The organism is Cellulosimicrobium sp. NPDC057127, assembly GCF_042670945.1.
Classification (GTDB): domain Bacteria; phylum Actinomycetota; class Actinomycetes; order Actinomycetales; family Cellulomonadaceae; genus Cellulosimicrobium.
On the sequence record NZ_JBHUUP010000001.1, the window covers coordinates 175050 to 231604 of the forward strand.

50 protein-coding genes, 3 tRNA genes and 2 riboswitches (2 of these 55 cut by a window edge) are annotated in these 56555 nt (G+C 74.9%); of the genes, 27 read left to right on the forward strand and 26 right to left on the reverse strand.

The annotated features are described in order from the left end of the window. The 3 genes from ACFTZA_RS00750 to ACFTZA_RS00760 all read right to left on the reverse strand — a co-directional run. Positions 1 to 176 carry the start of an MBL fold metallo-hydrolase gene (locus ACFTZA_RS00750; protein WP_378189683.1) on the reverse strand. The gene continues 712 nt to the left of window position 1, outside the view, so the window shows 176 of its 888 coding nt (coding positions 1-176); the start codon lies at positions 174 to 176; its stop codon lies beyond the left edge, outside the window. Positions 177 to 184: 8 nt separating this feature from the next. Next, a complete protein-coding gene (locus ACFTZA_RS00755) occupies positions 185 to 673 on the reverse strand; it encodes a hypothetical protein (RefSeq protein WP_378189685.1) in 489 nt (162 codons plus the stop codon). A 171-nt stretch (positions 674 to 844) separates the two neighbouring features. Then, the gene (locus ACFTZA_RS00760; protein ID WP_378189687.1) at positions 845 to 1960 is read right to left on the reverse strand and encodes an LLM class flavin-dependent oxidoreductase; all 1116 of its coding nucleotides are present in this window, start codon (positions 1958 to 1960) and stop codon (positions 845 to 847) included. A gap of 164 nt (positions 1961 to 2124) precedes the next feature. On the opposite strand from ACFTZA_RS00760, the gene ACFTZA_RS00765 reads away from it, so the two are divergent. Beyond that, positions 2125 to 2481, forward strand: a complete 357-nt coding sequence (locus tag ACFTZA_RS00765) for a hypothetical protein (protein ID WP_378189689.1) — start codon at positions 2125 to 2127, stop codon at positions 2479 to 2481. A gap of 21 nt (positions 2482 to 2502) precedes the next feature. On the opposite strand, the gene recD is transcribed toward ACFTZA_RS00765, so the two are convergent. Genes recD through recC form a run of 3 tightly spaced genes read right to left on the reverse strand, consistent with a single transcriptional unit; the run spans position 2503 to position 11446 of the window. Next, positions 2503 to 4461 (reverse strand): exodeoxyribonuclease V subunit alpha, encoded by a 1959-nt coding sequence (gene recD, locus ACFTZA_RS00770; RefSeq protein ID WP_378189691.1) that lies wholly within the window; start codon positions 4459 to 4461, stop codon positions 2503 to 2505. Beyond that, positions 4458 to 7985, reverse strand: a complete 3528-nt coding sequence (locus ACFTZA_RS00775; RefSeq protein ID WP_378189694.1) for a UvrD-helicase domain-containing protein — start codon at positions 7983 to 7985, stop codon at positions 4458 to 4460. Before ACFTZA_RS00775 ends, recD begins: the two co-directional genes overlap by 4 nt. After that, entirely contained in the window at positions 7982 to 11446 is a 3465-nt protein-coding gene (recC, locus tag ACFTZA_RS00780) for an exodeoxyribonuclease V subunit gamma (RefSeq protein WP_378190073.1), read from the reverse strand. Before recC ends, ACFTZA_RS00775 begins: the two co-directional genes overlap by 4 nt. 134 nt (positions 11447 to 11580) lie before the next feature. Between recC and ACFTZA_RS00785 the strand changes: the two genes are divergently transcribed. Then, complete coding sequence (locus ACFTZA_RS00785) at positions 11581 to 11796, forward strand: hypothetical protein (protein ID WP_378189696.1); 216 nt, start codon at positions 11581 to 11583, stop codon at positions 11794 to 11796. Further along, a complete protein-coding gene (locus tag ACFTZA_RS00790) occupies positions 11793 to 12284 on the forward strand; it encodes a hypothetical protein (protein WP_378189698.1) in 492 nt (163 codons plus the stop codon). The genes ACFTZA_RS00785 and ACFTZA_RS00790 overlap by 4 nt, the downstream gene beginning before the upstream one ends. Positions 12285 to 12472: 188 nt before the next feature. On the opposite strand, the gene ACFTZA_RS00795 is transcribed toward ACFTZA_RS00790, so the two are convergent. The 3 genes from ACFTZA_RS00795 to ACFTZA_RS00805 are packed head-to-tail and all read right to left on the reverse strand — an operon-like array spanning position 12473 to position 15003. Further along, positions 12473 to 13171: a DUF6226 family protein gene (locus ACFTZA_RS00795; protein ID WP_378189701.1), complete on the reverse strand. Its 699-nt coding sequence runs from the start codon at positions 13169 to 13171 to the stop codon at positions 12473 to 12475. Between the two features lie 60 nt (positions 13172 to 13231). Continuing rightward, the gene (locus tag ACFTZA_RS00800) at positions 13232 to 14500 is read right to left on the reverse strand and encodes an O-succinylhomoserine sulfhydrylase (RefSeq protein WP_378189703.1); all 1269 of its coding nucleotides are present in this window, start codon (positions 14498 to 14500) and stop codon (positions 13232 to 13234) included. Beyond that, positions 14497 to 15003, reverse strand: a complete 507-nt coding sequence (locus tag ACFTZA_RS00805; protein ID WP_378189706.1) for a rhodanese-like domain-containing protein — start codon at positions 15001 to 15003, stop codon at positions 14497 to 14499. The genes ACFTZA_RS00800 and ACFTZA_RS00805 overlap by 4 nt, the downstream gene beginning before the upstream one ends. Before the next feature lie 5 nt (positions 15004 to 15008). After that, positions 15009 to 15110, reverse strand: a riboswitch (SAM riboswitch). A gap of 155 nt (positions 15111 to 15265) precedes the next feature. Further along, positions 15266 to 15381, forward strand: a riboswitch (SAM riboswitch). Between the two features lie 34 nt (positions 15382 to 15415). On the opposite strand from ACFTZA_RS00805, the gene ACFTZA_RS00810 reads away from it, so the two are divergent. After that, positions 15416 to 16816 carry an aminotransferase class V-fold PLP-dependent enzyme gene (locus tag ACFTZA_RS00810; RefSeq protein ID WP_378189708.1) on the forward strand — a complete coding sequence of 467 codons (1401 nt, stop codon included), beginning with the start codon at positions 15416 to 15418 and terminating at the stop codon, positions 16814 to 16816. Between the two features lie 106 nt (positions 16817 to 16922). Here ACFTZA_RS00810 and ACFTZA_RS00815 read toward each other — a convergent pair whose 3' ends face one another. From ACFTZA_RS00815 to ACFTZA_RS00830, 4 genes are all read right to left on the reverse strand, one after another. Next, positions 16923 to 17096, reverse strand: coding sequence for a CsbD family protein (locus tag ACFTZA_RS00815; RefSeq protein ID WP_378189710.1), 174 nt, complete (start codon positions 17094 to 17096; stop codon positions 16923 to 16925). Between the two features lie 99 nt (positions 17097 to 17195). Then, positions 17196 to 18266, reverse strand: a complete 1071-nt coding sequence (locus ACFTZA_RS00820; RefSeq protein ID WP_378189712.1) for a MaoC/PaaZ C-terminal domain-containing protein — start codon at positions 18264 to 18266, stop codon at positions 17196 to 17198. Further along, positions 18263 to 19774 carry a 3-oxoacyl-ACP reductase gene (locus ACFTZA_RS00825; RefSeq protein WP_378189714.1) on the reverse strand — a complete coding sequence of 504 codons (1512 nt, stop codon included), beginning with the start codon at positions 19772 to 19774 and terminating at the stop codon, positions 18263 to 18265. The genes ACFTZA_RS00820 and ACFTZA_RS00825 overlap by 4 nt, the downstream gene beginning before the upstream one ends. Before the next feature lie 28 nt (positions 19775 to 19802). Beyond that, positions 19803 to 21233 (reverse strand): acetyl-CoA C-acetyltransferase, encoded by a 1431-nt coding sequence (locus tag ACFTZA_RS00830; protein WP_378189716.1) that lies wholly within the window; start codon positions 21231 to 21233, stop codon positions 19803 to 19805. Positions 21234 to 21516: 283 nt separating this feature from the next. Between ACFTZA_RS00830 and ACFTZA_RS00835 the strand changes: the two genes are divergently transcribed. Together ACFTZA_RS00835 and ACFTZA_RS00840 are read left to right on the forward strand one after the other, a co-directional pair. Further along, complete coding sequence (locus ACFTZA_RS00835) at positions 21517 to 22275, forward strand: TetR family transcriptional regulator (protein ID WP_378190075.1); 759 nt, start codon at positions 21517 to 21519, stop codon at positions 22273 to 22275. Further along, the gene (locus tag ACFTZA_RS00840) at positions 22272 to 24410 is read left to right on the forward strand and encodes an acyl-CoA dehydrogenase (RefSeq protein WP_378189718.1); all 2139 of its coding nucleotides are present in this window, start codon (positions 22272 to 22274) and stop codon (positions 24408 to 24410) included. Before ACFTZA_RS00835 ends, ACFTZA_RS00840 begins: the two co-directional genes overlap by 4 nt. A gap of 24 nt (positions 24411 to 24434) precedes the next feature. Here the strand turns inward: ACFTZA_RS00840 and ACFTZA_RS00845 are convergent, their stop codons facing one another. The 4 genes from ACFTZA_RS00845 to ACFTZA_RS00860 form a co-directional block, all read right to left on the reverse strand. Continuing rightward, positions 24435 to 25322, reverse strand: a complete 888-nt coding sequence (locus ACFTZA_RS00845; protein ID WP_378189720.1) for a DUF2599 domain-containing protein — start codon at positions 25320 to 25322, stop codon at positions 24435 to 24437. A gap of 48 nt (positions 25323 to 25370) precedes the next feature. Continuing rightward, positions 25371 to 25769 (reverse strand): DUF2568 domain-containing protein, encoded by a 399-nt coding sequence (locus ACFTZA_RS00850; RefSeq protein ID WP_378189722.1) that lies wholly within the window; start codon positions 25767 to 25769, stop codon positions 25371 to 25373. Then, positions 25766 to 27229, reverse strand: a complete 1464-nt coding sequence (locus tag ACFTZA_RS00855) for an APC family permease (RefSeq protein WP_378189725.1) — start codon at positions 27227 to 27229, stop codon at positions 25766 to 25768. Before ACFTZA_RS00855 ends, ACFTZA_RS00850 begins: the two co-directional genes overlap by 4 nt. Positions 27230 to 27291: 62 nt before the next feature. Next, entirely contained in the window at positions 27292 to 28257 is a 966-nt protein-coding gene (locus ACFTZA_RS00860; RefSeq protein WP_378189727.1) for an EamA family transporter, read from the reverse strand. A gap of 109 nt (positions 28258 to 28366) precedes the next feature. On the opposite strand from ACFTZA_RS00860, the gene ACFTZA_RS00865 reads away from it, so the two are divergent. Beyond that, positions 28367 to 28909, forward strand: coding sequence for a hypothetical protein (locus tag ACFTZA_RS00865; RefSeq protein ID WP_378189730.1), 543 nt, complete (start codon positions 28367 to 28369; stop codon positions 28907 to 28909). 1 nt (position 28910) lies between these two features. Here ACFTZA_RS00865 and ACFTZA_RS00870 read toward each other — a convergent pair whose 3' ends face one another. After that, complete coding sequence (locus ACFTZA_RS00870; RefSeq protein WP_378189732.1) at positions 28911 to 29255, reverse strand: hypothetical protein; 345 nt, start codon at positions 29253 to 29255, stop codon at positions 28911 to 28913. Between the two features lie 144 nt (positions 29256 to 29399). Between ACFTZA_RS00870 and purL the strand changes: the two genes are divergently transcribed. From purL to purM, 10 genes are all read left to right on the forward strand, one after another. After that, positions 29400 to 31784, forward strand: coding sequence for a phosphoribosylformylglycinamidine synthase subunit PurL (purL, locus tag ACFTZA_RS00875; RefSeq protein ID WP_378189735.1), 2385 nt, complete (start codon positions 29400 to 29402; stop codon positions 31782 to 31784). A 160-nt stretch (positions 31785 to 31944) separates the two neighbouring features. Beyond that, positions 31945 to 32937 (forward strand): endonuclease/exonuclease/phosphatase family protein, encoded by a 993-nt coding sequence (locus tag ACFTZA_RS00880; RefSeq protein ID WP_378189738.1) that lies wholly within the window; start codon positions 31945 to 31947, stop codon positions 32935 to 32937. An 87-nt stretch (positions 32938 to 33024) separates the two neighbouring features. Beyond that, positions 33025 to 33426, forward strand: a complete 402-nt coding sequence (locus ACFTZA_RS00885) for a hypothetical protein (protein ID WP_378189740.1) — start codon at positions 33025 to 33027, stop codon at positions 33424 to 33426. Between the two features lie 96 nt (positions 33427 to 33522). Then, a complete protein-coding gene (gene gdhA, locus ACFTZA_RS00890) occupies positions 33523 to 34860 on the forward strand; it encodes an NADP-specific glutamate dehydrogenase (protein WP_378189742.1) in 1338 nt (445 codons plus the stop codon). A 17-nt stretch (positions 34861 to 34877) separates the two neighbouring features. Next, positions 34878 to 36434: an RNB domain-containing ribonuclease gene (locus ACFTZA_RS00895; RefSeq protein ID WP_378189744.1), complete on the forward strand. Its 1557-nt coding sequence runs from the start codon at positions 34878 to 34880 to the stop codon at positions 36432 to 36434. A gap of 9 nt (positions 36435 to 36443) precedes the next feature. Then, the gene (locus ACFTZA_RS00900) at positions 36444 to 36815 is read left to right on the forward strand and encodes a sterol carrier family protein (protein ID WP_378189746.1); all 372 of its coding nucleotides are present in this window, start codon (positions 36444 to 36446) and stop codon (positions 36813 to 36815) included. A 289-nt stretch (positions 36816 to 37104) separates the two neighbouring features. Then, a complete protein-coding gene (locus ACFTZA_RS00905) occupies positions 37105 to 41898 on the forward strand; it encodes an ExeM/NucH family extracellular endonuclease (protein WP_378189748.1) in 4794 nt (1597 codons plus the stop codon). A gap of 119 nt (positions 41899 to 42017) precedes the next feature. Then, positions 42018 to 42359: a histidine kinase gene (locus tag ACFTZA_RS00910; protein WP_378189749.1), complete on the forward strand. Its 342-nt coding sequence runs from the start codon at positions 42018 to 42020 to the stop codon at positions 42357 to 42359. A 34-nt stretch (positions 42360 to 42393) separates the two neighbouring features. Continuing rightward, entirely contained in the window at positions 42394 to 43941 is a 1548-nt protein-coding gene (gene purF, locus ACFTZA_RS00915) for an amidophosphoribosyltransferase (protein WP_378189752.1), read from the forward strand. Between the two features lie 76 nt (positions 43942 to 44017). Further along, a complete protein-coding gene (gene purM, locus ACFTZA_RS00920; RefSeq protein WP_378189754.1) occupies positions 44018 to 45157 on the forward strand; it encodes a phosphoribosylformylglycinamidine cyclo-ligase in 1140 nt (379 codons plus the stop codon). A 105-nt stretch (positions 45158 to 45262) separates the two neighbouring features. Here the strand turns inward: purM and ACFTZA_RS00925 are convergent, their stop codons facing one another. After that, entirely contained in the window at positions 45263 to 45472 is a 210-nt protein-coding gene (locus ACFTZA_RS00925) for a DUF3073 domain-containing protein (protein ID WP_378189756.1), read from the reverse strand. Positions 45473 to 45816: 344 nt separating this feature from the next. On the opposite strand from ACFTZA_RS00925, the gene ACFTZA_RS00930 reads away from it, so the two are divergent. Next, positions 45817 to 46029 (forward strand): BldC family transcriptional regulator, encoded by a 213-nt coding sequence (locus ACFTZA_RS00930; RefSeq protein WP_075828910.1) that lies wholly within the window; start codon positions 45817 to 45819, stop codon positions 46027 to 46029. Between the two features lie 302 nt (positions 46030 to 46331). On the opposite strand, the gene ACFTZA_RS00935 is transcribed toward ACFTZA_RS00930, so the two are convergent. The 5 genes from ACFTZA_RS00935 to ACFTZA_RS00955 all read right to left on the reverse strand — a co-directional run bounded on the left by ACFTZA_RS00935 (position 46332) and on the right by ACFTZA_RS00955 (position 47657). Continuing rightward, entirely contained in the window at positions 46332 to 46637 is a 306-nt protein-coding gene (locus tag ACFTZA_RS00935; protein WP_378189759.1) for a DUF3618 domain-containing protein, read from the reverse strand. Continuing rightward, the gene (locus ACFTZA_RS00940; RefSeq protein WP_378189761.1) at positions 46634 to 47056 is read right to left on the reverse strand and encodes a phage holin family protein; all 423 of its coding nucleotides are present in this window, start codon (positions 47054 to 47056) and stop codon (positions 46634 to 46636) included. The genes ACFTZA_RS00935 and ACFTZA_RS00940 overlap by 4 nt, the downstream gene beginning before the upstream one ends. Positions 47057 to 47265: 209 nt before the next feature. Further along, positions 47266 to 47338, reverse strand: a tRNA-Phe gene (locus ACFTZA_RS00945). A 54-nt stretch (positions 47339 to 47392) separates the two neighbouring features. Next, positions 47393 to 47466, reverse strand: a tRNA-Asp gene (locus ACFTZA_RS00950). Positions 47467 to 47584: 118 nt separating this feature from the next. After that, positions 47585 to 47657: transfer RNA gene (locus tag ACFTZA_RS00955), tRNA-Glu, on the reverse strand. Positions 47658 to 47737: 80 nt separating this feature from the next. On the opposite strand from ACFTZA_RS00955, the gene ACFTZA_RS00960 reads away from it, so the two are divergent. From ACFTZA_RS00960 to ACFTZA_RS01000, 9 genes are all read left to right on the forward strand, one after another. After that, positions 47738 to 48082: a metallopeptidase family protein gene (locus ACFTZA_RS00960; RefSeq protein ID WP_378190077.1), complete on the forward strand. Its 345-nt coding sequence runs from the start codon at positions 47738 to 47740 to the stop codon at positions 48080 to 48082. Between the two features lie 48 nt (positions 48083 to 48130). Next, positions 48131 to 48472, forward strand: coding sequence for an ArsR/SmtB family transcription factor (locus ACFTZA_RS00965; protein ID WP_378189763.1), 342 nt, complete (start codon positions 48131 to 48133; stop codon positions 48470 to 48472). After that, positions 48469 to 49398 (forward strand): cation diffusion facilitator family transporter, encoded by a 930-nt coding sequence (locus ACFTZA_RS00970; protein WP_378189765.1) that lies wholly within the window; start codon positions 48469 to 48471, stop codon positions 49396 to 49398. The genes ACFTZA_RS00965 and ACFTZA_RS00970 overlap by 4 nt, the downstream gene beginning before the upstream one ends. 29 nt (positions 49399 to 49427) lie before the next feature. Continuing rightward, positions 49428 to 50423, forward strand: coding sequence for a UDP-glucose 4-epimerase GalE (gene galE, locus ACFTZA_RS00975; protein ID WP_378189767.1), 996 nt, complete (start codon positions 49428 to 49430; stop codon positions 50421 to 50423). A gap of 87 nt (positions 50424 to 50510) precedes the next feature. After that, positions 50511 to 51422, forward strand: coding sequence for a phytoene/squalene synthase family protein (locus tag ACFTZA_RS00980; RefSeq protein WP_378189769.1), 912 nt, complete (start codon positions 50511 to 50513; stop codon positions 51420 to 51422). Beyond that, entirely contained in the window at positions 51419 to 53122 is a 1704-nt protein-coding gene (gene crtI / locus ACFTZA_RS00985) for a phytoene desaturase family protein (RefSeq protein WP_378189771.1), read from the forward strand. The genes ACFTZA_RS00980 and crtI overlap by 4 nt, the downstream gene beginning before the upstream one ends. A 7-nt stretch (positions 53123 to 53129) precedes the next feature. Next, the gene (locus tag ACFTZA_RS00990) at positions 53130 to 53522 is read left to right on the forward strand and encodes a lycopene cyclase domain-containing protein (protein ID WP_378189773.1); all 393 of its coding nucleotides are present in this window, start codon (positions 53130 to 53132) and stop codon (positions 53520 to 53522) included. Next, positions 53519 to 53830: a lycopene cyclase domain-containing protein gene (locus ACFTZA_RS00995; protein ID WP_378189775.1), complete on the forward strand. Its 312-nt coding sequence runs from the start codon at positions 53519 to 53521 to the stop codon at positions 53828 to 53830. Before ACFTZA_RS00990 ends, ACFTZA_RS00995 begins: the two co-directional genes overlap by 4 nt. Beyond that, positions 53827 to 54699: a prenyltransferase gene (locus ACFTZA_RS01000; protein WP_378189777.1), complete on the forward strand. Its 873-nt coding sequence runs from the start codon at positions 53827 to 53829 to the stop codon at positions 54697 to 54699. Before ACFTZA_RS00995 ends, ACFTZA_RS01000 begins: the two co-directional genes overlap by 4 nt. A 90-nt stretch (positions 54700 to 54789) precedes the next feature. On the opposite strand, the gene ACFTZA_RS01005 is transcribed toward ACFTZA_RS01000, so the two are convergent. Together ACFTZA_RS01005 and ACFTZA_RS01010 are read right to left on the reverse strand one after the other, a co-directional pair. Beyond that, the gene (locus ACFTZA_RS01005) at positions 54790 to 55680 is read right to left on the reverse strand and encodes an SDR family oxidoreductase (RefSeq protein ID WP_378189779.1); all 891 of its coding nucleotides are present in this window, start codon (positions 55678 to 55680) and stop codon (positions 54790 to 54792) included. A 168-nt stretch (positions 55681 to 55848) separates the two neighbouring features. Then, positions 55849 to 56555: the end of a D-alanyl-D-alanine carboxypeptidase family protein gene (locus tag ACFTZA_RS01010; protein WP_378189781.1), read on the reverse strand. It continues 712 nt past the right edge of the window; the window shows 707 of its 1419 coding nt (coding positions 713-1419); its start codon lies off the right edge, out of view; its stop codon occupies positions 55849 to 55851.

A 56555-nucleotide genomic window follows, 5' to 3' on the forward strand; every position in this document is an offset into this window, starting at 1 on the left:
GCGGCGGCGAGCGCGTCGAGGTGGGCGTCGTCGTCGGGTCCGGGGTCCACGACGACGCACCCCGGCGCGCCAGGCGCGCGCAGGACGTACGAGCGTGTGCCGTCGAGCGTCATCGGACCCGGGTTGTCGGCGAGCAGCACGGAGGCGAGGCGCGTGACCGGCGTCGGCGCGGGCACGGCGGGCCTCAGGCGCGGTGGCGCAGGACGGCGGGACGGCCCTCGTCCTGCCACTGCGCGAAGCGGGAGTCGACGAGCGGGCCCACGAGCTCGTACGTGTCCCACGTGTCCGGGACGCGGTAGACGTCCGTGGGGTCGCCCTCGCCGGGGCTCACCGCGTCCACGTAGTCCTCGAGGTAGAGGCCGGCCTCCTCGTCCTCGTCGTCGCCGCCCGTGTAGTAGGCGGCGGCGAACGCGGCCGCGTCGTCGTCCAGCGCGTCGGCGTCGAGACGGCCGTCGCACGCGTCGAGGACGAACCGGCCGCCGGTGGTCGCCCGCTCGCGCAGCGCCGCGACGCCGTCGGCGGCGTCGCGCTCGAGCGAGGCGGAGGCATGCCCGGACAGCACGGCCCAGGCGAGGAACACGCCGACGTGGGTCGCGGCGGCCTCCGGGCCCAGGTCCGTGGGGTAGCCGTCCTCGGAGGAGTGCCAGGTCGCGTCGTCGAACGTCGTGGTCATGACGGCGACGCTACAGCGCGCCGGGACGTGCCGAACCCCGGGTTACGCGCCGTTCAGACCCGATATCGACGCACAACCCCGGGTTCGGCAACGTGGTCGGCACGCAACGCGGGGTTCGGTGGTCCTCCGGACGGCGGTCGGGCCACGGGGTGCCCGACGGCGGCCGGCGGGTCAGGCGGTCGTCGCGCCGCCCGCCGCGGGCACCGGGGCGTCGTCGGCCGCGAGCGCGCCTGCGAGGAGCTCGAGCGTGCGGGCACGACCCGGCGTCGCGTCGATCGGCTCGTCCGCGCGGGACGCGGCGACGGGCACGACCATGACCTCCTCGACGCCGTGCCGGCCGGCGAGCCGGCGCAGCTCGGCCGCGGCCTCGTCCGGCGTGCCGATGACCCAGCGGGAACGCATGGACTCGATCGCCTCCTCGGCGAGCGCGCCGAGCGGCGACGCCTGCGCGTCCTCGACGGTCTCGAGCGGACCGAGGGGCTGGCCGGACCGCAGGCGCGCCATCATCCGCAGCTGCGGCAGCGCGCGGGCGTGCGCCTCTTCGGCGGTCTCGGCGACGACGACGTTCGCGGTGAGGAACGTGCGCGGCTCGGGGTGCGCCTCGCTCGGGCGGTAGCCGTCGCGGTAGAGCGCGAGGACCTCGTCGATGCCCTGCCCCGAGAAGTGGTTCGCGAACACGTACGGCAGCCCGAGCTCGGCCGCGAGGCGCGCGGAGTAGTCGCTCGACCCGAGCAGCCACACGGTGGGCGTGCTCGCGGCGGCCGGCGTGGCGTGCACGTCGTGGACCTGGCCGCTCGTCAGCCGCAGCTGGGCGCCCTGCGGGCTCATGAGCGCGAGGATGTCGGTGACGTGCTGCGGGAAGCGGTCGACGTCGGCCGTGGGGCCGGTGATGCGCAGGAGCTGCGTGACGACCGGGTCCGAGCCCGGTGCGCGACCGATGCCGAGGTCGACGCGTCCGGGCGCGATCGCCTCGAGCGCGGAGAACTGCTCGGCGACGACCAGCGGCGCGTGGTTGGGCAGCATGACGCCGCCTGAGCCGACCCGGATCCGCTCCGTCACGGACGCCGCCGCGGAGATCATCACCGGCGGCGTCGACGCGGCGACGGCCGCCATGTTGTGGTGCTCGGCGAACCAGTAGCGCTCGTACCCGAGCCGGTCGGCGAGGCGCACGAGCTCGAGCGAGCCGCGCACCGCCTGGGCGCTCGTCTGGCCCGAGCGCACGGGCACGAGGTCGAGGACGGACAGGCGGGGGCGGGTGGGCGCTGCGGCGCCGTCGGAGGAGGTCATCTCCGAGGACAACCGCACACCGCGCCGACCGTATTCCGCACCGTCGCCGCGTGCGGTGCGCGCCCGATGGCGGCGGGAGGTGCCGGGGTGCATGATCGCTCCACGAGGCGGTGCGCGACGGCGGCGCGCCGCAGGACGAGAGGCCCTGGGACGAGGGGGCGGTCGTGGACGAGGACATCAACTTCCACGCCGACGTGGCGCTGTACTACGACTTCGACGGCATGCCCATCGGCGAGCAGAGGTGGCACGAGCTGTGCGCCGACGACCGTTCGGTGGTGGGTCTCGACGTCGTCGGCGGGCTCTCGGTCTACACCCGGTGGGTCGGCTACGACCGGTCGGAGGGGCGCATGCCGCTCATGTACTCGACGCGCGTCGAGCCGGGCGGTCTGTTCAGCACGGCGTACAACCGCAGCGGCGCGGAGGTGCTGCACCAGCACGTCGTCGACGAGCTCGTGCGTGGCGCGACGGCATCGCGCGACCTGTTCGACGTCGAGCCGTGGGAGTACCCGGGCTTCGCCTGAGCCCGCGCGCCCGACGCCGCCTCAGCGCGCCGGGAGCGGTGCGCGCAGACCGCTCGCCCGGTGCACCGCGGTCCGCACGGCCGTACGGACCGCTTCCTCGGAGCCGACGACGCGGACGAACCGCTGCGCGCGCGTCACCGCCGTGTACAGCAGCTCGCGCGTGAGCAGCGGCGAGCTCGCCGGCGGCAGGACGAGCGTGACGCGTTCGAACTGGCTGCCCTGTGCACGGTGCACGGTCATCGCGTGCACGGTCTCGACCGGAGGCAGCCGGTGCGTCCGCACGCGCAGCGGCGCGCGGGGGTCGCCGAACACCGCGACGACACCGGTGCCGCCCGCGGCCGCGTCGTCGGCCACGAGCACGCCCGTGTCGCCGTTGTAGAGCCCCACCTCGGCGTCGTTGGTCGTGACGAGCAGCGGGCGACCCGCGACCCACGGCGAGTCCGTCGCGTGCTGGCCGGTCGCGTGCTCGACCCACGCCTCGACCTGACCCGCCCAGCGGCCTCGGCCGGCGGGGCCGCGCCGGTGCGCCACCATGACGCGGTGCTGCGCGAGCGCCGCGAGAGCCCCCGCGGCGTCGCCGGCTCGCGCGGCGGCGACGAGGCGCTCGCCGGCCGCGACGGCGTCGGCACGGACGGCGGCGAGCGTCGCCTCGTCCGGTTCGTCGTCCGCCGGCTCGAGGAACTCGACGGACGGGTCGCCCGCGCGCAGCAGCGTGAGGACGGTGTCGTCGTCGCCGGTCCGGATGGCCGCGGCGAGCGGCAGGATCGACGAGTCGCTGCCCTGCCGGTGGACCGTGCGCAGGCGGACGACCCCGTTGCCGAGCACGCGACGGTCGTCGATCTCGCCCTCGGCCGGCGCGGGCGCGTCGGCGAGGGCGTGCGCGGCCTGCGCCGAGACGGCGGCTGCGGTCGCGGGGTCGAGGAGCGGAGGACGGTGCACGAGGTCGCCGAGCACGGCGCCCGCCTCGACGGACGCGAGCTGGTCGGGGTCTCCCACGAGCACGAGCCGGGCGTCGGGGCGCAGCGCCTCGAGCAGCCGCGCCATGAGCGGCAGCGCGACCATCGACGTCTCGTCCACGACGACCACGTCGTGCGGCAGGTGGTGGTGCGCGTCGTGGCGGAACCGGGTGCTGCTTCCGGGCCGGTGCCCGAGCAGGCGGTGCAGGGTCGACGCGACGGGCACGCCGACGCGCTCGCGGTCCGCGGCCTCGAACCCCGACACGACCTCGCGCACCGCCTCCTGCAGGCGTGCGGCCGCCTTGCCCGTCGGGGCCGCGAGCGCCACGCGCAGGCGGGACCCGTCGCCAGGCACGGCGGCGTCGTGGAGCACCGCGAGCAGCCGGGCGACGGTCGTCGTCTTGCCGGTACCCGGCCCGCCGGTGAGGACGGTCAGCGGTCGGTGGGCGGCGTGCGCGGCGGCGAGCCGTTGACGGGCGTCCAGCTCCGCCGGGAAGAGGCGGGCCAGCGCGGCGTCGAGGCGTGCGTCGTCCGCGGGGAGGTCGGGGGCGGCGAGGCGGGCGTCGACGTCGCGCCGCACCGCGAGCTCGTCGCGCCAGTACCGGTCGAGGTAGAGCATGCCGCCGACCCAGCGCGCGGGTCGGTCGTCGTCGCCGTCCACGCCGGAGGCGACGAGCGGGCTGCGGGAGACCGCCTCGGCCCAGGTCGTGGCCTCCGGCCAGGGCAGGTGCTCGGTCTCCGCACGCGCGGCCTCCTCGTCCTCGGGCAGACGGAGCGAACCGAGGTCGTCGAGGCGCACGCACACCGAGCCGCTGCGCACCGCGCGCACCGCGAGCGCGGCGGCGAGCAGCACGCGCTCGTCGTGCTCCCCGGTCAGCCGGCCGAGGCGCAGCGCCACGCGCAGGTCGGTCGCGGAGACGACGCGCGCGGCGTTGAACTCGGTGAGCCACGGCGGCGCGCCGACGGCGAGGCGCGGGTCCCCCTCGTCCACGGGCACGGCCACGGTGGGCGCGGGTGCGGTCATGCGGCGTCTCCGTCGAGCAGGGCGGACAGGGCGGGGACGAGCCCGGGCGGCGGTGTCCACGCGACCACGCCGTACGGGGTGCCGTCCGGGCCGACGGGTGTCTCCGGGCCGGCCATGCCGCGCACGAAGAGGTACGCGGCGGCGAGCTGGTCGGGGGAGTAGGCGGGGTCGCGCCACCGCAGGTACCGGTGCAGCGCGACGAGGTAGAGCACGAGCTGCAGCGGGTAGTGCGAGGCGAGCATCGCGTCGCGCGTAGCCGTGGGGCGGTAGTCGCCGACCGTCAGGGGCACCCCGGGCGGCCCGACGCGGTTGGTCTTGTAGTCGACGACGAGGTACCGGCGCCCGCCGTCCGGGCCGGGGACGCGCAGCACGGCGTCGATGGACCCCGTGAGGTACCCACGCAGCGGCACGCCGTCGGCGGTGGAGCCGGGCGCGGCACCGGCCGCCGGACCGGACCCGGTGCCCGACGAGGACTCCTCGGCCAGTGCGGTGAGCAGGTCGGGGTAGCCGACGAACGGGTCGTCGTCCGCGAGGTGCTCCCGCAGCACGCGCGCGAGGTCGCGCAGCGTGGCCGGCCGGATGCCGTGGGTCGCGTCGCCGCCCGCGAGCGGGAGCTCGAACTCGAGCTCGGGCAGCCGGTCGCGGGGGTGGACGTCGACGAGCGTGCGCCCGCCCGCGACGGGCCCGAGCGGCGTACGCAGCGCGAGTCCGAGCGCCGTGGCCAGCGCGGTGGGTTCGACGCCCGGCACGCGGACGGTCGCGGCCTGGGCGCAGCGGGCGAGCAGCTCGGCGTCGAGGTCGTCCGCGGCCGTGTCGACGTACTCGAGGATCTCGTGCACGAGCGTGCCGAACGCGGTGCCGCCCGGCTGGCCCTCGAACGGGGACGGCAGGTCGGCGCCGGGCTCGGGGGTGCGGACCGCCCCGGGCTCGACGGCGGACGGCGCGTCCTCGGGGGCGGTCTCCTCGGGCTCGTCCTGCACGCCCGGGTCCTCGGGCTCCGACTCGACGCCGCCGACGGGACCGTGGTGGGCCGCGGCGGTGAGCGCCGAGTACGACGCCCGGCGCCACTCCCGGTCCGGCAGGTGGCCCGCGGTGGCGAGCCCCAGCGGGACGGTGCCGCCTGCCGACGGGGACCAGCGTTCGCCCTTCGGCCGGGCGTCGACCTGCTCCACGACGACCGTCCCGCCGGAGCGGGCGGCGACCGCCTCGAGGGCGCTCCGCACCGCGTCGTCGCGCATCGCGTCGGGCCGCGCCTGCCGGCCGGGCTCGCCGCCGAGCAGGCGGTCCGCGAGCAGCACGCGCGTGAGCGGTCCGGAGCCCGAGCTGCGCTTCGTCGGCGTCCAGTGCACGACGACCTGGTGCCGCGCCCGTGTCAGCGCGACGTAGAGCAGGCGCAGGTCCTCACCGAGCTCTTCGTCGCGCGCCCGCGCGCGGGCGTCCACGAACCCCGGCGACCCGACGCCGCCGACGTGCAGCACGCGGCGCCCGTGGTCGTCGTGGAACGCGAAGAGCTCCTGGTCCTCCTGCTCGAACCGCTCCCACGCGAACGGGACGTACACGACCCCGAACTCGAGGCCCTTCGCGGCGTGCACCGTCACGACCTGCACGGCGGCCGCGTCCGTCTCGAGGCGGCGCGTCCGCTCGTCGGAGAACACGCTCCCGACCTCGGCGATGCGCGACCGCAGCCAGGCGGTGAGCGCAGCCGTCCCGAGGCCCTCCGTCACCGCGGCCTCGTGCAGCGCCTGCGTGACGTGTCGCAGGTCCGTCAGGTAGCGCTCCCCGTCGGGGCGCGACATCACGCGCTCGGTCGCACCGCGCCGGGCCGCGACCTCGGCGACGGCGGCGACCCCGCGGTCTGCGAGCAGCCGGGCCCAGGACCGGACCGTGTCGCCCAGCTCGTCGTGGTCGGCGTCGCCGGCCGTCGCGAGGCGCTGGGCGTCCCAGCCGACGAACGGCGTGAGGGCAAGAGCGGTCGCACGCCGGTGCAGGCCCGGCTGCTCGAGCGCCGCGAGCAGCGTGAGCCAGTCCTGCGCGGCCGCGGAGCCGAACACGCTCGAGGGCCCCGACACGACGGCCGGCACCCCGAGCGCGACCAGCGCGGACCGCACCGCCTCCGCCTGCGCGTTCGTCCGGGTGAGGACGGCGACGTCGCGCGGCTCGAGCCCGCGCCAGCGCTCCGGGCCGGGGCCGTCGTCGAGCACCCGGTCCCCTCCGGAGGGGCTCGCGAGCCGCCCGGCGACGTCCGCCGCGACGTCCCGTGCGAGCAGCGTCCGTGCCTCGGGTGCCGACGGCGCGGAGGACCCGCCGAGGCGGTAGGCACGGCGGGTGACCTGACGCAGACGCACCGGCGCCCCGCCGGCGAGACGTGCCGCGGGGTGCTCCGCGTCGACCGGCCGGACGACGATCCGCGGGTCGCCGAGCGCGGTGCCGTCGAGCAGCGTGAGGAGGCCGTCGAGGAGGGGACCGTCGCTGCGCCAGCTGCGGCTCAGCGTCGCGGTGTCCTGCGCGTCCTCGACCGCCTGGAGGTACGTCACGACGTCGGCGCCGCGGAACGCGTAGATGGCCTGCTTCGGGTCGCCGATGAGCACGAGCGTGCGGTGCCCGTGGAACGCGGTGCGCAGGATCTGCCACTGCTCGGGGTCGGTGTCCTGGAACTCGTCGACCATGACGACGCGGAACCGGCTGCGCACGCGCTCCGCGGCGGTCGCACCGTGCTCCGGGTCGGTCAGGGCGCGGCGCAGCAGCACGAGGAGATCGTCGTAGTCGAGCAGGTGCATCGCGCGCTTGCGGGCCTCGACCTCGCGGCGCGCGGCGACGGCGACCTCGTGCCGCAGGGCGCCCAGCGTCCCCTCCGGCGCGTCGTCCGGTGCGAGGACCGCGCCGTGGTCGCTCACCGCGGCACGGGCGACCTCGCGCACGTCGCGCGGCGTGAGGGGCGGGTCCTGCCGGTCGGCGAACATCCGCACGTACAGGTCGTCCGTCACCTCGTCGACGAGATCGGCGACGTCGGGCAGGAAGCCCGTGGCGAGGTCGACGTCGGCCGACGTGCCGAGCGCCGAGAGCATCTGCTGGCAGAAGCCGTGCGTCGTGGTGATCGTCGCGGCGTCGAGCTGCGACAGCGCGACGCGGAGCCGGTCGCGCCGGCGGGCCAGCTCGTCGTCGTCCACGGCGGCGAGGTACGCGACCACGGGGTCCGCGTGCTGCGCCGGGTCGGCCTCGCGCAGCCCGCGCTCGACGGCGACCAGGCGCTCGCGCACGCGGTCGCGCAGCTCGGACGTCGCCGCGCGCCCGAACGTCACGAGCATGATCTCCGGCAGCGCGGCGACGCCCTCGGCGACGTACCGGGTCGTGAGCGTCGCGATGGTGTGCGTCTTGCCGGTGCCCGCGCTCGCCTCGAGGACGACCGTCCCGGCCGGCAGGTCGCCGAACGGGTCGAAGCGTCGCGGCTGCCCTCCTGCGCCCGCCCGGGTCGCCGCGGGGGCCGTCGTCGGGTGCGTCGCGGCGGCGGACGTCGGGCCGCTCATCGGGCACCTCGCAGCTCGTGGTCCAGCAGGGGGTCCCACACGCGGCGCGACAGGGCGCCGAGGCGGGTCGGGTCGTCGGGGTGCCGACCGAGGTCGGCCGTGGTGGCGTGGCCGGCGACGTCGTCGAGGACGGCGTCGCGCCCCCAGGCCAGCACGACGTACGGGTCCTTGCGCTCGAAACCCTTGTTCCACAGCCACCCGGCCCGCAGCAGCGCGTCGCGGGCGTCCGACGTGCGGCGCTCCTCGGCGTACTTGAGGGAGACCTCCGGCAGGAACGGCAGCGGTTCGCGCGCCGCCTCGTCGCGCAATGCGACGAGGTCCCCGAGCAGCGTCGTCGCGGCGGCCGCGTCGGGCGGCGTGAGCGTCGACCACGCGACGCCCGGTCCGCGTGGCGAGCGCCCGATCGTCACCGCGTCCCATGCGTGACCGGGGTCGCTCACGGCGAGCGCGAGCGCCTGGACCCATGCGCGGAGCCGGTGCTTGGGCCCGAGGCGGGAGTACTCGGTGCGCACCACGCGCCGCCCGTGCACCCCGGGCACCGTGCCGACGAGGGTGCGCCCGTCGGGCAGCGCGGCCCGCACGTCGAGCGTCTGCGCGGACCCGAGCAGGTCAGGGCTCACCGGCCGCCCCGCGGCGGCGTCGGCCTCGCGCGCCGCCTCGACGGAGACGACCCGCAGCGGGCCGACGTACTGCACGACGTCCTGCAGCGCGGCGCGACCGAGCTCACGCGGCGGCACCTGGCCGCGACGCCACTCGGCCTGCATCGCGCGGCCCGGGTCGACGCCGGCGAGCGCGGCGCGCAGGACGCGGTCGCCCACGCCCCACCCCGACAGGCCGGTCAGCGCGAGCGGGAGGCGGTCGTCGACGTCGTCCTCGTCGACGACGAGCCCCACGTCGAGCGTCGTCTGGGCGAACCACCGCGGCGCGTTGTCGAGGAGGCGGACGAGGTCGTCGAGCTCGACGTCCCCTGACGTGCCGGTCGAGGCGCCCACGGGTCCCAGGTCGAGCGGGGTCGGCACGAGCGTGGCGACGGCGCGGAGTTCCGCGCGCCCCTCGCGCCGTTCCCGCTCGGCCCGCCCCCTGGCCTCGCGCGCGCCGGCGAGCGCGGCCGCGTCGTGGCTGAACGGTCCGGGCACGCCCAGGGCCCCGGGCGCGAAGTTGCGCTCGTCCACGGTCTGCAGCGGGTGACGCACGACGACGTGCTCGCGCACGGGCCGGCCGTCCGGGGTGCTCGCGACGCGGTCCAGCGCGTCGAGCAGCTCGGCGACGGGGACGGCCGGGGGGCGGGCGGCGCCGGTGCGCTCGTCGGCGCCCGCGTGCACGACGACGAGGTGGTCACCCGCGGCGGCCACGGCGTCGAGGAAGATCTGCCGGTCCTCGCTGCGCGCGTCGCGCTCACCGATCTCGGGGTGGCGCGCGAGCAGGTCGTCGCCGGCCGCCGTCGTGCCCCGGGGGAAGACGCCGTCGTCCATGCCGAGCAGGCACACGACACGGTGCGGCACCGACCGCATGGGCTCCAGCGAGCACACCGTGAGCGCGCCGGTGCGGAACCCGGCGCGCGTCGGGCGCCCGGCGAGACGGTCGTCGAGCACGGCGCGCACGTCCGCGAGCCGCAGCGGGACGTCGCCGTGCGCGGAGCCCGCGGCCCGCACGTCGCCGAGCAGCCGCCGCGCCGCGCCGACCTGCCACGCCTCGGTCGGGGGCGCGTCCGCGAGGAGGGTCACCGCGCGGTCCAGCGCGTCCAGCCAGTGGCCGAGGGGGTGCACGCCGCCGAGGGCGTGCAGCACCTCGGACAGCCGGGCGACGAGCTCCGCCAGCCGGCCCGCGAGGTCGACGTCCGTCGAGCCGACGTCGTCGAGCGGCAGCGCCGGGCCGACGAACCGGGCGTCCTCGTCGGCCATGGCCGCCCCGAGCAGGATGCGGTCGAGCGCCGCGTCCCACGTGCCCTGCCGCACCTGCGCGTCGATGCCGAAGCGCGCCCGGCGCTCGCCGTCCTCACCCCAGTGCACGCCCGCGTCGACGGCCCACTGCCGAAGCCGGTCGACGTCGTCGTCGGAGAAGCGGAACCGCCGCCGCACGGGGGCGCTCGCGGCGAGGTCGAGCACCTCGGAGGCGGTGACGCGCCCGTCCGCGAGGCGCAGCAGCGCCGCGAGCAGCGCGAGGACGGGGTTCGTCGTCCCGGCGCCGCGGTCGGCGAGGCTGACGCGCAGGCGCTGCCCGGGGTGCGCGTCGTCGCCGAGCTCGGGTACCGCGCCGAACGTCGCCGTGACGAGCGGCGCGAACGTCTCGACGTCCGGGCACAGCACGATGACGTCGCGCGCCTGCAGCGTCGGGTCGGCGGCGAAGAGGCCGACGAGCGTCTCGCGCAGGACCTCGACCTGCCGCGCGCGGCCGTGGCACGACAGCACCTGGACCGAGCGGTCCGTGGGGTCGTGGACGTGCGCACCGTCGGGAGAGTCCGTCCGCAGCGCCGACTGCAGCGCGCCGAGCAGGGTCGCCGGGGGCGCGGGCGCCGCGTGGTGCGTCACGTCCGCGCCGGCGAGCCGGAGCTGGAGCTCGACGGCGTCGCGCGCGGTGGACGCGAGCAACGGGTGGCGGGCGAACGTCGGGAGGTCGGTGCGGCGCGGACGCCCGGCGCCGTCGTCAGCGCCGTCGCCGGCACCGTCACCGCCGCGCTCGCCGTCCGCACCGGCCTGGACCGCCTCCCACAGCGTGGGGGAGGGGTGCGCGAGCCACAGGTGCACGTCGCGGTGCTCGGCCAGCGCGCGCAGGACGCGCAGCTCGTCCTCGGGCAGGCGCGTGGGACCGAACACGGACAGCCGGGGCGGCAGGTCGACCGATGCCGGGTCGGCGTGCAGCGCCGCGACCGCGTCCTCGACCCGGCGCGCGGGGTCCGGTCCCGGGACGCGGTCGAGCAGCAGCCGCCACAGCTCCGGCTGCCACGCGAGGTCGTCCGGCACCTCGCCGGCGGGTGCCGCCGCGGCCGTGTCCGCGGACCACGTCAGCACGACGTCGGGCCGTTGGCGCGCGTAGTCGACGAGCAGGTCCGCGAGCCGCCGGGCCAGCGTCAGACGGCGTCCCCGCCGCACCTCGTCGCCCGGGTCGCCGACGTAGCGGGCGAGCGGGGCGGCCCACGGCTCGCCGAGGTGAGCGTCGAGCACCTCGAGCACGGACCAGGCGAGGCGCTCCGGGCGCCAGGGGTCGTCGTCCGGCTCCACGCCCGTCAAATCGGCCACGACCTGCTCCACGAGTCGGCGCGGGCCGCGGAAGTCGACGTTCGCGCACACCCCTGAGGCGCCGTCGTCGGCCCCGAGGTGGTGCGACAGGCGCTGCGCGAGCCAGCGCTCGACCCCGCGCGTGGGCACCGCGACGACGTCCGTCGCGAACGGGTCGTCCAGCGGGTCGGCCAGGACGCGCGCCAGCGGTCCGACGAGCGCGTCGGCGCGCTCGGACCGGTGCACGTGCAGCAAGGAGGACCCCCAGGGACGACAGCCACGACCGGCCGGTCGGCCGGGCGTTACGAGGAGGCTACGAGGTCCGTCCGACACGGTCGAACCGCGGTCCACAGGTGGTGCTCCGGCGCTACGGTGTCGGCGTGATGGAGCCGACGCGCCCGCGCACCCCGGCCGAACGGGCGGTGCTGGGACGACTGTGCGCAGGACAGTGGAGCGGGGCGTCGGTCGCGCGAGCCCAGGCGGCCGTGGCGACCTTCGCGGGCCGCGCGCACGCCGGCGACGACCTCTGCTTCGCGCCCCGCGTGCCCGACGACGTCCCGCGACTTCCCCCGATCGAGGACGGCACGCGCCGATGAGGTCCCGGGCGACGACCCCGTACACGGCTCGCGACGGCGCGAGCCCGGCGACGGTCGCCGCCCTGTGCCGAGGGGCGCTGCTCGCGCAGCGGGCGCGGATCACGAAGCTCCAGGTCGACGTGCACTCCGATGAGCCGTGGCCGGCGGAGGCGGTGGTGGCCGTGCAGGAGCTCGACGATCTCCGGGTCGCGCGGCAGGGCCGGATCGCGCGACGGCTCGGGTGGGAGCCCGGCATCGCCGTGGAGCTCGATCCGCGTGACGACCGAGAGCTCGGTCTGGCGCTCGCGGTCGCTCCGTACACGATCTGCGGGACCGGGTACGACGCCTCGTGGAGGTCCATCTGGAACGCCGACGACACCGGCACCTCCCTGTGGTTCGAGCTGCTCCCCGCCGAGCTCGTCCTGGTGCTCGACCACGTGGAGCAGCACGGCGACCGTCCGACGGACGTCGTCGTGGCGGACGGAGGACTCGGCGGGGCGAGTCACTGACAAGTCGGACGCGGTGCATCGTCGGCGTCTGACCTTCGTGGAAGATCCCTCATCGCACGGGTACGACCTCTTCGGCATCGACGACTTCGAGGACTGGCTCCGAGAGTTCGACGCATGCCGCCGGAGCGATCCGACCGCGCTGGAGCCCCGGAGCTGACCGGGAACAGGTGATCTCCTCGATCATCGGGTCAGGCGCGCGTCGGCCAGGGGCTCCAGCGGCCGTCGGGGAGCCCGGCGAGACGTCGGCGGGCGGGCGCGAGACCGCGGCGGCTGCGTCGACCCTCGCCAGCACGAGTGTCGTCGTCGGACCAGGTCACATGCCGGACCCATGCGGTGCGCGGGTCGTCCCACGCGCGCCGGATCCCCTCCGCGAAGCGGCCGGTGGCCACCGCGAGGACGAGGTGCTCGATCCGTTCCGCCTCGGACTCGGCGGAGTCGTCGCACGCGTCGCACCCGCACGCGGGGAACGACTCCTCGTGCAGCGCCCCGGCGAGCACCTGCACTCCCGGGAGTCCGGTGACGACGACCGTCAGCGGTGCCGCGTCGTCCGCGGCGGGTACGAGCCGCACGACCCGCTCGGCGGGTTGGGCGAGGTGCCGGATCCCCGCGAGCAGCGGGTGCGCCGGTTCCTCAGCGGTGTGCGCGGACACGTCCAGACCACGCAGGTCGGCGCTCGCGACCGCGACGTCGTACGTCGCCTCGAGGTGCGCCACGAGCGCGTCGGCGACGTCGACGACCGGCGCGAACCGTTCCGGGTGGGCGCTCACCGAGTACGTGTCCTCGGGCGGGCCGTCGAGGTCCGTCCAGCGCTCGCCGTACTCGTACGGCCGCCCGTCGGCGTCGTGGTACACCTGACGCGGGATCGGCGGGCGGACGTAGGCGGGCACGTCGTCAGGCTAGGCCGACCGCGCGCCGTCGGGCACGAGGATTCTCCCCGCGGGCGACGCTCAGGCGTGCAGCGCCTGCTCCACGTCCTCGATCACGTCGAGCGGGTCCTCGAGCCCCACCGACAGCCGCACGGTCGTCTCCGCGATCCCGACGGCCGCGCGGCCCTCGGGCCCGAGCTTGCGGTGCGTCGTCGTCGCGGGGTGCGTGACGAGCGACTTCGCGTCGCCGAGGTTGTTGGAGATGTCGACGACCTGGAGCGCGTCGAGGAACGCGAACGCTCTCTTCTTGGCCGTCTCGGGGTCGGTCCCTCCGGGCACGGCGAGGTCGAACGTCACGACGGTGCCGCCGCCGGACTGCTGCGAGCGCGCGAGCTCCGTCTGCGGGTGCGAGTCGAGGAACGGGTAGCGCACGCGCGCCAGCCCCGGCAGCTCCTCGAGCGCCCGCGCCACCCGCTCCGCGTTCGCGTTCTGCGCGGCGACGCGCACGGGCATCGTCTCGAGACCCTTGAGCAGCACCCACGCGTTGAACGCCGACAGCGTCGGCCCGGTGTTGCGGATGAGGGTCTGCACGGGCCCACCGACGTACTCCTCGCTGCCGAGGATGGCCCCGCCCAGGACGCGGCCCTGACCGTCGATGTGCTTCGTCGCCGAGTACACGACGACGTCCGCGCCGAGCTCGAGCGGCTTCTGCAGCAGCGGCGTCGCGAACACGTTGTCGAGCACGACGACGGCGCCCGCGGCGTGCGCGAGCTCACTCACGCGCCGCACGTCGACGATGTCCTGCATGGGATTGGACGGCGTCTCGAAGAACACGACGTCCGCGGGCGTCGCGAGCGCCTCTTCCCACTGGGAGAGCACGTGCCCGTCGACGTAGTCGGTCCGCACGCCCCACTTCGCGAAGATCTCGTCGAAGATCACGATGCTCGACCCGAACAGCGCACGTGCCGCGACGATGCGCGACCCGGACCGCGCGAGCGCCGCGAGCGACGTGAACACGGCCGACATGCCCGACGCGGTCGCGTGGCACGCCTCGGCGCCCTCGATGAGGCGCAGCCGCTCGGTGAACGTGTGCACGGTCGGGTTGCCGTAGCGCGAGTAGACGAACCGGTCGACCTCGCCCTTGAACGCCGCCTCGGCGTCGGCGGCGCGGTCGTACGTGTACCCCTGGGTGAGGAACAGCGCCTCGGACGTCTCCTGGAAGTCCGTGCGCGCGTTGCCGCCGCGCACCGCGAGCGTCGCAGGCCGCGCGGTCGCGGGCAGCGGCTTGCGGCCAGAGCCGCCCGGCACCCCGCCCGGCACCTCGTGCCCGACGCCGTCCGCCGGGCTCATCGCGCGGCCTCGCCGTCCGCGGTACCGGCCTGGGCGGCGTCGTACGTGGTGACGGGCAGGCCGCGGACCTTCCAGCCCTCGACGTCGCGCGCTCCGGAGAACCCCTGCGCGCCCTCGAAGCCCTCGACGACGTTGTACGACGGCCCGATCCCGGCGGCGGTCGCGGCGCGCGCGGCACCGATCGAACGCTGGCCGGACCGGCACAGGAAGACGACGGGTCGCTCGTCGCCCGGCGTGAGGCCGGCGTCGGCGAGGCGGTCGAGGAACGCCGGGTTGGGCCCGAGGGGCGTGACCCACTCGTCGAACACGACGTCGTGGCCGAGGTCGGCGACGTCGGGAACGCCGATGGTGCGCCACTCGCCCTCGGTGCGGACGTCGACGAGGACCGCGCGCGGGTCGTCGGCGAGCAGGTCGAACGCCTGCTGGGGGTCGATGTCGCCGGCGTAGCCGGCGGCGGGCCGGGCCTCGGGCAGCGAGGTGCGGCGGGGTGCGGGGTTGCTCATGGTGTCCTCCATCGATCGTGGCAGTAGCACCCTCGCCCGTGCTTGGACGACACGGGGGGTTGCTGCGGCGTCGACGTGCCACGTCACTCGGCCGCTCCGGATGGTTCCTCGGATCGTACGGCACGCCGACCAGCGGGTGGGACAGCCGTCTCGACACGTGGGCGCATGTCGACACCGGGCGGTGAACAGCCCGCCGCTCGCGATGTGAGACACGCTGCCCAGTCCTTGACGCGTCTCCGAGCCTCGCTCATCCTGGTGCGCAGGTCATGAGTGCCAGCGCGAAACCCCGGTTTGCTGGCCGGCAACCCTCCTCTCGCGGCGGGGTGCCCCGGGTGACGACCAGGCCGCACGCCGACCGGTGCGCGGCAAGCGCGGGGAGCACCTCCCCGACCCGACATCGGAGGACCGTGCCGTGACCGCTCTCGCCGACACCACCTGTACGACCGACACGCCCGCGCTGCTGCCCGTCGTCGGCAGCGACACGCTCGTCCCGCTCGTCGACGGGCGCAGCGTCCCGTACGCCAACCTCGACGTCGCCGCGTCGGCGCCCGCCCTGCGCGCCGTCGCCGACCGCGTCACCGAGGTGCTGCCCCTCTACGCGAGCGTGCACCGCGGCGCCGGCTACCTGTCGCAGGTCTCGACCGCCCTGTACGAGGCGGCCCGCGCGCGGATCGGGGCGTTCGTCGGCGCCCGCGGCGACGACGTCACGGTCGTCACGCGCAACACCACCGACTCGCTCAACCTCCTCGCGGGCTGCGTGCCCGAGAACCCGGACGGCACTCCCGGCCGTGTGCTCGTCCTCGACGTCGAGCACCACGCCAACCTCCTGCCCTGGCAGCGCGCGGGCGGGGCGACCGTCCTCGCCGGAGGCACGAGCGTGGCCGAGTCGCTCTCCGGCCTGCGCACCGAGCTCGGCCGCCTCGACTACGCCCTGCTCGCCGTGACCGGGGCGTCGAACGTCACCGGCGAGGCGCTGCCCGTCGCCGAGGTGGTGCGGATCGCGCACGACGCCGGCACGCGCGTCGTGCTCGACGGCGCCCAGCTCGTCCCGCACCGCGGCTTCTCCCTCGCGGGGACCGGCGCGGACTACGTCGCGTTCTCCGGCCACAAGACGTACGCGCCGTTCGGCGCGGGTGCGCTGGTCGGGCGCCGCGACTGGCTCGACGCCGGCACGCCGTACCTCGCGGGCGGAGGCGCGGTGCGCCAGGTGCGCGTCGACGGCACCCAGTGGCAGGCGGCGCCCGCCCGGCACGAGGCGGGCTCGCCGAACGTCGTGGGTGCGGTGGCGCTCGCGGCCGCGTGCGACGCGCTCGCGACGATCGACCCCGCGGACCTGCACGCCCACGAGTCCGCGCTGCGCGCCGCGCTCGTCGACGGGCTCGCGGAGATCGACGGCGTGCGGGTCGTGACGGTGTGGCCGGACGCGGCCGACCCCGTCGGCGTCGTGACGTTCTCCGTGACCGGTCACGACCCGGGCCTCGTCGCGGCCTACCTGTCCGCGGAGCACGGCATCGGTGTGCGCGACGGCCGGTTCTGCGCCCACCCGCTGCTCGCCCGCCTCGGGTACGACGCCGGTGCGATCCGCGCGTCCGTCGGCGTGGGCACCACCGGTGCCGAGGTCGCGCGCCTCGTCGCGGGAGTGCGCGCGTACGTCGAGCACGGGCCGTCCGTCCGGTACGCGGTGGTCGACGGGTGCTGGACCGTCGTCGACGACCCGCGTCCCGTGCCCGCGGGATCGGGGCTCGAAGGACTGTTCGCGACCGCCGCGGCAGGATTCCTCGCCGATGCCGCGGGGTGCGGCCCGGCCGACTGACCGAACCGGCGGCCCGGGCTCGACGCGCGACCGCCCGGACACGACGAGGGCCCCGCCGTGGACGGCGGGGCCCTCTGCTGCGTCGTGGCGGCGTGAGTGCCGTGGGCTACTTCTTGAAGGCGTCGCGGACGTCGTCGCCGGCCTGCTTGAGGTTGGCCTTGGCCTGGTCGCCGTGACCCTCCGACTCGAGGCGCTCGTCGTCCGTCGCCTTGCCGGCGCCCTCCTTGAGCTTGCCCTTCGCCTCTTCGGCGCCGTGCTCGATCTTGTCTCCGAGACCCATGAGGTGCTCCTCTCGTCGGTACGTCTCGACCCTAGGCACGTGGCTCCCTCCACGCACGTGGTGGAACGTCCTCGAGAGGCACGCCGACGTGGGGAGACGTCACCGACGTGGCGTGATGCGCCCCGACAGGTGGAGCCGGCCGGTGCGGTCCCACGCCTGGTAGGCGAGGCCCTCGGCCGGGCCGTCCGCGCCGTCGGGCACGGCAGCCGCTACCTGCCCGACGGCGTCCCGCACGCCCGCGGGCACGGCACCTGCCGGGCGGATCGCGACGTCGACGGTGCTCGGCAGGAGGACGGGCTTGGCGAAGGACACGGTCCAGTCGTACGTCTCGCCGCGCGCGGGCCCGGCCTCGGCGAGCGCGCGCGCGGCCGTGTACATGCCGTGCGCGATGGCCCGCGGGAAGCCGAACGCCTTCGCCCCGAGGGTGGACGTGTGGATGAGGTTCCGGTCGCCCGACACCGCGGCGTACGTCCGTCCCGTCCCCGCTCCGAGCGTCCAGCGGGCAGTCGGCAGCGGCGGGGCGAACGTGTCAGCACCAGGCGTCACCCCGGAGTCCTGGGGCGCTGACACGTCGGGCACGCTGACGCCCTTCGCGAGGTAGGTCGACACCCCGCGGAACGCGAGCGTCGTCGCGGACAGGCCGGAACCGGCCGCGCGCTCGTCGTCGGTCCGTCCGACGGACACCTCCGTCACGAGGTCCACCTGGGCGCCGCGCCGGTGCGGGCGCAGGCCCTGCGCCCACGCGCGCACCTCGAGCGTGTCGCCCAGGCGCACGGGGCGCACGAGCGACACCGAGTTCGCGAGGTGCACCATGCCGACGAGCGGCAGGGGGAAGTCGCCGCGTACCATGACCGCCGTCGCGAGCGGGAACCCGAGCACGTGCAGGTACCCGGCGGGCAGCGTGTCGCCCGGCGCCTCTCCGACGACGGCGACGTACCGCGCCAGATGCTCCTCGCTCCCCGGGCCGCCCGGCTCCGCGCCGTCCCCGGTCGCGACACCCGCCACGCGGTACGTCACCTCGGGCAGCGCCAGCTCGCGCGACCCGCCGCCGGGCAGCCGCGCGGCCGCGGCCATCCGGCCCGACCCCACGACGCCCCGCGTGAACAGGCGCCCGAGCCCCGGGATCGCCGGCAGCGTCTCGACGCGCGCCGGGGCGGTCGCCGCCGTCACCGGCCCACCAGGTTCTGGCCGCACACGCGCAGCACCTGACCGTTGACGCCCGCTGCGCCCGGCGAGGCCAGGAACGCGATCGCCTCCGCGACGTCGACCGGCTGCCCGCCCTGCTGCAGCGACGCGACGCGCCGCGCGACCTCGCGCTGGACCAGCGGGATCGAGGCCGTCATGTCCGTCTCGATGAACCCGGGCGCGACCGCGTTCGCCGTGCCACCGAGCTCCGCCAGGCGCGACGCGAACGCGCGCGTGTGGCCGATGACGCCCGCCTTGGAGAACGCGTAGTTGGACTGCCCGCGGTTGCCCGCGATGCCGCTCGTCGACGCGAGCGACACGATGCGCGGACGGTCGGAGAACCCGTTCGCGCCGAGCAGGTACTCGGTGATCCGGAGCTGCGCGGCGAGGTTCACCGCGACCACCGCGTCCCACTGGTCCGCCGACATGTTGGCCAGCAGCTTGTCCCGCAGGATGCCCGCGTTGTGCACGAGGACGTCGAGGCCGCCGTGGCGGGACCGCGCGTGCTCGAGGATGCGCGCGCCCGCGTCGTCGGCCGTCACGTCGAGCTGCAGCGCCGTGCCGCGGATCTCGTTCGCGACCTTCGCGAGCGCCTCGCCCGCCGCCGGGACGTCCACGACGACGACCTTCGCGCCGTCGCGTGCGAGGGTCCGGGCGACCTGCGCGCCGATGCCGCGGGCCGCGCCGGTGACGACGGCGACCTTGCCGTCGAGCGGGCGGTTCGTGGTGCTGGGTCCGGCCGGGGCGACGGCGTCGGTGCTCGGTCCGGCGGGGGCGGCGGTCTCGGTGCTCGGGCTGGCCGCGCCGTCGCCTGCCGTCGTCGGCTGTCCGTCGCCGCGCGCGGCTTCCACGCCCTTCGCATCCGTCCCCGCCTCCCCCGCCTCGGCGGCCGTGTCACCGGCACCGGGGCCGACGCGGAGGAGCTGGCCGTCGACGAAGGCCGACTTGGCGGAGAGGAAGAACTCGAGGGTGGCGAGGGTGCTCGGGGCGTCGACGGGGACGTCGTCGACGAGCTGGAGGCCGTTGCCGGTGGCGCCGTAGCGGAGCTCCTTGGCGACCGAGCGGAGGAAGCCGTCGACGCCCTCACGGGTCGCGGCGAGCTCGGGGGAGTCGGCGTCGGAGGGGGCGCGCGAGAGGGTCACGACGCGGCCGTTCGGGGCCAGACGGCGCAGGTTCGCGGACAGGCCCATGACGGCACCCGCGACGTCCTCGGGGCGCTGCGCCTGCGTGAGCACGACGACGATCGCGCCCCAGCGCGTCGAGTCGTCCGCGTTCTGGCGGACGTCGAGCTGGAACCCGTCGAGCAGCGCGGTGGCGACGCGGTCGGCGTCGTCGGGCACGCCCGGGGTGCCGCCGAGGACGAGCACGGGCCCGACGGTGAGCGGATCGCCCTCGTGGTGGCGGCGCAGGACGGCCGGGCGCGGCAGGCCCAGCTTCTTCGCGAGGGTCTTGGTGAAGCCGGAGTTGACGGCCTTGACGTAGGAGTCGGTCACGGGTGGTCCTCTCGGTCGTCGGGGCCGGTCAGGCGCGGGTGTCGGACGTGGGGACGGACTCGAGGATCGCGGCGACGCCGAGGCCGCCGGCGGCACACACGGAGATCAGCGCGCGTGCCGGCTGGCCCGTCTCGGCCGTCTTCGCGGCCAGGAGCTTGGCGGCCGTCGCGACGATGCGGCCGCCCGTCGCGGCGAACGGGTGCCCCGCCGCGAGCGACGAGCCGTTGACGTTGAGGCGCGTGCGGTCCACCGAGCCGAGCGGGCCGTCGAGGCCGAGCTCGGTGCGGCAGTACTCGTCGTCCTCCCACGCCTTCAGGGTGGTGAGCACGGTCGACGCGAACGCCTCGTGGATCTCGTAGACGTCGAAGTCGCCGAGCTCGAGCCCGTTGCGCGCGAGGAGGCGCGGCACGGCGTGCACGGGCGCCATGAGCAGGCCCTCGTGGCCGTGGACGAAGTCGACGGCCGCCGTCTCCGCGTCGACGACGCGCGCGAGCAGCGGCAGGTCGCGCTGCTCGGCCCACTCGCGGGAGCCGAGCAGGACGGTCGAGGCGCCGTCGGTGAGTGGGGTGCTGTTGCCCGCGGTCATGGTCGGCACAGGGGGCGAGGCCTCCGACGACGCCTCCGACCCGGCTCCCGCCAGCCGCTTGCCGTACACCGGCTTCAGCTTCGCGAGCTTCTCCATCGAGGAGTCGGGGCGCAGGTTCTGGTCGCGCACGAGGCCGCGGAACGGCGTGACGAGGTCGTCGAAGAACCCGGACTCCCACGCGGCGGCGAGGTGCTCGTGGCTCGCGAGCGCGACCTCGTCCTGCGCCTCGCGCGAGATGCCCCAGCGCGCCGTGGTGATCGCCTGGTGCTCGCCCATGGACAGGCCCGTGCGGGGCTCGTCGGTCGCCGGGGTGAGCGGCGCGAGGTCGGCCGGACGCACCTTCGCGAACGCCTTGACGCGCGCGCCGAACGTCTTGGCGTGGCTCGCCTCGAGCAGCGCGCGCCGCAGGCCCTCGCTCACCGCGATCGGGGCGTCGGACACCGTGTCCGCGCCGCCCGCGACCCCGGACTCGACCTGGCCGAGGCGGATCTTGTTCGCGACCGTGATCGTCGCCTCGAGCCCGGTGGCGCACGCCTGCTGGAGGTCGTACGCGGGCGTCTGCGGCGACAGGGGCGAGCCGAGCACGCTCTCGCGGACGAGGTTGAAGTCGCGCGAGTGCTTGAGCACCGCTCCGCCGACGACCTCGCCGAGACGCTCGCCCTGCAGCCCGAAGCGCGCGACGAGCCCCTCGAGGGCGGCGGTGAACATCTCCTGGTTGCTCGCGCGGGAGTACTTCCCGCCCGCTCGTGCGAACGGGATGCGGTTGCCGCCGATCACCCATGCGTCGCGGACGCCGGGCTGTTCCGTGCCGCTGGTCGTGCTCGTGCTCCGCGTGCTCGTCGTGCCGTCCGCCGGCGTCTTGCTCGTGGCCACTGCGCTCACTCCTCGTCCGCACTCGCTGCGCTGCGTCGTTCGTCGGTCGTCCGTCGGTCCTGCCGGGGTCTCGTCCCCTGGTCCCGGCCCCGCCGCCGAGGGGCCGGTGGGGAGCGCCGGCCGGGCGGGTGTGTCCACGACCCACAGTACCTGATACTGTGAGTATCGTGAGTCGGGTCACATGCCCGCCGGCGCGCCGGACGGGGAAACCGCTCACCAGCACGACACCGACGTCGCGACGGAGGACGACGTGAACGCACACGCGAGCGGCGTGGGCCCGCCCCTGCGGACCCGCGGCCGCGCCGAGGCCGGCGCCGCCGTCGACGGCCGTTCCACGCGCTGGGACGAGCACCGGGCCGCCCGGCGCGCCGAGCTCGTCCGGGCCGCCAGCAAGGCCGTCCACCGGGGCGGCCCCGGCGTCTCCATGGACGAGATCGCCGCGGCGTCCGGCACGTCGAAGTCGATCGTCTACCGGTACTTCGACGACAAGACCGGCCTGCAGGTCGCGCTCGGCGCGGCCGTCGTGGGCCAGATGCACGACGCGCTCACGCAGGCGGCCGAGGCCGCGGACACGCCGCGGGGGGCGCTGCGGGCCATGGTCGGCGTGTACCTCGAGATGATCGAGAGCTCGCCCAACGTCTACTACTTCGTCACGCGCACGAGCGCGGTCGCGGGCACCGAGGAGACCGCGGCGCAGGCCCTCGGCGCCGGGACCGGCGCCCCCCGGGCCCCGCTCGCGGCGTTCCTCGACTCCGTCATCCAGCTCGTCGCCGAGCCCTTCGCGCGCGTCACCGACGTCCCGCCCGCCGACGCCGCGGCGTGGGCCGCGGGTGCCGTCGGCTTCGTGCGCGGTGCCGGGGAGTGGTGGCTCAGCCACCGCGACGCCCCCGGCACCCCCGACCGCGAGCAGCTCACCGAGCGCGTCGCGTCCTGGCTCTGGGCCGGGCCCGTCGGCGTGCTCTCGAACCCCGGCGCGGTGCGCCACCCCGACTCCGAGACGGCCGCCACCGCGGCCCCGGCACCGACCAAGGAGACCTCATGACCGCCACGTCCGACCGTCCCGCCACCGCCCGCGGCGCGGACGCCGACGCCGCACCCGCGCGCGACGACGCCCGCCTCGACGTCGCCTACCTCGAGAAGATCCTCCTCGGCCGGTGGGCCGAGCTGCGCGCGGCGGCTCGCGCCACCGCGGGGGAGCCGGCGTTCTGGCGCGTCGAGGGGCAGAGCAAGGAGGTGCACCGCGAGCACGTCCTCGAGCAGATGCGCCTCCTGGTGGACAAGCGGCAGGTGTGGCGCGCGTACCCGGAGCGACTCGGCGGCGCCGACGACCCGGGCGGGAACCTCGCGGGGTTCGAGGAGCTCGCCGCGGCGGACCCGTCGCTGCAGATCAAGGCCGGCGTCCAGTGGGGCCTGTTCGGCTCGGCGATCCTGCACCTCGGCACCCCGGAGCAGCAGGACCGCCTGCTGCCCGGCGCGATGGACCTGTCCGTGCCCGGCGCGTTCGCGATGACCGAGACGGGGCACGGGTCCGACGTCGCGAGCATCGGCACCACCGCGACGTACGACCCCGAGACGGAGGAGTTCGTCATCCACACCCCGTTCCGCGGGGCATGGAAGGACTACCTCGGCAACGCGGCCGTGCACGCGACCGCCGCCGTCGTGTTCGCGCAGCTCGTCACGAAGAACGTCGACCACGGCGTGCACGCGTTCTACGTGCCGATCCGCGACCCGCAGGGCGACCGCGACGAGCACGGGCGTCTGCCGTTCCTGCCGGGCGTCGGCGGGGAGGACGACGGCCAGAAGGGCGGCCTCAACGGCGTCGACAACGGCCGCCTGCACTTCGACCACGTGCGCGTCCCGCGCACCGACCTGCTCGCCCGCTACGGCTCGGTCGACGCCGACGGCACCTACTCGAGCCCGATCGACAGCCCCGGGCGCCGCTTCTTCACGATGCTCGGCTCGCTCGTGCAGGGCCGCGTCTCGCTCGACGGCGCGGCCGTCACCGCCGCGAAGCTCGGGCTCGCGATCGCGGTCCGGTACGCGAACGAGCGCCGCCAGTTCACGGGCGCGTCCGCGACCGACGAGGTCGTGCTCCTCGACTACGGCACGCACAAGCGCCGTCTGGTCGTCCCGATCGCCGAGGCGTACGCCGCGCACTTCGCGCACGACCGCCTCCTCGACCTGTTCCACTCCGTGTTCTCCGGCGAGGAGGACACGCCCGAGCAGCGCGAGGACCTCGAGACGACGGCTGCGGCGCTCAAGGCGACGAGCACCCGGTTCGCGCTCGACGTGCTCCAGGAGACGCGCGAGGCGTGCGGCGGCGCCGGCTTCCTCACTGAGAACCGCATCACGAGCCTGCACGCCGACCTCGACGTCTACGCGACGTTCGAGGGCGACAACACCGTGCTCCTCCAGCTCGTCGCCAAGCGCCTCCTCGCCGACTACGGCAAGCAGTTCAAGGGCATCACCCCCGGGCAGATGGCGCGCGTCGTCGTCGAGCGCGCAGGCGACATGGCGCTGCACCGCACGCCGCTCAAGCGGGCCGCGCAGGCGCTCGCGGACGTCGGTGACCCGCGCCGGGCGGCCGGCCACCTGCGCGACGCCGAGACGCAGCGCGCGCTCCTGACGGACCGCGTCGAGACGATGGTGGCCGACGTCGCGCAGGCGCTGCGTCCCGCGCAGAAGGCAGACCCGGAGACCGCGGCGAACCTGTTCAACGCCCACCAGGTCGAGCTCGTCGAGGCGGCGCGCGCCCACGCCGAGCTGCTGCGCTGGGAGGCGTTCACGCAGGCGCTCGCGACGATCGATGACGAGGGCACGCGCGAGGTCCTCACCACCGCGCGCGACCTGTACGGCCTGAGCCTCGTCGAGCGCCACCTCGCCTGGTACCTGCTCAACGGCCGGCTGTCCGCGCAGCGTGCGCGCACCGTGACGAGCTACCTGGACCGCCTGATCGACCGCCTGCGTCCCCACGCGCAGGACCTCGTCGACGCGTGGGGCTACGGCCCCGAGCACCTGCGCGCCAAGATCGCGTCGGGCGCGGAGAAGGAGCGGCAGGACGAGGCGCGCGCCTACTACCGGCGCCTGCGCGCGAGCGGCGACGAGCCGCTGAGCGAGAAGTCGCTGCGCAAGGCCGAGAAGGCCGCCAAGCGCTCGTCGCTCGCCACGCGCCACTGACGGGCCGGCGGCGCGCCGCTCCCGTCAGGTCGGGTTGCAGCGCGCCGCCAGCACGGCGACGAGCCCGACGTCGGGCCGCCACGGCTCGAGGTTCCACGTCGCCTTGTCCGGGGCGCCCAGCGCGTGGCAGACAAGCTGGTCGTGCATGCCGGGCGCGTCCGCGTCGGGTTCGGCGGCGACGAGCTGCGTCCACAGCACGTCGCTCCCCGCGACGCCCGCCGTGCGCGCCCACGCCGTGGGATCCACGGCGAGCGACAGCCCGCCCTCGCGGTCGCCCCAGACGGCGCTGCGCACGGTCGCGGTGCCGAGCGCCGTCGTCACCGCGTAGGCGCCGGAAGTGGCGGCGAGGGCGTCGCCGCGCCCCGACGCCTCGCCGTCCGGGCGCACGACGACGACCTCGGCCGTGGTCGACCCGCTCACGGCCAGCGCGGCACGCGGGGCCGGTGAGCCGTCGACCGGCCCGCTCCCGCCGTCCACGACGGTCGGCGCGGAGAGACCGCCGACAGGTGTGCCCGCCGCGTCGAGGACGGTGACCGTCCCGTCGGCGTTGGCGGTGAGCGTGCCGGGCGTCGTGAGCACGAGGGCAGCCGCCTCGGCACCGGGGCGGAGGGTCAGGACGGTCCCTCCGTCGTCGTCGGCCTCGACCCGGACGGGCGGGTCCGCGCCGGGCTCGGCCGCGGGACCTGGCACGGTGACCTCGAACGCCACCGGCCCGGAGGTCAGCGTGACGGCATCCGGGGCCGCGTCCGGAGACGGGACACCGCCGGTGGTCGGGGCGGTGCCGGACGCGCTCGGCTTCACCGGGGCGGGTGCGGGTTCGGGGCCGCCCGTGCACGCGCCGAGCAGGAGGACGCCGGCGAGCACCGCCGCGGCGCGGGCGGGGGCTCCGCGACGGGGAGCGAGCAGGGCCATGGCGCCCATCATGCGCGACGGACGCGCCGGGTCCCGCGACGCCCATCGTCAGCGGTCGCGCGTGAGTGCGAACGCCGTCGTGCCGACGAGCGCGAGGCCCACGCCCCACCACACGAGGCCGACGCCGGCGACGGTCAGCCCGGCGGTGACGAACAGGACCACCTGCACGTCGAGGCGCCGGGGCTGCGGGAGGCGGTGCGCGGCGGTCGGGGCGAGCCAGCGCGCCCAGACGACCACGACGGCAGCGGGCAGCGCGACGGCGAGAGCGACGCCGAGGACGGTGGGCAAGGGCGCGGGGGCATCGGTCCCGGCGCCCACGCGCCACCCCGCGACGGCCACGAGGACGAGCAGCGCCACCTCGCAGCCGAACGCGACCACGTCCACGGCACGCACGCGCTGCGGCGGTCGCGTCGCCCGCTGGTCGGGCCGCGCGCCGTCGCCGCTCATCGGGGCTCCACCTCGTCCTCGAGACGCGAGACGTCGGAGAACCCGATCTGCCGCTGACGCGCGGCGCGGTTCCAGAGCCACGTGACGAACGACAGCACCACGCCGAGCGCGACCAGCGCCCCCGCGATGACGTACTGCTCCTGCTGGTCGGCGCTGCGCGCCCACGGCCCGGCGAGGTAGCCGCACGTCAGCGCCCCGAGCACGGCCAACGGCGTCTTCGTGCGGAAGTGCTCGTGCTCGACGGGTTTGCGGCGCAGCACGAGCAGCGCGACGTTGACGACCGTGAACACCACGAGCAGCAGGAGCGACGTCGTGCCGCCGAGCAGCGCGACGGCGTTCGCGCCCCCGGGGGTGGCCGACTGCCGCACCACGTACACGATGAGCGCGAACGAGATCGCCGTCGTGACGACGATCGACACCCACGGGGTGCGCCGCGTCGGCGCCACGCGGCCGAACGCGCGCGGGAGCACGCCCTGGTTGGCCATGCCGTAGAGCAGGCGTGAGGCCATGAGCATGTTGATGAGCGCGGAGTTCGCGACGGCGAACATGCCGATGAAGGGGAAGATCGTCGCGAACGGCAGGTTCGGCGCCCCGGCCGCGACGACCTGCGTGAGCGCGGACCCCCGGGAGTCGTCGACCAGGTTGCCCACCGGCACGAGGGCGACGGCGGTGATCGCGACGAGGACGTAGATGACGCCCGTGATCGTCAGTCCCGTGAGCATCATCCGCGGGAAGTCGCGGACGGGGTGCGTGCACTCCTCGGCCATGTTCACCGAGTCCTCGAAGCCGACCATCGCGAAGAACGCGAGCGTCGTCGCGGCAGTCACGGCGAGGAACACGCTCTTGTCGTCGGCGCTCTCGAACACGACGACGCGGGAGAAGTCGGCACGTCCCTGCGTCATCGCCCAGAGCCCGACGAAGATGACGAGCAGGAGCCCGGAGAGCTCGACGAGCGACAGCACGACGTTCGTCCGCACGCTCTCGGAGACCCCACGGACGTTGACGAGCGCGACGAGCGTCATGAACCCGAGCGCGATCGCGACGAGCCCGCCGCTGCCCGGCTCCAGGCCGAGGTCGAAGCCGTCGGAGAGGAACCCGGCGAACGCGTTGGACGCCGTCGACGCCGACGTGATGCCCGAGCTCATCACCATGAACGCGACGACGAACGTCAGCAGGTGGATGCCGAACGCCTTGTGCGTGTACAGCGCGGCGCCGGCCGCGCTCGGGTACTTCGTGACGAGCTCGAGGTAGGAGAACGCGGTGATCGTCGCGACGACGAACGCGAGGAGGAACGGCAGCCACGCCGCGCCGCCGACCTCGCCCGCGACCTGCCCGGTGAGGGCGTACACGCCCGTGCCGAGGATGTCCCCGACGATGAACAGCAGCAGCAGCCTCGGTCCCATGACCCGGCGGAGCTCCGGCTGGTGCCGTTCCCCCGTCCGGTCCGCGGTCTGGCTCATGAGATGCTCCTTCGCGTCTCGCGCGTCCCTGACCTCCATTCGACCGCGTGCACGGCCGGATGTCAGTGCGAACCGGCGCGTGTCGCGCCCGCCGTCACCACCGCGCGCCCGCCGGGCGGCGTGCGTCGCCGGCGCAGGACTCCCGTCGTGATCGCGACGCCGAGCAGCAGCACGACACCGCCCGCCGCCTCCGCGGCGTTCGGCACCTCGTCGAGGACGAGCCAGGCGGCGAGGATCCCGACCACCGGGACGAGCATCGTGAACGGCACGACCGCCGACGCCGGGTACCGCGCGAGGAGGCCGTTCCAGATCCCGTACCCCACGAGGCTCGCGAGCCACGCGGTGTACGCGGTGGACAGCAGCGGGGCGAGCGTCAGGTGGGTGAGCGCGTGCCCGACGGCGTCCGGCCCGTCGGTCCACAGGGACAGCCCCAGCAGGGGCACCGGGACGACGAGCGCCGACCACACCGTCATCGACAACCCGTCGGCCCACGCCGGGGCCGGGCGGCGGCGCTCCTGCCGGACGGGGATGCGGCTGGCGGACCGCCGCTGGACGACGTTCCCGACCGCCCACGACGCCGCGGCGGCGAGCGTGACGACGAACGCGAGCGCCGGGGTCGACGCGCTGCGGCCCAGGCCGACGACGACGAGCCCCGCGGCACCGACGACCACGCCGACGAGCTGCCAACGGGTGGGTACCTCGCGCAGCGCGAGCGCGGCGAACAGGACCGTGAGACCGACCTGCGCCTGCAGGACGAGCGACGCGAGACCCGGCGGCATGCCCAGCGCGAGGGCCGTGTAGAGCAGGCCGAACTGGCACAGGCTCATGAAGACGCCGACGAGCAGCACGTCGGACCACCGCGCCGCCGGTCGCGGCACGAGGAAGATCGCCGGCACGAGCACGGCGCAGAACCGCAGGGCGACGAACAGCGTCGGCGGCAGGTCGCCCAGGCCGAGGTCGATGACGACGAAGTTCGCTCCCCAGATCACGGCGACGACGATCGCGAGCAGGGACGGGCGCAGCGGCATGGGTTCAGGGTGGGGCGCGCCGTCGGGCACGTCCATCGCATTCCGGGAACTCGACGCCCCTGCCGGCCGTTCCCACCGGGGACGCACCTGCCGAGAGAGCGAGGGACCGATGAGCCAGGACGCGACGACCGCACGGCGAGGAGTCGACCCGACGGCGCTCGCGATCGCCGGGGCCACCACGCTCGGGTGGTACGCGGTGCCCGACGTCGTCCGGCCCCGCTGGGCGCGGGCGCTGACCAAGACGGTCGTCGCCGTGGCCGGCGCGGTGCTGACGTTCAAGGCGACCGCGGAGGGCCGCGAGGCGCAGGACGCGGTGCGGTCCGTGCGCGACGCCGTCCGGGACGCCGACGGCACGCCCGCGGACGGTACGCGCGCCGACGGCACGCCGGCCGACGAGCCGGCGGCCCACGACGGCCCGGCCACGATGCCGCCGGCCGTCCTCGCCCTGGCCGGCGCGGGCGCCGTCGCGGCGAGCGCAGCGCTGACCGTGGCGGGGGAGCGGTGGGTCTACCGGCGGGGCGAGCGCCTGCGCCGGCGCGGGGCACGGCTGCCGCACACGCGCGTCGGTCTGGTCATGGCGGCGCTCGCCGTGGCGCTCACGGCCGTCGAGCCGTTGCTGCGCCGCGCCGGCGAGGACGAGGACGCCGGCTGACTCAGGCGGCGAGCGGCAGGGCGGTGGGCGGCTGCGCCGACGACGGCACGGCGGACGGCGCGGTCCGCGGGTGCAGGACCGCCGTGCGCATCGCGCTGAGGAACCCGATCCGGGTGAGGATGCGCTCGCGCTCGGCCTCGAGCTCGTCCCGGTAGCGGCCGACGGCCGGCTCGACCGTCTCGAGGGTCCCGTGCCCGGTGTACGCGCCGGTGCGGCGCGAGTACCCCGTGAGCTGACGCTCGACGAGGGTGAGCTCGTGGCCCAGCCGTTCGACCTGCGAGTCCACGAGGGCGCTCGCGGCGGCGGCCGGGAGGGTGGGGCGCGTGCGGGTGGAGCGGGTCGTCACGCCCCTATACGACCTCATCGCGAGCGCGGACGGGCGACGACGCTCCGGAGCGGGGCGGGTGAGAAAAGTCGCAGCGGCACCCGCCGGTAGACTGACGGCGCGCCGTCGTGCGCTCCCCGATCACGCGCCCACCCGAGGGAACCGATGACCGCCCCCGCACCCCAGGCCTCCGCACGCCCCGCCGACCGTCCCGCCCCGGGACAGCTCGACACCGTCGAGCAGGCGGCGTCCACCCCCGACGAGGTCCAGCCGTTCGCCGAGCTCGGCCTCAAGCCCGACGAGTACCAGCGCATCCGCGACATCCTCGGGCGCCGCCCGACGGCCGCGGAGCTCGCCATGTACTCCGTCATGTGGTCCGAGCACTGCTCGTACAAGTCGTCCAAGGTCCACCTGCGCAAGTTCGGCGACGCCACCACGGACGAGATGAAGGAGCACCTGCTCGTCGGCATCGGCGAGAACGCGGGCGTCGTCGACATCGGCGACGGCTGGGCCGTGACGTTCAAGGTCGAGTCGCACAACCACCCGTCGTTCGTCGAGCCCTACCAGGGTGCCGCGACGGGCGTCGGCGGCATCGTGCGCGACATCATCTCGATGGGCGCGCGCCCGGTCGCCGTCATGGACCAGCTGCGCTTCGGCGCCGTCGACCACCCGGACACGGCGCGCGTCGTGCACGGGGTCGTGTCCGGCGTCGGCGGCTACGGGAACTCGCTCGGCCTGCCGAACATCGGGGGCGAGCTCGTGTTCGACGGCTCGTACCAGGGGAACCCGCTGGTCAACGCGCTGTGCCTCGGCGTGCTGCGCCACGAGGACATCCACCTCGCCAACGCCTCGGGCGTGGGCAACAAGGTCGTCCTGTTCGGCGCGCGCACGGGCGGCGACGGCATCGGCGGCGCCTCGATCCTCGCGTCCGAGACGTTCGAGGACGGCGTCCCCGCGAAGCGCCCGAGCGTCCAGGTGGGCGACCCCTTCATGGAGAAGGTCCTCATCGAGTGCTGCCTCGAGCTCTACGCCGCGAAGGTCGTCGAGGGCATCCAGGACCTCGGGGCGGCGGGCATCTCGTGCGCGACGTCGGAGCTCGCCTCGAACGGCGACGGCGGCATGCACGTGTGGCTGGACGACGTCCTGCTGCGCGACCCCACGCTCAACGCCGGCGAGATCCTCATGTCGGAGTCGCAGGAGCGCATGATGGCGGTCGTCGCGCCCGACAAGCTCGACGAGTTCCTCGCCATCACGGCGAAGTGGGACGTCGAGACGGCCGTCATCGGCGAGGTCAACGACTCGGGCCGCCTGACGATCGACCACCACGGCCAGCGCATCGTCGACGTCGACCCGCGCACCGTCGCGCACGAGGGCCCCGTGTACGAGCGCCCGTACGCGCGCCCGGCGTGGCAGGACGGGCTCAACGCCGACTCGATCAGCACGGGCGACGCCGCCTCCCGCTTCGCCCGCCCCGAGACCGGCGAGGAGCTGCGGGCCACCGCGCTGCGCCTGCTCGCCTCGCCCAACCTCGCCTCGAAGGAGTGGGTGACGGACCAGTACGACCGGTTCGTCCAGGGCAACACCGCGCTCGCGCAGCCCGACGACTCGGGCGTCGTGCGCGTCGACGAGACCACCGGGCTCGGCGTCGCGCTCGCCACCGACGCGAACGGGCGCTACGGCAAGCTCGACCCGCGCACCGGTGCCCAGCTCGCGCTCGCGGAGGCGTACCGCAACGTCGCGACGGCGGGGGCGCGCCCGCTCGCCGTGACCGACTGCCTGAACTTCGGCTCGCCCGAGGACCCCGACTCGATGTGGCAGCTCGTCGAGGCGATCGAGGGGCTCGCGGACGCGTGCCGCGAGCTCGGCGTCCCCGTCACGGGCGGCAACGTCTCGCTGTACAACGGCACGGGCGAGCCGGGGCAGGTCGACTCGTCGATCCACCCGACGCCCGTGGTCGGCGTGCTCGGCGTCCTCGACGACGTCGCCCGCGCGACGCCGTCCGGGTGGCGCGAGGCCGGCGAGAGCGTCCTCCTGCTCGGCACCACGCGCCCCGAGCTCGACGGGTCCGCCTGGGCCGACGTCGAGCACGGCCACCTCGGCGGCGTGCCGCCGCGCGTCGACCTCGCCGCGGAGAAGGCGCTCGCCGGCGTCCTCGTCAACGCGAGCCGCGACGGCCTCGTCTCCGCCGCGCACGACCTGTCCGAGGGCGGGCTCGTCCAGGCGCTGCTCGAGGCGTCGCTGCGGTTCGGCGTCGGCGCGAGCGTCTCGCTCGCCCCGGTCACCGAGCGCGACGGCGTCACGCCGTTCGAGGCGCTGTTCTCCGAGTCGACGGCCCGCGCGCTCGTCGCGGTTCCGCGCACCGAGGAGTCGAAGCTCGTGGACGCGTGCGTCGCCCGGGGCGTGCCCGTCGTGAAGATCGGGGAGACCGGCACCGAGCCCGCCGCGGCCGCCGAGCAGGGCGAGACGCTCGAGGTCGAGGGCCTGTTCACGGTCCCGCTGCGCGAGGCGGGCGAGGCCTTCCGCGCGACGCTGCCGCGCATCTTCGGCTGAACGTCCGCGACCGAGCACGACGTCGGGTCCGGAGCCACCACGGTGGCCCCGGGCCCGACGCGTCGTCGCGGGCCGCGCGGCACGCCGGTTTCGTGAAGATCGCGAGGACGCCGCCGCGCCGCGCGTGACGTCGGCTCGCGCCCGGTGCCAGCATGCGGTCATGACCTCGGCCACCGCCGCACGCGTCTCGACGCGCCGACGCCCGGGCGGCCCCGTCGTGACCGCCGTCCTCGCGACGGTCACCGCCGTCGTCGTCGCCCTCACCTTCGTCCGCCTCGTGCCCTTCGACGCCGTGACGCCGTTCGCCCAGCTCGTGGGGGTCACGCCCTGGGTCGGGGCGCTCGGCGTGCTGGCCCTCGTCGGCGCCGCGCTCGCGCGCCGCCGGCTCGTCGCGCTGCTGCTCGTGCCGTGCCTCGTCGCGCAGGCCCTGTGGCTCGCGCCGTTCGTCACCCCCGGGCCCGCGGCCCCGCCCGGCTCCGTGCCGCTGCGCGTCCTCGGCGTCAACGCGTGGTTCGGCCAGGCCGACGCCGAGGCCGTCGTCCGGACCGTCCGCGAGCAGGACGTCGACACGCTCGCCGTCGTCGAGCTCACCACGGACTTCCGCGAGCGCCTCGTCGCCGCGGGGATCGAGGAGCTGCTGCCGCACCACGTCGACGCGAAGGTCGGCACGGGATCGCCCGGCTCCGGGCTGTGGTCCGCGCTGCCGTTGTCGGACGTCGACACGACCGAGTTCTCGACGTTCGCCATGCCGTCGGCGGTCGTGCAGGTCGAGGGCGTCCCGGTCCGGGTCACCGCCGTGCACCCCGTGCCGCCGCTGCCGGACCTCGCGCCGCAGTGGCACGCGGAGATGCTGCGCCTGGCCGACCGCGCGCACGACGACCCGCTGCCGCAGGTGCTCGTCGGCGACTTCAACGCGACGTACGACCATGCGACGTTCCGCGACCTGCTCGGTGACCGGTTCCACGACGCGACGCGCAGCGCCGGCCAGGGCCTGAACCTGTCGTGGTCCCTGCGGCAGGGCACGCCGCCGGTGCTCGACCTCGACCACGTGGTGACGGACCGCGAGAACGTGGTGACCGACGTCGGCTCGCTGCCCGTGCCGACCAGCGACCACCGCGCGATCGTCGCGACCGTGCACCTCCCCGGCGGCTGAGCGCCCGGTCCGGCACAACCGCGCGTGGTGCGCCCGGACGCGCCTAGACTCGAGATGTCCCTGTGGTGAGCGCAGAGGTCGGCTCCGATGGTGTGGCAGCTGATGGTCGGGTGCGCGACGGCGAGCACGGTCGCCGCCGCGTGGTGGGTGCTGCGCCCGGGGCGCCGGGACCCGGGCGCGCGGCGCGGGACCGGCTTCCGGCGTCGGCGCCGCGGCCGCGTGCCGGACCCGCTCGAGACCCTCGCGCTGCAGGTGCGGCTCAGCGAGCTCACGGCCGAGCTGCGGCGCATCGAGGCCGACCCGGACGTGTACGCGCGGGCGCACCACTACCTGGCCGTGCAGGGCGCGTACGACGCCCTCCTGCGCGAGGCGTGCCGGCTCACGGGCCTGCCGGTGGAGGACGTGCCGCTGCGCGCCGGGTTCCGCGCGGGCGACGCCGAGCGCTTCCGCGAGGAGCTCGAGCTGAGCGCGCGCGGCTGGAGCTGGTGACGAGGGTCGGCCGGGGAGAAACTGAGACGCGAGTACCGGGATCGCCCGTGCGCGCGTACCGTCGGGGGTTCCGTCCACCGCGTCACAGGAGCACCCATGGACAGCCGGCTGCAGTCCGTCTACGACGAGGTCGTCCGCCGCAACCAGGGCGAGACCGAGTTCCACCAGGCCGTGCGCGAGATCTTCGACTCGCTCGGCCCGGTGCTCGTCAAGCACCCCCGCTACGTCGAGGCCGCCGTGCTGGAACGGCTCTGCGAGCCGGAGCGGCAGATCATCTTCCGCGTGCCGTGGGTCGACGACTCCGGGCGGGTCCGGATCAACCGCGGGTTCCGGGTCGAGTTCAACTCGGCGCTCGGACCGTTCAAGGGCGGTCTGCGGTTCCACCCGTCGGTGTACCTGGGGATCGTGAAGTTCCTCGGCTTCGAGCAGGTGTTCAAGAACTCGCTCACGGGCATGCCGCTGGGCGGCGGCAAGGGCGGCTCCGACTTCGACCCGCGCGGCCGGTCGGACGGCGAGATCATGCGCTTCTGCCAGTCGTTCATGACCGAGCTCTACCGGCACATCGGCGAGCACACCGACGTGCCGGCCGGGGACATCGGCGTCGGGGGCCGCGAGATCGGCTTCCTGTTCGGCCAGTACAAGCGGATCACGAACCGCTACGAGTCCGGCGTCCTCACGGGCAAGGGCGTGAGCTGGGGCGGCTCCCTCGTCCGGACGGAGGCGACCGGGTACGGCACCGTGCTGTTCGCCGAGCGCATGCTCGCCGCGACCGGCCGCGACCTCGACGGGCGCCGCGTGACGGTGTCCGGCTCGGGCAACGTCGCCGTGCACGCCATCGAGAAGGCGCAGCAGCTCGGCGCGCAGGTCGTCGCGTTCTCCGACTCCTCGGGGTACGTCGTCGACGAGGTCGGCGTCGACCTCCCCCTGCTGCGCCACGTCAAGGAGGAGAAGCGGGGGCGCGTCGCGGACTACGTCGCGCGGCGGCCCGGTGCGCGCCTCGTCACCGACGGCTCGATCTGGGACGTCCCGACCGACGTCGCGCTGCCGTGCGCCACGCAGAACGAGCTCGACGGGGCGGCGGCGAAGCGGCTGGTCTCCCACGGCGTCGTCGCGGTCGCCGAGGGCGCGAACATGCCCACGACGCCCGAGGCGGTCTCGCTCCTGCAGGACGCGGGCGTGCTCTTCGCCCCCGGCAAGGCGGCGAACGCGGGCGGTGTCGCGACGTCGGCGCTCGAGATGCAGCAGAACGCGTCGCGCGACGCCTGGTCCTTCGAGTACACCGAGGAGCGGCTCGCGCAGACGATGGCCGGCATCCACGACCGGTGCGTCGAGACGGCGGACGAGTACGGCGCACCGGGCAACTACGTGCTCGGTGCGAACATCGCGGGCTTCACCAAGGTGGCCGACGCGATGATCGCGCTCGGCGTCGTCTGATCGCCTAGGGTCGGGGCGTGCCCAGCCGACACGTGCGTCTCGTCCCCGCGCCGGCCCCGGCGGCCGCCGACGTCGTCCTGGAGGCCCTCGCGACGCTGCGCCGCGAGATGGAGGTCCCCGACGACTTCCCGCCCGAGGTGGTCGACGAGGCCGAGGTGGCGGCGCGGCGCACCGCCGACGACGGGACGACGGCGGGCGGGCCGCAGGACCGCCACGACCTGCGCGACCTGCCGTTCGTGACGATCGACCCGCCCGGGTCGATGGACCTCGACCAGGCGCTGTTCCTGGAGCGCGCCGGTGACGGGTACGTCGTGCACTACGCGATCGCGGACGTCGGCGCGTTCGTCGTGCCGGGCGGCGCGCTCGACACGGAGGTCCACGAACGGGGGACCACGCTGTACGCGCCCGACGGGCGCACCCCGCTGCACCCGGCGGTGCTGTCCGAGGGCGCGGCGAGCCTGCTGCCCGGCGAGGACCGCCCGGCCGCCGCGTGGCGCATCGCGCTCGACGCCGCGGGCGAGATCGTCGACGCGACGGTGCGTCGCGCCGTCGTGCGCTCGCGCGAGCGCCTCACGTACGAGGAGGCGCAGTCCCGCGTCGACGGCCCCGGCGGGGCGTCGCCCGCGGACGCGTCGCTCGCGCTCCTGCGCACCGTGGGCGAGCTGCGCCGCGCGCGCGAGCACGCGCGCGGGGGCGTGTCGCTCGAGGTGCCGGAGCAGGAGGTCGTCTCGCACGACGACGGCTCGTTCGGGCTCGTCTTCCGCTCGACGCTGCCGGTCGAGGGGTGGAACGCGCAGCTGTCGCTCCTCACGGGCATCGCGGCCGCCCGGATCATGCGTGCGGGCGGCGTGGGCGTGTTCCGCGCGCTGCCGGCGGCCGACCCGCGGGACGTGGCACGCCTGCGGCGCACGGCGCGCGCCCTCGGCATCGCGTGGCCGCGCGAGACCGCGTACGCGGACCTCCTGCCGACGCTCGACGCGGCCCACCCCCGCCACGCCGCCTTCCTCACGGAGGCGACGTCGCTGTTCCGCGGGGCGTCCTACGAGGCGTTCGGCGGCACCGGTCAGGAGCCCGGCGTGCCCGACGACGCGGCGCACGCCGCGATCGCCGCGGAGTACGCCCACGTCACCGCGCCCCTGCGCCGGCTCGTGGACCGCTACGGCACCGAGGTGTGCCTCGCCCTGTGCGCCGACGAGCCGGTCCCCGGCTGGGTGCTCGACGCGCTGCCCGGCCTGCCGCGCACCATGGGCCGCACGGGCCAGCGCGCGAGCGCGTACGACCGGGCGGTCGTCGACGTCGTCGAGGCGGCCCTGCTCACCGGCCGGGAGGGGCAGGCCTTCGACGCCGTCGTGGTCGACGTCGACGACGAACGCCGACCCGGGGGCGACGGGACCCAGGGCCCGACCGTGCTCCGCGGCCACGTCGTGCTCGCGGAGCCGGCCGTGCGCGCCCCGGCGGAGGGGACCGACCTGCCGCTCGGCGAGCCGGTCCGCGCGACGCTGCGCGAGGCGTCCGTCCGAGAGCGCCGGGTCCGCTTCGAGGTCGTGGCCCGTCCCGACGACGGCGCGCACTAGCCTGGCCGCATGTCCGCCCGACGCCGCACCGACCCCTCCGCAGGACGTCTCGCCCTGGCCGCGTGGCGGGACGGGCGGGCCGAGCGTCGTGACGTGACGACGGCCGTCCGCTTCACGCTCGAGGAGCTCGCCGACGTCGCGCCGGGACGCACGGTCGAGGTGCGCGTGCCGCCGGCGGGTGCCGTCCAGGCGGTCGAGGGACCGCGCCACACGCGCGGGACGCCCCCGAACGTCGTCGAGACGGACCCGCAGACGTGGCTGGGCCTCGTCACCGGAGAGATCGCCTGGACCGAGGCCGTGGCGGACGGTCGCGTGCGGGCGTCGGGGGAGCGCGCCGACCTCTCCGCGCTCCTGCCGCTGCAGGCCGCCCGGCGTCGCTGAACGCCGCGGTCGAGCGCCGCGGCGCCGACCGCGTCACGGATTCGTCACGTCGGCGCCGCAGGTCTGGCGGGCGTCGGTGCCCGGGGCTAGCGTCCGTGGCACGACCGGCGACCGCCCGGGCCGGCGCCGCTGCACGACGGTGTGCGGCGACGTTCGCGCGGTGGTGATCCGGCGGCAACCGACCGTTCACACGCGTCCGGTGCGATGTCCCTGGCGCAGGGACGTCGACCACGGGGGGCGTGGACGACCGGCTCTGCCGGGCCGAACGCACGAGATGAAGGAGTCAGGCGTGTCCCATCACCAGAACCCGCGGCGACGGAGAGGGGTGGTGGTGGCGAGCACGCTCAGCGCGGCGCTCGCCCTGCCCCTGTCCGCGACCGCGGCCACCGCAGCCACGTCCACGGCGGGGACGGCCGGGTCCGCCCTCGCCGCGGCCGCGGACGGCTCGGGCGTCGTGATCAACGAGGCCTACCTGAGCGGCGGCAGCGCGAACGCGCCGTTCACCACCAAGTTCGTCGAGCTCTACAACCCCACCGCCGCGGACGTCGCGCTCGACGGCTGGTCCGTCCAGTACCGCTCGGCGACGGGGACCGGTGCCTCGAACGGCACCGTCGCGCTCTCCGGCACCATCGAGGCGGGCGGGTACTACCTCGTCGCCGGAGGCTCCAACGGCTCGAACGGGTCGTCGCTGCCGACGCCCGACGCCGAGGGAGGCCTGAACTTCCAGGGCCAGAACGGCACGATCGCCCTCGTCTCCGCGCCCGGCGCGGTCACGCTCCCCGTGGGCGACGTCGTCGGCGCGGACGAGCGTGTCGTCGACCTGCTCGGCTACGGCTCCTCGAACACGTTCGAGACCTCTGCCGCACCCGCGGGCCGGGCGAACAACGCGGGCGGATCCCTCAACCGGGCCGACGCCGCGGACACCGACGACAACGGCGCGGACTTCGTCGTCCTCGACGCCGTGACGCCGCAGAACGGCGGCGGCAGCGAGCCCGAGCCGGAGCCCGAGCCCGAGCCGGGCGAGGTCGTCCCGATCGACGAGATCCAGGGAACCGGTGCCGAGAGCCCGCTCGTCGGGCGGACGGTGACGACGCGCGGCGTGGTCACGGCGACCTACCCGACCGGTGGCTACGACGGCTTCTACCTCCAGACGGAGGGCACGGGCGGCGACCTCGGCGAGGAGCACGACGCGTCCGACGCGGTCTTCGTGTACTCGCGGACCGCGGCCGAGCAGGTCCAGCCGGGCGACCACGTCGAGGTGACGGGCGTCGTGGGCGAGTACTTCACGCTGACGCAGATCACGCCCGCTGCCGGTGGCTGGTCCGTGCTCGACGAGCCCGCGGAGGAGGTCAAGCCCGCCGCCGTCGCGTTCCCCGCGACCGACGCCGAGCGCGAGGTCCTCGAGGGCATGCTCGTCGCGCCGGCGGGTGACTACACGATCGCGGACAACTACGACACGAACTACTACGGGTCGTTCCTGCTGGCCGCCGGCACCGAGCCGTTCCTCCAGCCGACGTCGGCAGGCCGTCCCGGCAGCCCGGAGGCCGCGGCGGCCGTCGCGGACCGTGCCGCGCGCGCGGTCGTGCTCGACGACGGCGCGACGACCAACTTCAACGGGTCGGACAACAAGTCGGTCCCGCTCCCGTACCTCACGGGCGGCGCTCCGGCGCGCGTGGGCGCCGGTGTCACGTTCACGACGCCGGTCGTCCTCGACTACCGCTTCGACGCGTGGACGTTCCAGCCGCTGACGCACCTGCGTGCGGGCGAGGGCGGCAACGCCGAGGCGGTGCAGCCCGCGACGTTCGAGAACACGCGCGAGGACGCTCCCGCCGAGGTGGGCGGCGACCTCTCCGTCGCGACGTTCAACGTGCTGAACTACTTCACGACGACCGGCGACCAGCTCTCCGGCTGCCAGTACTACACGGACCGCACGGGCGACCCCGTCACGGTCCGCACCGGCTGCGACGCACGCGGCGCGGCCGAGGCGGAGGACCTCGAGCGCCAGCAGACGAAGATCGTCGCGGCGATCGGCGCGCTCGACGCCGACGTGGTGGCGCTCTCGGAGATCGAGAACTCGGCGCGGTTCGGCAAGGACCGCGACCAGGCCCTGTCCGACCTCGTCGCGGCGCTCAACGAGGCCGCGGGCGCCGAGGAGTGGGCGTTCGTGCCGTCCCCGGGCGCGCTGCCCGCCGAGGAGGACGTCATCCGCCTCGCGTACATCTACCAGGTGGACGCCGCCGAGCCGGTGGACGAGTCGCGGATCCTTCTCGACGACCCCGCGTTCGGCAACGCGCGCGAGCCGCTCGCGCAGGTGTTCCAGCCCGTGGGTGGGATCTCCGAGGGCCCCACGTCGGCCGAGGACGACGTGCTCGTCGTCGCGAACCACTTCAAGTCGAAGGGGTCAGGCTCGGGCGAGGACGCCGACCAGGGCGACGGCCAGGGCGCGTCGAACGCGTCGCGCGTCCGGCAGGCCACGGCGCTCGTCGGGTTCGCCGAGGACGTCGCGGCGGACGCCGGCACGGACAAGGTCCTGCTCGTCGGCGACCTCAACTCCTACTCCATGGAGGACCCGCTCGAGGTGCTCAAGGACGCCGGCTACGTCGACCTCGGCGCCACGACCGGTGAGCAGACCTACCTCTTCGACGGCTACGTCGGCTCGCTCGACCACGTCTTCGCGTCGCCGGCGGCGGCCGAGGCCGTGACGGGCACCGACGTGTGGAACATCAACTCCGTCGAGCCCGTCGCCAACGAGTACTCGCGGTACAACTACAACGCGTCGATCCTCTACGACACGACGCCGTTCCGGTCCTCCGACCACGACCCCGTCCTCGTCGGGCTCGACCTCGGTGGCGACACCGACCCGGGCACCACGACGATCGACCTGCTCGCGATCAACGACTTCCACGGGCGGATCGACGCCAACACCGTGAAGTTCGCCGGCACCATCGAGCAGCTGCGTGCCGAGAACCCGGACGGGACCGCGTTCGTGTCCGCGGGCGACAACATCGGTGCCTCGCTGTTCGCGTCGGCGCTGCAGGAGGACCGGCCGACGATCGACGTGCTGAACGCGCTCGACCTGGCCACCTCCGCGGTGGGCAACCACGAGTTCGACCAGGGCTTCGACGACCTCACGGGTCGTGTGGCGGACGCCGCGGACTGGAACTACCTCGGGGCGAACGTCTACGCCAAGGGCACGCAGAACCCCGCACTGCCCGAGTACGACGTCATCGAGATCGACGGCGTCCAGGTCGGGTTCGTCGGCGTCGTCACGCAGGAGACGCCGTCGCTCGTCACGCCGTCGGGCATCGAGGACCTCGACTTCGGCGACCCCGTCGAGGCGCTGAACCGGGTCACCGCGCAGCTCCAGGACGGCGACGCCGCGAACGGCGAGGCGGACGTGGTCGTCGCGCTCGTCCACGAGGGCGCCGGCGCGGGCACGCCGGACGGCTCGACGCTCGAGGAGGAGGTGGCCGCAGGCGGCGCGTTCGCCGAGCTGGTCACCGAGACCGATCCCCGCGTCGCGGCGTTCTTCACCGGCCACACCCACAAGCAGTACGCGTGGGAGGCCCCGGTCCCGGGCGTCGAGGGCGCGACCCGCCCGATCGTCCAGACCGGCAGCTACGGCGAGTTCGTCGGGCACATCACCCTCACCGTCGACACGGAGACGGGCGACGTCGTCGACCACTCCGCGGAGAACGTCGCGCGCACCACGACGGCCGACGACGAGCTCGTCGCCGCCTACCCGCGCGTCGCCGAGGTGAGCACGATCGTCACCGAGGCGCTCGAGGAGGCCGAGGTCATCGGCGCCCAGCCGGTGGGCGAGGTCACGGCCGACATCACGACGGCGTTCGCCGGCGGCTCGTACGTGGACGGCGTCTGGACGGGCGGTACGCGTGACGACCGCGCGTCCGAGTCGGCCCTGGGCAACCTCGTGGCGAACTCGCTGCGCGACACGCTCGCAGACCCGGCCCGCGGCGGCGCCGACCTCGGCGTCGTCAACCCGGGCGGCCTGCGCAACGAGCTGCTCGTGGGCGAGGACGGCGTGATCACGTACGCCGAGGCCAACGCGGTCCTGCCGTTCGTCAACAACCTGTGGACCGTGACGCTCACGGGCGCGCAGGTGATCGAGATGCTCGAGCAGCAGTGGCAGACGAACGAGGACGGCACGCGCCCGTCGCGCCCCTACCTCGCGCTCGGGCTCTCGGACAACGTGAGCTGGACGGCCGCCACCGCGGACGGCAACGCGGAGCCCGGTGACAACGTGCTCTCGGTGACGATCGACGGCGAGCCGATCGACCTCGACGCCGAGTACCGCGTCGCGACGTTCTCGTTCCTCGCGACCGGTGGCGACAACTTCCGGGTGTTCACCGAGGGCACCGACCCGCGCGACTCGGGTCTGGTCGACCGCGAGGCGTGGATCGCGTACCTCGCGGACAGCTCCCCGCTGTCGCCGTCGTTCGCCCGGTCGCGCGTCGTCGTCGGCGAGCTGCCGGGGCCGGTCGCCGCGGGCGAGGACGTGAGCGTCACGCTCTCGCACCTCGACCTGACGTCGCTCGGGGCGCCGCAGAACACCGAGGTGGCGGGCTACCTCGTGCCGCGCGACGGCACGTTCGACCCGGCGGCTCCGGGCGATCCCGTCGCCACGGCGCCCGTCACCGACGGCGCGGCGACGCTCACGGCGACCGTGCCCGCCGGGACCGCGGAGGGCGCGTACGACCTGTGGGTCGTCGCGTCGCCGAGCGGCACGGTGAGCCGGGTCCCGGTCACCGTGGAGGCGGGCGAGCCGCCCCGTGACGTCGAGCTCTCCGACGTCTCGGTCCAGGTGCGCTGCCTCGCGGGCACCGCGTACGTCGCCGTGCGGGCGACGAACGCGGAGGACGTGCCGCTCGACGTGCGCCTCGTCACGCCGTTCGGCGAGAGGAAGTTCACGAAGGTCGCGCCGGGCAGCTCGGCGTACCACGTGTTCGCGACGCGCCAGTCCTCGGTCGAGGCCGGGGAGGCGACCGTCGCCGCGTACTACTGGGACGGCGTCGGCCACTACGAGCGCTACGAGCTCGAGTACGACGCCCGCTCCTGCGGGTGACGTGACGCGATGAACGAGGCCGCGACCCGGGTTCCGTCCGACGGACCCGGGTCGCGGTGCGTCCGGCGCCTCCCGCGCGGTCCCGGCCCGCTCCCAGGGAGCGCGGGTAGGGTCGTGCCGTGAGCAGCGAGCAGTCCTCCGTGCCCGACGACGCGGCCTCCGCGCCCGGGACGCCCGAGACGGGTCGGGCCGACGAGGTCGACGTCGAGGGCGTCGTCGACCGGGCGACCGTGCGCCGTGCGCCGCGCTACCGCGCGTTCTTCACCGTGGGCATCCTCCTCGGGCTCGTCGTCGGCCTCGGCGTCGGCGGGGCGTGGCTGCAGTCACCCGCCGCCGCCCCGGTGTTCAAGCCGGGGGTCTACTTCACCGTCATCCTCGTCGCCTGCACCGCGCTCGGCGCGGGCGTCGCCGGCGTCTGGGCCGTGATCGCCGACCGACGGAGCCTGCGCGGCCGCCGCTGACACTCTCGCCGACCCCTGTGGGACACTGAGGTACGTGGCCCCCCGCGGAGATGGACTTCTCAACCACGACCTCATGCCCGGCGAGAAAGGCCCGCAGGACGCCTGCGGCGTCTTCGGCGTCTGGGCACCCGGTGAAGAGGTCGCCAAGCTCGCCTACTTCGGCCTCTACGCCCTGCAGCACCGCGGGCAGGAGTCGGCCGGCATCGCGACGAGCAACGGCGAGCAGATCCTCGTCTACAAGGACATGGGCCTCGTCTCGCAGGTCTTCGACGAGACGGCGCTCAACGCGCTGACCGGGCACATCGCCGTCGGCCACTGCCGGTACTCCACGACCGGTGGCGTGACGTGGGAGAACGCTCAGCCGACGCTGGGCGCGACCGCGTCCGGGACCGTCGCGCTGGGCCACAACGGGAACCTGACGAACTCCGCGGAGCTCGTCAACCTCGTCGCCGAGCGCTACGGCAGCCAGCGACGCGGCGAGCTCGCGCGCGGCAACACGACCGACACGGCGCTCGTCACCGCGCTGTTCGCGGGCGACGCCGACCACACCCTCGAGGCCACGGCGCTCGAGGTGCTGCCGCGGCTGCGCGGCGCGTTCTCCCTCGTGTTCATGGACGAGCGCACCCTGTACGCGGCGCGCGACCCGCAGGGCGTGCGACCGCTGGTGCTCGGGCGGCTGGACCGCGGCTGGGTCGTCGCGAGCGAGACGCCGGCCCTCGACATCGTCGGCGCGTCGTTCGTGCGCGAGGTCGAGCCGGGCGAGCTCATCGCGATCGACGCCGACGGCCTGCGCTCCCAGCGCTTCGCGCCGACCGAGCGCGCGGGCTGCGTCTTCGAGTACGTCTACCTCGCCCGCCCCGACACGTCGATCAACGGCCGCTCCGTGCACGCCGCGCGGGTCGAGATGGGCCGGAGCCTGGCCCGCGAGTACCCCGTCGACGCCGACCTCGTGATCCCCGTCCCCGAGTCGGGGACGCCGGCCGCTGTGGGCTACGCCGCGGAGTCCGGCATCCCGTTCGGGCAGGGCCTGACCAAGAACGCGTACGTCGGCCGCACGTTCATCCAGCCGTCGGACACGCTGCGCCAGCTCGGCATCCGGCTCAAGCTCAACCCGCTGCGCGAGGTCATCCGCGGCAAGCGCCTCGTCGTCGTCGACGACTCCATCGTGCGCGGCAACACCCAGCGGGCGCTCATCCGGATGCTGCGCGAGGCGGGCGCCGCGGAGGTCCACGTGCGCATCAGCTCCCCGCCCGTGAAGTGGCCGTGCTTCTACGGCATCGACTTCGCGTCCCGCGCTGAGCTCATCGCCAACGGCCTGTCGCCCGAGGAGATCGGGCAGTCCCTCGGGGCGGACTCCCTCGGGTACATCTCGACGGAGGGCATGATCGCGGCCACCGAGCAGCCGGCGTCCCAGCTCTGCGCCGCGTGTTTCACGGGCCGGTACCCGATCGAGCTCCCGCCCGACGACCAGCTGGGCAAGCACCTGCTGGAGCAGGCGGAGCTCCCGCTCGGCGCTCCCGAGGACGGCCTGCGCTCGCTGTCCGTGAGCGCCGGCGGCGCCGGCGCGCTGCAGCACCCGTGACTCCCGCCCGCGTGGCACCCGCTGTGCTGGCGACCCGCACCTCATCGACGACACCGCGACCCCTGGAGAACCGACCGTGACTGCCGACGCGCCGCAGGACCCCGCCGGCCTGACCTACGCCGCCGCGGGCGTCGACACCGAGGCCGGCGACCGCGCGGTCGAGCTCATGAAGGACGCCGTCCGGCGCACGCAGGGCCCGCAGGTGCTCGGGGGTGTGGGTGGCTTCGCCGGCCTCTTCGACGCCGCCGAGCTCACGCGCTACCGCCGCCCGCTGCTCGCCACGTCGACCGACGGCGTCGGGACGAAGGTCGCGATCGCCCAGGCCATGGACGTGCACGACACGATCGGCTTCGACCTCGTCGGCATGGTCGTCGACGACATCGTCGTCGTCGGCGCGAAGCCGCTGTTCATGACCGACTACATCGCCTGCGGCAAGGTCGTGCCGGAGCGCATCGCGGGCGTCGTCCGCGGTATCGCGGCGGCCTGCGAGGTGGCGGGCACGGCGCTCGTCGGCGGCGAGACGGCCGAGCACCCGGGCCTGCTCGCCGAGGACGAGTACGACGTCGCGGGCGCCGCCACGGGCGTGGTCGAGGCCGACGCGCTGCTCGGTCCCGACCGCGTGCGCGAGGGCGACGTGCTCCTCGGCCTCGCGTCCTCCGGCCTGCACTCCAACGGCTACTCGCTCGTGCGCGCCGTGCTGCGGCACGCCGGGTGGGGCCTCGAGCGTCATGTCGACGAGCTCGGGCGGACGGTCGGCGAGGAGCTCCTCGAGCCCACGCGCGTCTACGCGAGCGACTGCCTCGCGCTCGCCGCGGACGACGCCGCGCAGGTCCACGCGTACACGCACGTCACCGGCGGCGGCCTCGCCGCGAACCTCGCACGCGTCCTTCCCGACGGCCTCGTCGGTGTGGTGGACCGTGCGAGCTGGGACGTCCCGCCGGTCTTCCGCCTCGTGCGCGACCTCGGCGGCGTGCCGCGCGGCGACCTGGAGAGCACCCTCAACCTCGGTGTCGGGATGGTGGCGGTCGTCGGTGCGGACGGCGTCGACGCGGCGCTTGCGCGGTGCGCGGCGCTCGGGCTGCCTGCCTGGGTCCTCGGGTCCGTCGAGTCGTACGACCCGGACGCGCTGCGGGGTCTCGCCGCGGGCGACCTCGTCGCGGGGACGAAGGGCGTGCAGGCGGGCGCGGTCCGGCTCGTCGGGGACTACCGGGGCTGAGGACCGGGACGCACGACGACGGCGCGACCGCCTGCGGGCGGTCACGCCGTCGTGGAGCAGAGGTGGATCAGGGCTCGCAGCGGGCGCGAGCGCGAGAACCGACCGTCAGCGGTCGTCGGACCAGTCGTTGTAGCGCTGGTCGTAGCGCTCGAGGTCGTCCGGCGACTCGGCGCCGAAGCGGGAGTCCGTCACGACATCCGTGTGGCTGTGACCGGTGAGCTCCTGCTCGAGAGCCCTGTAGTTCGTCTCGGGGCTGTAGTACTTCAGCGCACGAGCGACCTTGGTCTGCTTTGCCTTCTGACGGCCGCGGCCCATGGCTCCGACCCCCTCAACGTAGAAGCGGGGCGGCAACGTGCTCAGACGTGCGGCCCCGGGGTGTTGTTTCGTCTGTTCAGGGTCCAACGGTACATGCTCGGGCCCTATTCCATCCACTCAGGAGACGTGGTCCGGACCTCTTCCACGACCGCCCCGCCGGCCGGAATGCCGCAGGACCGCCGATACGACCCTTCCGGCCATAGACCGCCTAATTCACCCCACCGGTACCGCTCCGTCAAGTCGCCCCAAATCCGCATCCTGCGACAATGGACAGAACTGCGATCGTGCTGTCGTCGTGATCCGGGGCATCCGCCGGACCAGCGCGAACCAGGAGGAGGTGCCCGATGTCCATGCACGGTGAGTCCGAGGTCTTGCTCACGCCCGCCGAGGTCGCCAGCCTCTTCCGGGTCGATCCGAAGACCGTCACCCGGTGGGCGAAGGCCGGCAAGCTCTCGTCGATCAGGACGCTGGGTGGTCATCGCCGGTACCGCGAGTCCGAGGTGCGAGCGCTCCTGGGCGCGGCCAGCGAGCCTGCCGAGGGCGCCGACAAGGGCTGACGGCACGGGTAACGCTAGAGCACGGCCCGGGCGAGGGCAAGGGTCTGCTGCGCCCGGAAGAACGCTGTCACGCCAGCGTGTCGTCACGGACGACGACCGGTCTCGCGGCGGCGTGCGGCGGTGGTCGCCGGAGGAGGCGCGGGGCGGCGAGGGAGCGCTCCCACCTCCACGCGACGCAGACCGATCACGACGGACCGCGGAGCACGACGACGGTCCGCGGAGCACCGCGCGGCGTCACCCCGGGCAGGGCGCGCCGGCCCGGGGCGCTGGGCGCTCGGCAGGCGGCGCTTCGCCGCGCCGGGTCAGGAGGAGCGCTTGCGCACGATCCCCGTCACGACCAGGACCACTGCCGCGGCGGCGGCGCCCAGCAGCACCTTCACGTTGCGCGAGCGCTCCGGGTCGGACTCGGGCATGCCGCCGCCCGAGAAGAGCGCGCCCGTGTCGGACGCCGCCTGCTTCGCCTGCCGGGCGACGTGCGAGGCCTGCACCCGCGGGTCGAGCCGGGTGGCGAGCTCGTCGACCGTGCCCGCGAGCTCGGCGCGCGTGCGCGCGATCTCGTCCTCGAGCTGGGACTGGGACGGGGCCGGTGGCGTGTGGGCGGTGCTCACGAGCGCACCCCCTTCTTGATCGTCTCGACGTCTTCCTTGATGCTGTCCACCGCGGTGGTGGGAGTGGGCGGCACGCCGCGCTGGAGCTGCTTGACGCCCACGAACGCGAGCCCGCCGGCGACCAGGACCAGCACGAGGCCCACGATGAGAGCCGCGAGCCACGTGGGCATCACGGTCGCGAGCCCCTCCATCCCCGCGGCGAAGAGGAAGCCGAGGCCGTACAGGACCAGCACCGCGCCCACGACGAGGAGCCCGGCGCCGACGCCGGCGTGCTTGGCCTTCTCCTTGAGCTCGGCCTTGGCCAGCGCGATCTCGGACCGGACGAGCCTGGTCGCCTGCTCGGAGAGGCGCTCGACGAGCTGCCCGACCGTCGGCTTCTGCTCCTCGGGCGGTATGCGCCCGTCGATCCAGTCGCTCATGTGCTCACCCTCTCGCCGGTGGATATGCGTCCAACTCAACCGGCACCCACCCGGCTCCGCAACTTCCGGGCAGGTCAGGGCCGCCGGCGGGCGGACACGGCGGCCGTCCCCGGAGCTGCTCCGGGCGGCTCGTGGCACGTGCGAGCGCGGGCGAGAGGCCGTCCTCGACGAGAAGACCCCCACCCGGTGCCCGGGTGGGGGTCTCGCGGTGGCTCCGACCGGCGTCGATCCGGTGACCTTTCGATTTTCAGTCGAACGCTCTACCAACTGAGCTACAGAGCCCTGACACGAAAGCCCGGGCGGTCGTTGCCGACCGTTCCGGGCACTCGCCTCGCGCGACCCTGACGGGACTTGAACCCGCGACCTCCGCCGTGACAGGGCGGCGCGCTAACCAACTGCGCTACAGGGCCTTGCTGTTCTCCACGTCCGCCGTTCGGCGACCCGCTTTCGAACCGTGAGGATCGTACCGTACCGGCGAGCCGATCCGTAAATCGGCTGGTGAGGACCCGGTCCCGCGACGATCCCGCGTACCCCCAACGGGATTCGAACCCGTGCTACCGCCGTGAAAGGGCGGGGTCCTAGGCCGCTAGACGATGGGGGCTCGAGGACGTCGGCCAGTGTACAGGCGGCGCCCGGGCCCGTGCGGACCCGGGGACGGGGCAGGATGGACCCGTGGTGGAGATGTCGCGCGAGGAGTTCGAGGACGCGGTCCGGGACGGACTGGACCTCGTGCCCGCCGACCTCGCGGCGCAGATGGACAACGTCGTCGTGCTCGTGGAGGACGACGCGCCGCCGGAGGACCCGGAGCTGCTCGGGATCTACGAGGGCGTGCCGCTCACCGAGCGCGACCACATGTGGGCGGCGGGGTCCCTGCCCGACCGGATCACGATCTTCCGCAACCCGACCCTGGCCCTCTGCGAGACGCGCGAGGACGTCGTCGAGGAGGTGGCGGTCACGGTGGTCCACGAGATCGCCCACCACTTCGGCATCGACGACGAGCGGTTGCACGAGCTCGGCTGGGCCTGAGCCGCGGCAGGGCTCGCCCGCATCGACGGCGGGCGATAACATCGCTGTATGACGATGAATGAGCGGCCGATGCGCGGGGCCGGCGCCACTGCGCACGACCACGACGCGGTCGCGCGGCTCCTGCACGCCCTGGCGGATCCCAGCCGCCTCGCCCTCGTGCACCTGCTCACGGGCACCGAGCGGCGCGTGGTCGACCTGACCCGCGAGCTCGGGCTCGCGCAGTCCACCGTCTCCGCCCACCTGACGATGCTGCGCGACGCGGGCGTCGTCGCCGTGCGGCGCGAGGGTCGCTCGTCCTGGTACCGGCTCCTGCGACCGGAGGTCGCCCACCTGCTCGCCGACGCCGAGCACGTCGCGCTGGCAGCCGTGCCGCACGAGGAGGCCTCGTGACCGGCCACCACCACGGGTCCGCCGCCCACGCCCACGCCACGGCGACGGGCGCGCACCGTCGCCGCCTCGCCGTCGTGCTCGCGATCACCCTGACGGTCATGGTGGGCGAGGTGGTCGGCGCGCTCGTCTCGGGGTCGCTCGCGCTCCTCGCCGACGCGGGCCACATGCTCACCGACGCCTCGGGCATCGGGCTCGCGCTGCTGGCCGGCTGGCTCGCGGCGCGCCCGGCGACGACGCGGCGCACCTTCGGCTGGCAGCGCGCCGAGATCCTCGCGGCCATGGCCAACGCCCTGGTCCTCGGGTTCGTCGCCGTCACGGTGATCGTCGAGGGCGTCGGCCGGACGCTGTCGCCGGACCCGGGCGTCGACGCGGGCATCATGATCGGGGTCGCCGTCGTCGGGCTCGTCGCGAACGTGGTCGGCCTGCGGATCCTCGCCCCGGGGCAGGGTGAGAGCCTCAACGTGCGCGGGGCCTACCTCGAGGTGCTGGGAGACCTGCTCGGGTCGGTCGCCGTCGTCGCGGCGGGCGTCGCCGTCGCCGCCGGGTTCCCGCGCGCGGACGGGATCGCGTCCGTCGCGGTGGGCCTGATGATCCTGCCGCGCGCGGTGCTGCTGCTGCGCGACGTCGTGCACGTCCTGCTCGAGGCCGTCCCGGCCGGTGTCGACCTCGCCGAGGTGCGCGCGCACATGGAGGGTGTGCCCGGCGTCGTCGGCGTCCACGACCTGCATGCCTGGACGATCACGTCCGGCGTGCCGGTGCTGTCGGCGCACGTCGAGGTCGAGCCGCGCCTGCTCGACCGCGGCGACGGCACGCAGGTGCTGCGCCGGCTGCGGACCTGCCTGAGCGGGCACTTCGACGTGGACCACTGCACGTTCCAGATCGAGCCGCCGGACATGCGCAGCACCGAGACGTCGGCGCACCGCTGACACCGGGAGCTCCCCGCTAGGCTGGCGCCATGACGATCCTGGTGACCGGCGGAGCGGGGTACATCGGGGCGCACGTGGTGCGCCTGCTGCAGGAGCGGGGCGAGGAGGTCGTCGTGGTCGACGACCTCAGCACCGGCCGGGCGGAGCGCGTCGGCGACGCGCGGCTCGTCCAGGTGGACGTCGCCGCGCCGGAGGCCGTGGACGTCCTCACGCGGGCGATGACGGAGCACCAGGTCCGCGCCGTCGTGCACTTCGCCGCCCGGAAGCAGGTCGGCGAGTCGGTCGAGAAGCCGGCCTGGTACTACCAGCAGAACGTCGGCGGGTTCACGAACCTCGTCACCGCCATGCAGGCCGCGGGCGTCGACCGGCTCGTGTTCTCCTCCTCGGCGGCGACCTACGGGATGCCGTCGGTCTCGATGGTCGAGGAGAAGCTGCACGCCGAGCCCATCAACCCGTACGGCGAGACGAAGCTCGTGGGCGAGTGGCTCGGCCGCGCGGCCGCCCGCGCCTGGGGCCTGCGGTTCGTCGCGCTGCGGTACTTCAACGTCGCAGGCTCCGGCTGGCCCGAGCTGGGCGACCCGGCCGTCCTCAACCTCGTCCCGATGGTGCTCGACCGGCTCGAGCGCGGGGAGTCGCCGAAGATCTTCGGCGACGACTACCCGACGCCCGACGGCACGTGCATCCGCGACTACATCCACGTGCTCGACCTCGCCCAGGCGCACCTGGCCTCGCTCGACTACCTCGGCGCCGACGAGCGCCCCTTCGACGTGTTCAACGTCGGGACGGGCGAGGGCTCCTCGGTGCGCGAGGTCATCGACGAGATCGGTCGCGTGAGCGGTCTGGACGTGACGCCGGAGGTGTTCCCGCGCCGCGCCGGCGACCCGCCGCAGCTCGTGGGGGACCCGCGCCGGATCAACGAGGTGCTCGGCTGGCGGGCGACCAACGGGCTGCCGGAGATCATCGCGTCGGCGTGGGAGGCGTGGCAGACAGGGCCCCGGCGCATCGAGGTGCCCGCCGACGTGTGATCTGCACCGCCGCGTGAGACGATGTGTTCCTCAGCATGCTGAGGAACGCGCGCCGGCGCGTTCTCGACGACCGGACGGGGTGGTGGCGTGGGCGCCGAGCAGGACCTGTACGACCGTACGGCGGCGCGCACGAGCCGCGTGGTGCTGGCGTCGTACTCCACGTCGTTCGGCCTCGGTGCGCGGCTGCTCGACCGCGCGACGCGCGACGGCATCGACGCGGTGTACGGCCTCGTGCGCATCGCCGACGAGGTGGTGGACACCCGTCGCGGCGACGGCGCGGGTGAGCTCCTGGACGAGCTCGAGGCCGAGACGGCGCGTGCGCTCGAGCGCGGCTGGTCGACCAACCTCGTCGTGCACTCCTTCGCGCGCACGGCGCGGCGGTGCGGCATCGGGCACCGCGAGGTGGACCCGTTCTTCGCGTCCATGCGCACCGACCTCACGGTGCAGGTGCACGACCGCGAGAGCTACGAGCGCTACGTGTACGGCTCCGCCGAGGTCGTCGGCCTCATGTGCCTCGCCGTCTTCCTCAACGCCGACCGCCGGCCCGAGGAGCCGCTGACCGCGGCCGACGAGACGCTCGAGCGCGGCGCCCGCGCGCTGGGCGCCGCGTTCCAGAAGATCAACTTCCTGCGCGACCTGCGCACCGACTACGCCGAGCTCGGCCGGCGCTACCTGCCGGGCGTGGTGCCGGACCGCCTGCGCCGGCGCGACGTCGACGCGTTCTGCGCGGAGGTCGAGGCCGACCTCGCGGCGGCGCGCGCCGCGCTGCCGGGCCTGCCCGTCCGGGCGCGGATCGCCGTCGCCGCCACGGTCGCGGTGTACGAGCGGCTGCTCGCACGCCTCCACGCGACGCCGCCCGACGAGATCCTGCGGACGCGCGTGCGCGTGCCGGACACCGTGAAGGTCGCGCTCGCGGCGCGCGCGGCGAGCACGCAGCTGATCGGCGAGGTCGCGGCCGGGCGCGCCCGGACCGCCGGGCGCACCCGGGTCCTCGCGTGAGGGCGCCGCGGGTCGCCGTGGTCGGCGGCGGGATCGCCGGCCTCGCGACGGCGGCCCTGCTCGCGCGCGGCGGTGCCCGCGTCACCCTCCTCGAGCGGCACGACGCCGTGGGCGGCCGGGCGGGGACGCTCGAGGTGGACGGCTTCCGCTTCGACACGGGCCCGTCGTGGTACTTCATGCCCGAGGTGTTCGAGCACTACTTCGCTCTGCTCGGCGAGCGCGTCGAGGACCACGTCGACCTCGTGCGGCTCGACCCGGCGTACCGCGTCTTCTTCGAGCCGGGCGGTTCCTTGGAGCCGGACGGCGGGGTCGCGCCGGGCGAGGCGGGGATCGGGGCGCCGACGCTCGAGGTGACGCCGGACCGCGCCGCGACCTCGGCCGCGTTCGACGCCCTCGAGCGCGGGGCGGGGGCCCGCATGGGCGCCTACGCCGACGCCTCGAGCGAGGCGTACCGCCTCGCGCTCGAGCACTTCCTCTACACGACGTTCGAGCGCCCCGACCGTGCGCTCGCGCCCGAGGTGCTGCGCCGGCTGCCGCGGCTCGCACGCCTGCTGACCCGCTCCCTCGCCGAGCACACCGCGAGCACGGTCGACGACGAGCGCCTGCGTCAGGTGCTCGGCTACCACGCGGTCTTCCTCGGCTCGTCGCCGTACCGCGCGCCGGCGCTGTACTCCCTCATGAGCCACCTCGACCTCGTCGACGGCGTGTTCTACCCGCGCGGCGGCATGTACACGGTCATCGAGGCCATCGAGCGCCTCGCGCGCGCCGAGGGCGTGGACGTCCGCACCGGCGTCGAGGTCGAGGCGATCGAGGTCGAGCCCGGCGCCCGACGCCGCGGACGCGCGACCGGCGTGCGGCTCGCCTCGGGCGAGGTGCTGGCCGCGGACCTCGTGGTCTCGGCGACGGACCTGCACCACACCGAGACGCGCCTGCTCGACCCGCGGTGGTCGACCCGGCCGCAGGCGTGGTGGGACGCGCACGGCCCCGGGGTGTCCGCGCTGCTCGTGCTCGCAGGCGTGCGCGGCGAGCTGCCCGAGCTGGCGCACCACTCGCTGTTCTTCACACGGGACTGGCCGCGCAACTTCGACGCGATCCTCGGCTCCGGCCCGGCGAGCGACGTGCGCGAGCTCCACGTGCCCGAGCCCGCGTCCCTCTACGTGTCGCGGACCACCGCGACGGACGGGCCGTCGTCGGCCGCCCCCGCGGCGCCGCCCGGGCACGAGAACCTGTTCGTCCTCGTGCCGTTCCCGGCCGACCCGGCGCTCGGCGCGGACGAGCCGTCGCAGCGCGCCCTGGAAGGTCTTGCCGACGGCTACCTCGCGCAGGTCGGCGCGTGGGCGGGGATCGACGACCTCCCCGGACGCGTCGTCACGCGGCGGGTGCTCGGCCCGGCCCACTTCGCGACGGAGATGTCGGCGTGGCGCGGCGGTGCGCTCGGCATGGAGCACACGCTGCGGCAGTCGGCGCTCTGGCGCCCGGGCGTGGTGTCGCCGCGCGTCGACGGGCTGTACCACGCCGGGTCTGGCACGATCCCGGGCGTGGGACTGCCGATGTGCCTGATCAGCGCCGAGCTCGTCGCCAAGCGGCTGCTCGGCGAGACGTCCGCGCGCCCCCTGCCCGCCCCGCTGCGGCCCGGGTACCTCGCGGCGAGCCGTCGTCCCGAGCGGCTCGGCACGACCGCGGCGGCGGTGCGCCGGTGAGCGGCCGATGACCGGGCTGCTCTACCTCGCCGCCCTGCTGGGCGCGATCACCGGCATCGCGCTCCTGGACCGACGGTTCCGCCTCGCGTTCTGGGCCGACCGGCGACGCACGGTCCTCACCGTCGGGATCGCCGTCGTCGGCTTCCTCGTCTGGGACCTCGTGGGCATCGGGCTCGGGATCTTCTCGCGCGGCGAGGCGCCGTACATGACGGGCCTCCTGCTCGCGCCGGAGCTGCCCGTCGAGGAGGCGGTGTTCCTCACGCTGCTGTGCTACAACGCGCTCGTCGCCTGGCGCTGGTTCGACCGTGTCGCGCGCCGGCGCGCCGCCGCACGGGCGGGCACGACCGGTGCCGGACCGGGCGCGCCGCGCGACACCGGCCCGGGGGAGGCGCGCCCGTGACCAACATCGTGCTGAACGTCGTCGTCATCGCGCTCGTCGTCGGCGTCTCCTGGCGCGTCCTGCGCCGACTGCGCCCGAGCGGCCTCGTCTGGACGACCGTGCTGCTGCTCGTGCTGACGCTCGTCTTCGACACGCTCATGATCGCCGTCGGCCTGTACGTCTACCACCCCGACCGCATCCTCGGCGTGTACGTCTGGGGCGCCCCGCTCGAGGACTTCGCCTACCCGGTGGTCGCCGCGCTCGCGGTGCCGGCGCTGTGGGAGGTCCTGGGGCGTCGTCGTGCCCCCGACGCTGCGGGGGCGCCGTGAGGGACGTCCTCGCCGCCTCGCGGCCGTTCTCCTGGATCAACACCGCCTACCCGTTCGCGGCCGGCTACCTCGTCGCCACCGGTGGGCGCGTGGACGTCGCACTCGTCGTCGGCACCCTGTACTTCCTCGTCCCGTACAACCTGCTCATGTACGGGGTCAACGACGTCTTCGACTACGAGAGCGACCTGCGCAACCCCCGCAAGGGCGGGATCGAGGGGGCGCTCGCGGACCCGGCCACGGCGCGCGCGACGCACCGGCGCATCCTGTGGGCGTGCGTCGTCACGAACGTGCCGTTCCTCGTGTGGCTGCTCGCGCTCGGCGACGCGTGGGCCGCGGTGACGCTGCTCGTCGTCGTCCTCCTCGTGGTGGCCTACTCCGCGCCCGTGCTGCGGTTCAAGGAGCGGCCGTTCCTCGACTCGTTCACCTCGGCGATGCACTTCGCCGGGCCGCTGCTCTACGCGCTCGTGCTCGTGGACGCCGACCTCGCGGCGCGCACGGTGTGGCCGGTGCTCGTCGGGTTCGTGCTGTGGGGCATGGCGTCGCACGCGTTCGGAGCGGTGCAGGACGTGCGTGCCGACCGCGAGGCGGGGATCGGCTCGGTGGCGACCGTGATCGGGGCGCGGGCCACGGTGCTCGCCGCGGCGGGCGCCTACGTCGCCGCCGCCGCGGCGCTCGCCGTGCTGCCCTGGCCGGGGGTCCTCGCGGCGCTGCTCCCGCTCCCGTACGCGGCGAACGTCCTGCGGTTCCGCGGGGTGACGGACGCCGACTGCGAGCGCGCGAACGCGGGCTGGCGGACGTTCCTGTGGCTCAACCTCGTCACGGGCTTCCTCGTGACGATGCTGCTCATCGCGCAGGCCCTGACCGCGTAGCGGGCTCGACGCGTCGCCCCGCGCACGCCCGACGCGCGGACGGCCGGCCCGGGAGCACCGGGCCGGCCGTCGCGCTGGTCGTGCGGCGGCTCAGAACAGCTTGCCGCCGGTGACGGCCAGGTGGTCGCCGGAGATGTAGCTCGACTCCTGCGACGCGAAGAACACGTAGGCGGGCGCGAGCTCGGCGGGCTGGCCGGGACGGCCGAGCGGCGTGTCGCCACCGAACTGCTCGACCTTGCCCTCCGGCATGGTCGCCGGGATGAGCGGCGTCCAGACCGGGCCGGGCGCCACGGCGTTGACGCGGATGCCCTCCTCGGCGAGCTGCTGGGCCAGGCCGCGCGTGAAGTTGAGGATCGCGGCCTTCGTCGTCGCGTAGTCGAGCAGCTGCGGGCTCGGCTCCGACGCCTGGATCGACGTGGTGTTGATGATCGCGCCGCCGCGGGGCAGGTGGTCGAGCGCGGCCTTCGTGATCCAGAACAGCGCGTAGAGGTTCGTCTTGAGCACGCGGTCGAGCTGCTCGGTCGAGATGCCGCGCAGGCCCTCGTCCTGCGCCATCTGGTACGCGGCGTTGTTGACGAGCACGTCGAGGCCGCCGAGCCCGTCGACGGCGTCCGCGACGAGCTGTCGGCAGAACGACTCGTCGCGCACGTCGCCGGGGAGCAGGACCGCGCGGCGGCCGGCCTTCTCGACCCAGTCCGCGGTCGTCCGGGCGTCCGCCTCCTCCTCGGGCAGGTAGCCGATCGCGACGTCGGCCCCCTCGCGCGCGAACGCGATGGCGACGGCCCGGCCGATGCCGGAGTCGCCGCCCGTGATGAGTGCGCGCTTGCCCTCGAGCCGGCCCGAGCCGACGTACGACGACTCGCCGTGGTCCGGCTCCTGCGACATCTCGCCGGTCGTGCCCGGGGGCTGGAGGTCGTCCGCCGGCTGCTCCGGCCGCGGCTCCTGCGTGGTGGGGTCCTGCGGGGTGGTCTGGTCAGGCATGGAGGTCCTCCGGTCTCGTGTCCAGGGGTGCTCCCAGGATGCGGCCGACCCGGCGTGCTCGCACCGGCTCGCGCTCCGGGAACGACGGCGCCCCGCGTCCGAGGGTGGACGCGGAGCGTGGTCGTGCGGTGCTGGGCCCGGGCGGGAGACCTGCGCCGAGCCGGTCGGTCAGGACAGGTCGCCGAACTCCCAGTGCCACGGCTCGTTCTTCGAGCCCCCGGCGCGGGCCCACTCCGGGTTGTCCCAGCCGAGGGCCGGGGCGTTGGCACGCATCCACTCGTACTGCGCCGTGCCGTAGGCCTCGACGCCGCCGCCGAGGTCGAGCGCGAGGGCCCACCCGTGGTTGGACGTGCCGGGCACGGCGGCGAAGTACCCGCGGGACGCCTTCACCGCCACCTGCGACTCGTACGAGCGGTACGAGTCCGTCACCGAGAGGTCGGTGCCGAACGCCTCGCGGTACTTCGCGTTGAGCGCCTCGATCTGGTGGTCGGCGTCGCAGCGCAGCAGCTCGCCGGGCGCGAACGACAGCTCGCACAGCGCCTCGGCCGGGATCTGCCCGTTGCCGAAGCCTTCGGTGGACGTGGCCCACGCATCGAGCTGCGCCGCGATCTCCTCCGGCGAGGGCGGTGCGGGGGCCGCGGCGGGGACCTCGGGAGCGGGCGGCGGCGGGGCCGCCTCGACGGCGATCTGGGCCTCGGAGGCGTCGAGCAGCGTGCGCAGCTCGGTCGTGAGGGCCGCGATCTTCTCGTCGTTCGCCTCGGCCTCCGGCGCGGGCGCGACCCCGGCGGGGGCCGAGGCGTCGCTCGTGGTCTCCTCCGCGGCGTCTCCCGCGGAGTCGGCCGACCCGTCGGCCGCGGGAGCCTCGCCGTCCTCGT

Excerpts from the sequence above, each read along its gene's own strand:
- ACFTZA_RS00755 (WP_378189685.1), bottom strand. The coding sequence starts at position 673 with ATGACCACGACGTTCGACGACGCGACCTGGCACTCCTCCGAGGACGGC.
- ACFTZA_RS00760 (WP_378189687.1), bottom strand. The coding sequence starts at position 1,960 with ATGACCTCCTCCGACGGCGCCGCAGCGCCCACCCGCCCCCGCCTGTCC.
- recD (WP_378189691.1), bottom strand. The coding sequence starts at position 4,461 with ATGACCGCACCCGCGCCCACCGTGGCCGTGCCCGTGGACGAGGGGGAC.
- ACFTZA_RS00775 (WP_378189694.1), bottom strand. The coding sequence starts at position 7,985 with ATGAGCGGCCCGACGTCCGCCGCCGCGACGCACCCGACGACGGCCCCC.
- ACFTZA_RS00790 (WP_378189698.1), top strand. The coding sequence starts at position 11,793 with ATGAGGTCCCGGGCGACGACCCCGTACACGGCTCGCGACGGCGCGAGC.
- ACFTZA_RS00800 (WP_378189703.1), bottom strand. The coding sequence starts at position 14,500 with ATGAGCCCGGCGGACGGCGTCGGGCACGAGGTGCCGGGCGGGGTGCCG.
- ACFTZA_RS00805 (WP_378189706.1), bottom strand. The coding sequence starts at position 15,003 with ATGAGCAACCCCGCACCCCGCCGCACCTCGCTGCCCGAGGCCCGGCCC.
- ACFTZA_RS00815 (WP_378189710.1), bottom strand. The coding sequence starts at position 17,096 with ATGGGTCTCGGAGACAAGATCGAGCACGGCGCCGAAGAGGCGAAGGGC.
- ACFTZA_RS00840 (WP_378189718.1), top strand. The coding sequence starts at position 22,272 with ATGACCGCCACGTCCGACCGTCCCGCCACCGCCCGCGGCGCGGACGCC.
- ACFTZA_RS00845 (WP_378189720.1), bottom strand. The coding sequence starts at position 25,322 with ATGGCCCTGCTCGCTCCCCGTCGCGGAGCCCCCGCCCGCGCCGCGGCG.
- ACFTZA_RS00850 (WP_378189722.1), bottom strand. The coding sequence starts at position 25,769 with ATGAGCGGCGACGGCGCGCGGCCCGACCAGCGGGCGACGCGACCGCCG.
- ACFTZA_RS00855 (WP_378189725.1), bottom strand. The coding sequence starts at position 27,229 with ATGAGCCAGACCGCGGACCGGACGGGGGAACGGCACCAGCCGGAGCTC.
- ACFTZA_RS00860 (WP_378189727.1), bottom strand. The coding sequence starts at position 28,257 with ATGCCGCTGCGCCCGTCCCTGCTCGCGATCGTCGTCGCCGTGATCTGG.
- ACFTZA_RS00865 (WP_378189730.1), top strand. The coding sequence starts at position 28,367 with ATGAGCCAGGACGCGACGACCGCACGGCGAGGAGTCGACCCGACGGCG.
- purL (WP_378189735.1), top strand. The coding sequence starts at position 29,400 with ATGACCGCCCCCGCACCCCAGGCCTCCGCACGCCCCGCCGACCGTCCC.
- ACFTZA_RS00880 (WP_378189738.1), top strand. The coding sequence starts at position 31,945 with ATGACCTCGGCCACCGCCGCACGCGTCTCGACGCGCCGACGCCCGGGC.
- ACFTZA_RS00885 (WP_378189740.1), top strand. The coding sequence starts at position 33,025 with ATGGTGTGGCAGCTGATGGTCGGGTGCGCGACGGCGAGCACGGTCGCC.
- gdhA (WP_378189742.1), top strand. The coding sequence starts at position 33,523 with ATGGACAGCCGGCTGCAGTCCGTCTACGACGAGGTCGTCCGCCGCAAC.
- ACFTZA_RS00900 (WP_378189746.1), top strand. The coding sequence starts at position 36,444 with ATGTCCGCCCGACGCCGCACCGACCCCTCCGCAGGACGTCTCGCCCTG.
- ACFTZA_RS00925 (WP_378189756.1), bottom strand. The coding sequence starts at position 45,472 with ATGGGCCGCGGCCGTCAGAAGGCAAAGCAGACCAAGGTCGCTCGTGCG.
- ACFTZA_RS00930 (WP_075828910.1), top strand. The coding sequence starts at position 45,817 with ATGTCCATGCACGGTGAGTCCGAGGTCTTGCTCACGCCCGCCGAGGTC.
- ACFTZA_RS00940 (WP_378189761.1), bottom strand. The coding sequence starts at position 47,056 with ATGAGCGACTGGATCGACGGGCGCATACCGCCCGAGGAGCAGAAGCCG.
- ACFTZA_RS00960 (WP_378190077.1), top strand. The coding sequence starts at position 47,738 with ATGTCGCGCGAGGAGTTCGAGGACGCGGTCCGGGACGGACTGGACCTC.
- ACFTZA_RS00965 (WP_378189763.1), top strand. The coding sequence starts at position 48,131 with ATGACGATGAATGAGCGGCCGATGCGCGGGGCCGGCGCCACTGCGCAC.
- galE (WP_378189767.1), top strand. The coding sequence starts at position 49,428 with ATGACGATCCTGGTGACCGGCGGAGCGGGGTACATCGGGGCGCACGTG.
- ACFTZA_RS00990 (WP_378189773.1), top strand. The coding sequence starts at position 53,130 with ATGACCGGGCTGCTCTACCTCGCCGCCCTGCTGGGCGCGATCACCGGC.
- ACFTZA_RS01005 (WP_378189779.1), bottom strand. The coding sequence starts at position 55,680 with ATGCCTGACCAGACCACCCCGCAGGACCCCACCACGCAGGAGCCGCGG.